The sequence below is a fragment of the Flavobacterium zhairuonense genome, assembly GCF_004352915.1.
Classification (GTDB): domain Bacteria; phylum Bacteroidota; class Bacteroidia; order Flavobacteriales; family Flavobacteriaceae; genus Flavobacterium; species Flavobacterium zhairuonense.
The window spans coordinates 115,343-165,413 of record NZ_SJSY01000065.1; the positions used below are offsets into that span (position 1 = coordinate 115,343).

General features: G+C 35.2%; 38 protein-coding genes (1 of these 38 only partly in view). 26 read left to right on the forward strand and 12 right to left on the reverse strand.

Translation table 11 applies throughout. The annotated features are described in order from the left end of the window. From EYY60_RS03990 to EYY60_RS04025, 8 genes are all read left to right on the forward strand, one after another. Nucleotides 1–1,649, forward strand: partial view of a sensor histidine kinase gene (locus EYY60_RS03990; RefSeq protein ID WP_132988105.1) — the 3' portion only. It extends 163 nt beyond the left edge of the window; 1,649 of the gene's 1,812 nt are visible here — the last part of the coding sequence; the start codon falls outside the window, past its left edge; the stop codon is at nt 1,647–1,649. 223 nt (nt 1,650–1,872) lie between these two features. After that, nucleotides 1,873–2,532, forward strand: a complete 660-nt coding sequence (locus EYY60_RS03995) for a response regulator transcription factor (protein ID WP_132988106.1) — start codon at nt 1,873–1,875, stop codon at nt 2,530–2,532. A gap of 99 nt (nt 2,533–2,631) precedes the next feature. Continuing rightward, complete coding sequence (locus tag EYY60_RS04000; RefSeq protein WP_132988107.1) at nt 2,632–4,131, forward strand: MFS transporter; 1,500 nt, start codon at nt 2,632–2,634, stop codon at nt 4,129–4,131. 265 nt (nt 4,132–4,396) lie between these two features. Beyond that, entirely contained in the window at nt 4,397–5,656 is a 1,260-nt protein-coding gene (locus EYY60_RS04005; RefSeq protein WP_132988108.1) for an alginate export family protein, read from the forward strand. Nucleotides 5,657–5,794: 138 nt separating this feature from the next. After that, nucleotides 5,795–6,160: a hypothetical protein gene (locus EYY60_RS04010; protein ID WP_132988109.1), complete on the forward strand. Its 366-nt coding sequence runs from the start codon at nt 5,795–5,797 to the stop codon at nt 6,158–6,160. A 153-nt stretch (nt 6,161–6,313) separates the two neighbouring features. Further along, nucleotides 6,314–7,027, forward strand: coding sequence for an exonuclease/endonuclease/phosphatase family protein (locus EYY60_RS04015; protein WP_132988110.1), 714 nt, complete (start codon nt 6,314–6,316; stop codon nt 7,025–7,027). 51 nt (nt 7,028–7,078) lie between these two features. Next, complete coding sequence (locus EYY60_RS04020; protein ID WP_132988111.1) at nt 7,079–7,783, forward strand: hypothetical protein; 705 nt, start codon at nt 7,079–7,081, stop codon at nt 7,781–7,783. A 35-nt stretch (nt 7,784–7,818) separates the two neighbouring features. Continuing rightward, nucleotides 7,819–8,442, forward strand: a complete 624-nt coding sequence (locus EYY60_RS04025) for a class I SAM-dependent methyltransferase (RefSeq protein ID WP_132988112.1) — start codon at nt 7,819–7,821, stop codon at nt 8,440–8,442. Between the two features lie 99 nt (nt 8,443–8,541). Here the strand turns inward: EYY60_RS04025 and EYY60_RS04030 are convergent, their stop codons facing one another. Continuing rightward, entirely contained in the window at nt 8,542–9,246 is a 705-nt protein-coding gene (locus EYY60_RS04030; protein WP_132988113.1) for a Crp/Fnr family transcriptional regulator, read from the reverse strand. A gap of 177 nt (nt 9,247–9,423) precedes the next feature. On the opposite strand from EYY60_RS04030, the gene EYY60_RS04035 reads away from it, so the two are divergent. Together EYY60_RS04035 and EYY60_RS04040 are read left to right on the forward strand one after the other, a co-directional pair. Next, nucleotides 9,424–12,939, forward strand: a complete 3,516-nt coding sequence (locus tag EYY60_RS04035; RefSeq protein WP_132988114.1) for a nitrate reductase — start codon at nt 9,424–9,426, stop codon at nt 12,937–12,939. Between the two features lie 289 nt (nt 12,940–13,228). Beyond that, on the forward strand, nt 13,229–14,659 hold the full coding sequence (locus EYY60_RS04040) for a rubredoxin (protein WP_132988115.1): 1,431 nt from the start codon (nt 13,229–13,231) through the stop codon (nt 14,657–14,659). A gap of 380 nt (nt 14,660–15,039) precedes the next feature. Here the strand turns inward: EYY60_RS04040 and EYY60_RS22440 are convergent, their stop codons facing one another. Beyond that, nucleotides 15,040–15,465 carry a hypothetical protein gene (locus EYY60_RS22440; protein WP_235832286.1) on the reverse strand — a complete coding sequence of 142 codons (426 nt, stop codon included), beginning with the start codon at nt 15,463–15,465 and terminating at the stop codon, nt 15,040–15,042. A gap of 13 nt (nt 15,466–15,478) precedes the next feature. Here EYY60_RS22440 and EYY60_RS22445 point away from each other — a divergent pair, with 13 nt between their 5' ends. Continuing rightward, a complete protein-coding gene (locus EYY60_RS22445; protein ID WP_235832287.1) occupies nt 15,479–15,700 on the forward strand; it encodes a hypothetical protein in 222 nt (73 codons plus the stop codon). A 256-nt stretch (nt 15,701–15,956) separates the two neighbouring features. Here the strand turns inward: EYY60_RS22445 and moaA are convergent, their stop codons facing one another. The 9 genes from moaA to EYY60_RS04090 form a co-directional block, all read right to left on the reverse strand. Further along, nucleotides 15,957–16,964 carry a GTP 3',8-cyclase MoaA gene (gene moaA / locus EYY60_RS04050; RefSeq protein ID WP_132988117.1) on the reverse strand — a complete coding sequence of 336 codons (1,008 nt, stop codon included), beginning with the start codon at nt 16,962–16,964 and terminating at the stop codon, nt 15,957–15,959. Next, entirely contained in the window at nt 16,951–17,865 is a 915-nt protein-coding gene (gene moaCB / locus EYY60_RS04055; RefSeq protein ID WP_132988118.1) for a bifunctional molybdenum cofactor biosynthesis protein MoaC/MoaB, read from the reverse strand. Before moaCB ends, moaA begins: the two co-directional genes overlap by 14 nt. A 9-nt stretch (nt 17,866–17,874) precedes the next feature. After that, nucleotides 17,875–18,306, reverse strand: coding sequence for a molybdenum cofactor biosynthesis protein MoaE (locus EYY60_RS04060; RefSeq protein WP_132988119.1), 432 nt, complete (start codon nt 18,304–18,306; stop codon nt 17,875–17,877). A gap of 185 nt (nt 18,307–18,491) precedes the next feature. Continuing rightward, on the reverse strand, nt 18,492–19,562 hold the full coding sequence (moeB, locus tag EYY60_RS04065; protein ID WP_132988120.1) for a HesA/MoeB/ThiF family protein: 1,071 nt from the start codon (nt 19,560–19,562) through the stop codon (nt 18,492–18,494). A 3-nt stretch (nt 19,563–19,565) separates the two neighbouring features. Next, complete coding sequence (locus tag EYY60_RS04070) at nt 19,566–19,805, reverse strand: MoaD/ThiS family protein (RefSeq protein WP_132988121.1); 240 nt, start codon at nt 19,803–19,805, stop codon at nt 19,566–19,568. Nucleotides 19,806–19,807: 2 nt separating this feature from the next. Beyond that, a complete protein-coding gene (gene cobA / locus EYY60_RS04075; protein ID WP_132988122.1) occupies nt 19,808–20,596 on the reverse strand; it encodes a uroporphyrinogen-III C-methyltransferase in 789 nt (262 codons plus the stop codon). 5 nt (nt 20,597–20,601) lie between these two features. Next, nucleotides 20,602–21,171: a molybdenum cofactor guanylyltransferase gene (locus EYY60_RS04080; RefSeq protein WP_132988123.1), complete on the reverse strand. Its 570-nt coding sequence runs from the start codon at nt 21,169–21,171 to the stop codon at nt 20,602–20,604. Nucleotides 21,172–21,381: 210 nt separating this feature from the next. Further along, nucleotides 21,382–22,128 carry a sulfite exporter TauE/SafE family protein gene (locus EYY60_RS04085; protein ID WP_132988124.1) on the reverse strand — a complete coding sequence of 249 codons (747 nt, stop codon included), beginning with the start codon at nt 22,126–22,128 and terminating at the stop codon, nt 21,382–21,384. 143 nt (nt 22,129–22,271) lie between these two features. Then, on the reverse strand, nt 22,272–23,444 hold the full coding sequence (locus tag EYY60_RS04090; RefSeq protein WP_132988125.1) for a molybdopterin molybdotransferase MoeA: 1,173 nt from the start codon (nt 23,442–23,444) through the stop codon (nt 22,272–22,274). 1,106 nt (nt 23,445–24,550) lie between these two features. On the opposite strand from EYY60_RS04090, the gene EYY60_RS04095 reads away from it, so the two are divergent. The 15 genes from EYY60_RS04095 (at nt 24,551) to EYY60_RS04160 (ending at nt 48,304) form a co-directional block, all read left to right on the forward strand. Then, nucleotides 24,551–27,682: a SusC/RagA family TonB-linked outer membrane protein gene (locus EYY60_RS04095; RefSeq protein WP_132988126.1), complete on the forward strand. Its 3,132-nt coding sequence runs from the start codon at nt 24,551–24,553 to the stop codon at nt 27,680–27,682. A 16-nt stretch (nt 27,683–27,698) separates the two neighbouring features. Then, nucleotides 27,699–29,171 (forward strand): RagB/SusD family nutrient uptake outer membrane protein, encoded by a 1,473-nt coding sequence (locus tag EYY60_RS04100; RefSeq protein ID WP_132988127.1) that lies wholly within the window; start codon nt 27,699–27,701, stop codon nt 29,169–29,171. Nucleotides 29,172–29,201: 30 nt separating this feature from the next. After that, nucleotides 29,202–31,118 (forward strand): arylsulfatase, encoded by a 1,917-nt coding sequence (locus tag EYY60_RS04105; RefSeq protein ID WP_132988128.1) that lies wholly within the window; start codon nt 29,202–29,204, stop codon nt 31,116–31,118. 282 nt (nt 31,119–31,400) lie between these two features. Next, nucleotides 31,401–32,453: a sterol desaturase family protein gene (locus EYY60_RS04110; protein ID WP_132988129.1), complete on the forward strand. Its 1,053-nt coding sequence runs from the start codon at nt 31,401–31,403 to the stop codon at nt 32,451–32,453. A gap of 10 nt (nt 32,454–32,463) precedes the next feature. Next, nucleotides 32,464–33,186, forward strand: a complete 723-nt coding sequence (locus EYY60_RS04115) for a thioredoxin domain-containing protein (RefSeq protein WP_132988130.1) — start codon at nt 32,464–32,466, stop codon at nt 33,184–33,186. A gap of 178 nt (nt 33,187–33,364) precedes the next feature. Then, entirely contained in the window at nt 33,365–34,981 is a 1,617-nt protein-coding gene (locus tag EYY60_RS04120) for a sulfatase-like hydrolase/transferase (RefSeq protein ID WP_132988131.1), read from the forward strand. Nucleotides 34,982–35,220: 239 nt separating this feature from the next. Further along, nucleotides 35,221–36,480 (forward strand): YeiH family protein, encoded by a 1,260-nt coding sequence (locus tag EYY60_RS04125; protein ID WP_132988132.1) that lies wholly within the window; start codon nt 35,221–35,223, stop codon nt 36,478–36,480. A gap of 730 nt (nt 36,481–37,210) precedes the next feature. Then, nucleotides 37,211–38,866: an arylsulfatase gene (locus tag EYY60_RS04130; RefSeq protein ID WP_132988133.1), complete on the forward strand. Its 1,656-nt coding sequence runs from the start codon at nt 37,211–37,213 to the stop codon at nt 38,864–38,866. A 30-nt stretch (nt 38,867–38,896) separates the two neighbouring features. Further along, nucleotides 38,897–39,481, forward strand: coding sequence for a serine O-acetyltransferase (locus EYY60_RS04135; protein WP_317128848.1), 585 nt, complete (start codon nt 38,897–38,899; stop codon nt 39,479–39,481). After that, the gene (locus tag EYY60_RS22545; RefSeq protein WP_317128849.1) at nt 39,478–39,717 is read left to right on the forward strand and encodes a hypothetical protein; all 240 of its coding nucleotides are present in this window, start codon (nt 39,478–39,480) and stop codon (nt 39,715–39,717) included. The genes EYY60_RS04135 and EYY60_RS22545 overlap by 4 nt, the downstream gene beginning before the upstream one ends. Nucleotides 39,718–39,732: 15 nt before the next feature. Then, entirely contained in the window at nt 39,733–40,644 is a 912-nt protein-coding gene (gene cysK / locus EYY60_RS04140) for a cysteine synthase A (protein ID WP_132988134.1), read from the forward strand. 61 nt (nt 40,645–40,705) lie between these two features. Then, nucleotides 40,706–41,626 (forward strand): family 2A encapsulin nanocompartment shell protein, encoded by a 921-nt coding sequence (locus EYY60_RS04145; RefSeq protein ID WP_132988135.1) that lies wholly within the window; start codon nt 40,706–40,708, stop codon nt 41,624–41,626. Next, a complete protein-coding gene (locus EYY60_RS04150; RefSeq protein WP_132988136.1) occupies nt 41,610–43,532 on the forward strand; it encodes a family 2A encapsulin nanocompartment cargo protein cysteine desulfurase in 1,923 nt (640 codons plus the stop codon). Before EYY60_RS04145 ends, EYY60_RS04150 begins: the two co-directional genes overlap by 17 nt. Before the next feature lie 382 nt (nt 43,533–43,914). Then, nucleotides 43,915–46,899, forward strand: coding sequence for a SusC/RagA family TonB-linked outer membrane protein (locus tag EYY60_RS04155; protein ID WP_132988137.1), 2,985 nt, complete (start codon nt 43,915–43,917; stop codon nt 46,897–46,899). A gap of 10 nt (nt 46,900–46,909) precedes the next feature. Beyond that, on the forward strand, nt 46,910–48,304 hold the full coding sequence (locus tag EYY60_RS04160) for a RagB/SusD family nutrient uptake outer membrane protein (protein ID WP_132988138.1): 1,395 nt from the start codon (nt 46,910–46,912) through the stop codon (nt 48,302–48,304). Between the two features lie 150 nt (nt 48,305–48,454). Here EYY60_RS04160 and rocD read toward each other — a convergent pair whose 3' ends face one another. After that, nucleotides 48,455–49,705: an ornithine--oxo-acid transaminase gene (gene rocD, locus EYY60_RS04165; RefSeq protein WP_132988139.1), complete on the reverse strand. Its 1,251-nt coding sequence runs from the start codon at nt 49,703–49,705 to the stop codon at nt 48,455–48,457. Between the last annotated feature and the right edge of the window lie 366 nt (nt 49,706–50,071).

A 50,071-nucleotide genomic window follows, 5' to 3' on the forward strand; every position in this document is an offset into this window, starting at 1 on the left:
TTTCTGGTAAGCAAAGAATGCTGAGTCAGAAAATCGTCAAAGAAGTTCTGATTCTGCATTACGTTTCTGATACTGCTTCTGCGAAACAAATTTCGCATTTAGAAGAAGTTTTGGCACTTTGGAAAAAGAACCAAAACGCGCTCGAAAACGGAAACGACAGCCTTGCTTTCCCAAAAGAAAAATCAGAAACAATCAATAAATTATACTTGGAAATCAATCCGATTTTCAGCAAAATTGTAAAAGCCACCGATTCGTTTTTACAAAATTTAAAACAAAAAAAACAATCCAACGAAAATAAAAAATACGTTCAGATAATCTTAGAAAATGAAGGTTCATTTCTTTCCAAAATGAATCAAATCGTAACCCAATACGATCTTGAAGCACACGAAAAAGTAACCGAACAACGTAAGATAGAATACTGGATTTTCGGATTCACTTTACTTGTTCTTCTTCTGGAATTCTTCTTCATTTTCAAACCTACCAACAAGAAAATCGAACGATTAATTGCCAAGCTTTTGTCATCAGAAAAAAAAGCTTTAAAACTGGCATACGACACTGAAATTCTAAGCGAAATCAAGGAAAACTCTGTAAAAGAGCTCAAATCGCTCAATTACGCAATGGAAAACACCTTGCTCTATTGCCGAATTTCACCAGACGGTTCCATCATTCATATTGGCGAAAAATTTGCCAAATTGCTGAATTACACCAAATTCTCATCCAACAAAAAATTCTCTGAAGTTTTAACCGTTGATGAAAAAGAACAACTCAATTTCGACCGACTTATTTTCGAAAAACAGCGCAGTGGTTGGCAGGGGGAAATCAATATTTTAAACAAAGAAAACGAAACCATTTGGCTTGATTTATCTATGGTTCCCGTAATGATCAAAAAAGACGAACTCGAACTTTTAATCGTTTGTTTCAACATTACCGAGCGCAAAAAAGCACAGCGCGAAGTCGAGCGTCTAAACCTTGAAAACACGACCGAAAAAATCAATCAGCAAAAGATTATTTCAAGCAAAATCGTCGAAAATCAGGAAAACGAACAAAACCGAATCGCTAAAGAAATTCACGACGGAATCGGGCAAATGCTTACAGGTTTAAAATTCAGTCTGGAAAGCATCAACTTAGACGACAGAGAAAAATCGGAACAAAAAATTGAGTACCTAAAGAAACTTTCGCTAGACATTATAAAAGGTGTTCGAACAGCAACTTTCAACCTAATGCCACCAGAATTAAGCGATCACGGAATCGTTTCATCATTAGCAAAACTAACTCAGGAACTTTCAAAACTAACCGGAAAAGAAATCCTTTTCTACAATAAAACCGATTTTGACCAACGTTTAGATTCTTTAATCGAAATTAATATTTATCGACTAACTCAAGAAGCGATAAACAATGCCATTAAATATGCCGAATCGTCGCATATTATAGTACAGCTTTCGCACAGCGAAACTTTACTAAGCATTATTGTAGATGACAACGGAAAAGGTTTCGATATCAAATCAGTCGACAAAAAACGCAACAGCGAATCCGGAATGGGCTTACTATTCATGAACGAACGCATCCAGTACATCAACGGGCGCGTTTTCATCAAATCAATCCCAGGCGAAGGAACGAGAATCACGTTCAATATTCCTATTCTTAAATGAGATAATGAGTCAATTTGAGAATGAGTCAATTTGATAATTAGACAATTAGAAAATGTTTTGAAATGCTTTAAATAATTATCTAATTATCAAATTGGCACATTCCCTAATTTTCTAATTGCCACATTTTCTAATTATCTAATTAAAAAATTCAAAAATTACGTATATTAGCGTCTTCGTTATAGATGAATATACGTAAAAACCTAGAATCTAAATTAAGTAAATTATGAGTAATATCATTCGTGTAGTGCTGGCAGATGACCATGTTTTTGTTCGAGACGGAATCAAATCTTTATTGGAAAACGAAGCAAACATTGAGGTTGTAGGTGAAGCAATTGATGGTGCCGATGCGCTTGAAGTAGTTGCCGAAACCAAACCCGATTTACTTATAGCCGATATTCGTATGCCAAACATGACCGGTATCGAATTAGTAGAAAAACTTAGAAGCGAAAACAATCCCATAAAAATCATCATGCTTTCGATGCACGAATCGGAAGAATACGTATTGAAATCAATAAAAGCCGGCGCAGATGGCTATTTACTAAAAGGTTCATCAAAAGAAGAATTCTTAAAAGCATTGCACAGCGTTTCGGCTGGCGGAAAATATTTCAGCGGAGACATTTCTTCTATCTTAATTGGCCAATTGACAAATCCGTCCAATTCATTAGAACCTAAACAAACTTTAGGTGAAGAAATGATGATTACCAAAAGAGAAAAAGAAATCCTTACGCTGTTATTATCTGGAAAAGGAAACAAAGAAATCGCCGAAGCACTTGACATCAGTAAACGAACGGCAGAAGTACACCGTTTCAACCTAATGAAGAAATTGAAAGTAAAAAACTTGATGGAACTTTCGAACAAAGCAACTGAGTATTCTTTAATTTAAAAAAAATACGTATAAATACGTAATTATTTTTCTAAAACTGCGTTTTCGCATCTTTTAACTAAGTTATAGTACTTACTTTTGATAAAAAATATAAGTACTATGAAAACGACAAACTCATTATCGCAATCACACAAGATTTTATTTCTGAATACGCTGGCATTTACAATCTGTTTTGCCTGCTGGACCTTAAACGGAGTTTTAGTAACCTTTTTGGTCGATAACGGAATTTTCCATTGGGATGTTATTCAAGTTGGATGGCTTTTGGGAATTCCGATTCTAACTGGATCAATCATGCGTCTCCCAATCGGAATTTTGACGGATAAATTTGGAGGCAAATATGTTTTTTCACTCTTATTATTATTAAGTTCGATTCCGCTTTTCCTCCTTCCCTATGCTGACAGTTTTGCCATGTTTGCTTTATTGAGCTTCTTATTCGGAATGGTCGGAACCAGCTTTGCAGTAGGAATTGGCTACACTTCAATCTGGTATCCAAAAGAATGGCAAGGACGCGCCTTAGGAATTTTCGGAATGGGAAATGCCGGTGCCGCCATTACAACGTTTTTAGCTCCTTCATTATTAAATCATTTTTCAGTAAATGATCCACAAAATGGCTGGAAAGTTCTTCCTGTTATTTATGCTGTTTCTTTAGTTGTAATTGGCATTGCCTTTTTACTTTTCACTCAAAACAAAAAACCAGAAAGCAGTACCAAAACGGTTTCACAAATGCTTGTGCCATTAAAATCTCAAAGAGTTTGGAGATTTGGAGCTTATTATTTCTTGGTTTTTGGTTGTTTTGTGGCCTATTCACAATGGCTTTTACCAAATTTCATGAACGTGTATCAAACCAGTTTAGTAATGGGCGGTTTATTTGCAACTATGTTTAGTTTGCCTTCTGGTGTTATTAGAGCCTTTGGAGGTTATTTATCTGATAAATTCGGAGCAAGAAAAGTAATGTATTGGGTTTTGGGTTCTTCGGTAATTTTAAGCGCATTATTATCAATTCCAAAAATGGAAATCACCACTTCCGGTCCTGGAATACTAGCCGCTAAAAAAGGCGTTGTAAACCAAATCAGCGATAAAACCGTAAAAGTTGGAGATAAAGAATATCCAATTGCGCAAAAAACAGCAAATACAGCTCAAAATACGATTTTCCCAACGACTTCAAGCTGGCAAGATGTAGTAGTATCACACAATCAAAGCGTTGCGAAAAAAGAGCTTATCGCCAAAGGAGTAACGGTTATTAAATTTGATGCCAATATGTGGGTTTTCTTGGTTCTCGTAATTCTAATTGGGATTTCTTGGGGAATTGGAAAAGCGGCGGTTTACAAACATATTCCAGAATATTTCCCTAATGAAGTTGGTGTTGTAGGCGGAATGGTTGGAATGATTGGCGGTTTAGGCGGTTTCTTTGGCCCAATTATCTTCGGATATTTATTGACCGCAACCGGAATCTGGTCAAGCTCATGGATTTTTATTTTGCTATTCTCAACTGGTTGTTTAGTTTGGATGCATTATACCATTACCAAAAAGGTTAAAGAGAAAAAAGTAGCATTAGAAAAACCAGCTAAAGAACAACAACTTGCTCCTGCGATGAATTAAGAAAAAAAGCACTTCAACACATAGAAACATAGAATTTTACAATCTAAAAAAAAGAGTGAAAGAAACAAGTTTCCACAAATAGCTAGACTATGTTCATTTAAATTAGCGAAACGCCTTTCTTTAAATCCTCAAACAACTATGTTTCTATGTGTTAAAAATAATTTCCTCCTACAAGGTCAGAGAAAAATCAAAAAAATAACCAACAATACTAGCAAAGGCTTATTTTTCTTATAAATTTACGCCCGAAGAAAAAAATACCAAACCCATGAAACAAATCAAAACCATAATTCTACTGCTTCTAGGATCTACAGCATTACTTCAGGCGCAGGAACTAGACGTAAATTTACAAATAAGGCCACGCTTTGAATATCGCAATGGTTACAAAACCTTATTACCTTACGGACAGGAAGGCACATCGCAAATTTCACAACGTTCCCGTTTAGGTTTCAATTATAAACAAGAAGACTTAATCGTTAAATTGACATTGCAAAATACCAGAACATGGGGAGATGTAGTACCAAATGCAGTTGCTGATAAAAATGGAGTTGCCGTTTTCGAAGCTTGGGCACAATATAATTTCACTGAAAAATGGAGTTCACGATTAGGACGTCAAGTACTTTCTTATGACAATCAGCGTATTTTGGGAGAACAAGACTGGGGACAGCAAGCGCAGAGTCACGACGCGCTTACGGTGACTTTTCATACCGAAACACAGAAATTGGACTTTGGAGGCGCTTACAATTCTACAGCCGAAAACACGTTTCAAACTCCTTATACTGTTGCTAATTACAAAGCAATGCAATATGCGTGGTATCATAATCAATTCAGTGATGCTTTTGGCTTGAGTTTTCTTGCATTAAATACAGGTTACGAATATGCCAATGCTGACGCTAAACTTCTAGTAGATTACAAACAGACTTTTGGTCCTTATTTGACTTATAAAAACAGTAAAATCGATACAAATTTCTGGCTTTACGGACAAACCGGAAAAAGCACCGACAGACAAGTGAGCGCTTTTGATGTTGCGGCAAATTTCAATTACAATATCACAGCTGCCTTTAAAGCTGGTTTAGGATATGAATTTCTTTCTGGAAAAGCGACAAATGACGGCAGTTCAGTAATCAAGTCCTTCAATCCTATTTTTGGAACCAACCACGGTTTTAATGGTTTTATGGACTATTTTTATGTTGGAAATCATTTAAATAGTGTGGGTTTACAAGATGCTTTTATCAAACTGGGTTACAATGTAAACAAATGGCAGTTTGGCTTGAGCCCCCATGCGTTTTTAGCTGCTGCTGATGTGGTGACTCCGTTAAATGAAAAAATGGATTCTTATCTAGGAACTGAGATTGATGCTTCTTTTGGTTATACTTTCAAAAAAGACATTATAGTTACAGGAGGTTACTCTCAAATGTTTGGTTCAAAAACGATGGAATTTATCAAAAACGGAGACGCTGATCATACCAACAATTGGGCTTGGTTGATGATTTCTGTAAATCCGAGAATTTTTAACTGGAAAAAATAATTTTTCTTTAAAATTAGCTTCTAAAAATTACCCTTTTACAAAATCGTAAAAGGGTATTTTTTTTTTGACTTACAAAATCGTTTTATATACATTAATTATTTATATTTGAAACGATTAAGAACCCCAAATTCTATCCAAATGAAACCATTTCTAAAATTGTCTTTGCTGACATTTATTGTCACGCAAACAGGTATCGCCGAAAAATACGATGATACCTTAATTTCGAAAAACTCCGAAATTAATTTTGCAAAAACGCAAAAAAGAGGAATCAAAAAAAACAACATAGTTTATTATGTTGAAAATGATTTGCAAACAATCTCTGCTTACAAAAGAAAAAAGTTGAAGTGGCAAACTAATGTTATTTCGGCTTGCGGAAAACCAAAAAATGGAAATCCTGAAATTAGGTATGTTGGTTACAACTCCAACAAACTACTTATTGTGATGGGAAAACATCATTTTGCAGAAATTGACATTAATTCCGGCACAACAAAACTTGTTGGTTAAGAGTAAAACTATGATTAAAATACAGCTATAATTTGCCTTTTTTCAAAATTGAGAAAAGGCATTTTTGTTTTTGAAGAAACTGATTTCAAACTTCTAAATAAGTATATTTGATAAGCATTTCGGTTATTTAATTTCTTAAGAGCTATTTTAAACATGAAACTCATCGCTTGGAATTGCAATATGGCATTCAGAAAAAAAGCTCAGTATATTCAAGCTTTCAATCCTGATATTGCTGTAATTTCTGAATGTGAAAACCCAGAAAAACTCAAATTTCCAGACGGTACAAAATTACCTTCAGATATAATTTGGTACGGCACAAATCCGAATAAAGGAATTGGTGTTTTTTCTTATGGTGATTATAGATTTCAACTTTTGGAATGCCATAATCCAGATTTCAAAAATATCCTTCCTATTGCCGTTACTGGCGGAAAAATTGATTTTACTTTATTTGCCATTTGGGCAAATAATCCTGCTGACAAAGACGGAGCTTATGTAACTCAAATTTGGAAAGCGATTAATTATTATGAAGATTTGATCAAAGAAACCAAAACCATTTTAATTGGAGATTTCAACAGCAATGCGATTTGGGACAAACCACGAAGAGAAGGAAATCATACCACTGTGGTAAATAAATTAGCCGAAAAGAAAATTTTCAGCACGTATCATAAATATTTCAATCAAATTCAAGGCAAAGAAGAACATCCGACTTGGTATTTGTATCGTCATGAAAACAAACCCTATCATCTTGATTATTGTTTTGCTTCAAATGATTTTATTGAGGCTTTAGAACAGGTCGAAATTGGACGTTATCAAGATTGGACAATGTATAGTGATCATAAACCTTTAATCATTAAATTTACTTTATAATTTTAGGTCTGTAATTTAAAATACGACTAAAAATGGAATCAATAATACAATATGAAGAAAATCGTATCCTTAGTATTTATTATCTCTATTATACTATTGACAAGCTGTAAAAAAGAAATTTCAGATCTAGAATTTGAAAAAAACGTAATGACCGAAATTTTCCCGAGCTTAATTGATTCAACTTACATTGATTATAGATTTTTCAGTGTTGTTAAACCACCTCTTTACGGAAAAATAATATTTGACGATAATGGTAATAAAATTGGCATTGATACTACAAATGCAAAAGCAAATTATGAACGAGAATTATTAGAACAAAAATCTAAAATGGCTCAAATCGAAAAAGATACTTCAAAACTAATTCTTGCATTTAATCCCATTTTAAAATATGATCAAGAAGATTTAACAGAATACTTTAAAACACATTTTAAAAAAGCAAAAACTTTAATTCCCAAAGCAACAAAAGACAGTGTATATTTATTCGAGTACAAAAACATAAAGCTTTCAAATAAATTTAAAATAAAAGACATTTCGCTATTCCCAAAAGGAAGAGAAATCTGGAAAACAAAATACCCATTTATTTTTAATGGAGTCATCTATTTCACGAGAATTCAATTTGATCTAGATAAAAGATTTGGAATTTTAAATGGTGGCTTTACTTGTGACAGACATTGTGGACAAGGCTTCAGAATCTTTATAAAAAAAGTGAACGAAAAATGGATTATTGATAAAGTAGAAAGCACTTGGGTTTCTTGAATATTCAATTTAAAACTTAAACCAACTTAAAAATAATGAACAACACCTGGACTCAAAGATGGGATGACCGTTACAAAACCGAAGAATTTGCATACGGAGAAGAACCCAACAATTACTTAAAAGAACAAATTGAAAAACTACAAACAGGCACAATTCTTTTCCCCGCTGAAGGTGAAGGAAGAAATGCCGTTTTTGCAGCAAAACTAGGATGGGAAGTTTCAGCTTTTGATATTAGTGAAGAAGGCAGAAACAAAGCGCTTCTATTAGCCAAAAACAATAATGTTTCAATTGATTATCAAGTTGGCGAACTGGAAATACTAGATTTTGAACCAGCACAATTTGATGCAATAGCTTTAATTTATGCACATTTCCCGGCTGAAATTAAATCGGAAATTCATCAACAGCTGAATATTTTATTAAAAAAAGATGGCATTATTATTTTTGAAGCTTTCAGCAAAAAACATTTAGAATATGTAACCAAAAACGAAAAAGTCGGCGGACCAAAAGACATCGAGTCTCTTTTTTCAATAGAAGAAATCAAAGCTGATTTTCCAAATTATGAAATCACTGAATTAGAAGAAAAAGAAATCGAACTCAACGAAGGTTTATTCCATAACGGAACAGGTTCTGTAATTCGATTTGTGGGAAGAAAAAAATAAATACCCGACGTAGAGACGTATGCGGTAAAGACGCACTGCAGTGCGTCTCTACAATGAGAAATCTTTGCAACTTTGTACCTTTGTAACTTTGCACCTCTTTTAAAAATATTTATGCTCCATAATCTCAGATCTTAACTCTGAAATTCCTAAAATCCCAACACGTTTTCCTTCCGTTTTAATCAACGCTTCTTTTTTAAGACTAGACAAAATACGTATTGCTTGTTCTTCTGTAGTTCCAGCAAAATCTGCAATTTCCTTTCGCGAAAGCTCAATATCAATTAGACCATTAGTTTGTCCGAATTTGCGATGAATATAAAGCAGCAAATCAATTACGCGTTCACGAACATTCATGTGAGCGATTTTGCGAATATTGTTTTCACTTTTATTTAATTCCTCGGCATAAAACAACATTAAAGCATAGGTGAACTCAGGAACTTCTTTTAAAATTTCGAGCATCGTTTCGTTGCTGAAATTACACAAAACAGTATCTTCAAGCGCATAAGCACCAATTAAGTATTTTTTGCTTGTTCCAAATCCGCGGAAACCAATAATATCGCCGTTGGTAGTAAGACGTACGATTTGTTCGCGGCCGTTAATACCGGTTTTAACTGTTTTAGCTTTTCCTTTACGGATGAAATAAAGCCCTTGAAAAGTCGCTCCTTCTTTAATAAATGAATCTGATTTTTTGCAGTTTACTTGCTGTTTCTGAGAAACATAGTTTTTCATCTGCTCTAAATGCAGGTGTTTCTTGATAAAACAATTTTCATTGGCACAAGAATAACAGAGAGTTTGCTCTTCTTTCATGAGTCCTGATTTTTTATCTGATTAAAAACTAATTTCTTGTGGTTCTTTTAATTGCATCAAAAATAAAAAAATAAATTTAAAAATTACGTATAAATACGTAAAAATACTTATTTTTGTATACGTAATTCATTTGCAACCTAAATAGATTTCAGAATTAGCATCTAAAAAAGAACTGTAATGCAAACTACCAAAATCAAAACTACCTGTTCCTACTGCGGCGTTGGCTGTGGCATAATCGTGACCAACGATGCTAAAAATGGTGTAATGGTCGAAGGCGACAAAGATCATCCTGTAAACAAAGGAATGTTATGTTCTAAAGGAATGAACCTGCACTACGTAGTTAATGACACCTCTGACCGAATTTTATATCCAGAAATGCGCGGCAGCAAATCATATCCGCTGGAACGCGTAAGTTGGGACACTGCTCTTGACCGAGCGGCTGCCGTCTTTTCTTCCATCATCAAAAAACATGGACCAGACAGCGTTGGTTTTTATATTTCAGGACAATGTTTAACTGAAGAATATTATTTAGTCAATAAATTAGTAAAAGGTTTTTTGAAAACCAATAATATAGACACCAATTCCAGGCTCTGCATGAGTTCTGCAGTTGTGGGTTATAAAAAGACATTTGGAGAAGATTCGGTTCCAATTGCTTACGATGATATCGAATTGGCAGATACTTTTTTAATTACAGGCGCAAATCCTGCTTGGTGCCACCCTATTCTATTCAGAAGACTTGAAAAACACAAAGAGAAAAATCCGAAAACTAAAATAATCTGCATCGATCCGAGAAGAACAGATACAGCAGCTTTCGCTGATTTACACTTACAGATTATTCCGGGATCAGATATTATTTTATATCACGCAATTGCGAGACGAATTATCGAGAAAGGTTATGTAGATCACGATTTTGTAAAAAACCACGCTGAGAATTTCAAACAATATAAAGACTTAGTTTTAGGAACTTCACTTGAAAAAGCTTCTAAACTTTGTGGCATTTCTGTAAACGATATTAAGCTTGCTGCTGATATTATAGGAAAAGCAAAAGGATTTATTTCACTTTGGGCGATGGGATTAAATCAAAGTGCGGTTGGTGTTGATAAAAATACGGCTTTGCTTAATTTATCTTTATTAACAGGACAAGTTGGAAAACCGGGTTCTGGTCCATTTTCATTAACAGGTCAGCCAAACGCAATGGGCGGACGCGAAGTTGGCGGAATGGCGACACTTCTAGCTGCACATAAAGACATTGCAAACCCCACACATCGCAAAGAAGTTGCCGATTTTTGGGGTGTTGACGAAATTTCAGATAAACCAGGCTTAACAGCGACAGAAATGTTTGAAGCTTTAGAATCTGGAAAAATGAAAGCCGTTTGGATAATCTGTACGAATCCGTTAGTCAGTTTGCCTGATTCAAGAAGAGCCGAAAAAGCGCTTAAAAATGCCAAATTCGTAGTTGTTCAGGATATTTCGCATAATGCGGATACCGCCAAATTTGCCGATTTACTTTTACCTGCAGCCGGTTGGTTAGAAAAAGAAGGAACGATGACCAATTCGGAGCGTCGCATTTCATACTTGCCAAAAGGAATCAATGCGCCTGGAGAAGCACTTCCGGACATCGAAATTTTAATTCGCTTTGCTAAAAAAATGAATTTCAACGGATTCAATTTTAATAATGCCGAAGAAATCTATAAAGAACATTGTGCACTTACCAAAAACACTAATATAGATATTTCGTTCTTAAATTATAACCGTTTAAAAACCGAAGGCACTTTTCAATGGCCAGTTCCTGATTACAATCATCCGGGAACTCCGAGATTGTTTACAGATAAAAAATTCTATACGCCTTCGCAAAAAGCCATTTTTAATCTGCCAGTTTCGATTGAAAATACCTCAGTACAGCCAAATTCCGAATTTCCTTTTATTTTAACAACAGGAAGAATTCGCGATCAATGGCACACAATGACAAAAACTGGGAAAGTATCGCGATTATTAACGCATATTCCAAGTCCAGTTTTAGAAATAAATCCGATTGACGCTTATAAAAACGATATTAAAAATGGAGACATTGTTACAGTAAGCAGTAAAAATGGTGAAGTTCGAGTAAAAGCAAAAGTAACGGACGCAATCAAAGAAAAAGTACTTTTCTTGCCAATGCACTGGGGGAAACAACTCGAAAATGATTTAAACCGAACGAATAATTTAACAAATACCGTTGTTGATCCCATTTCAAAAGAACCTGATTTCAAGTTCACCACCGTTTCCATTAAAAAATACGTAAAACCATTTCAAAAAATTGCCATTGTGGGCGCGGGAGCAGCTTCTTTCCGATTCATTCAAAACTATAGAGAATTCAATACTACCGACGAAATTATTGTGTTTTCTAATGAGATAAATCCGTTTTACAATCGTGTTTTGTTGCCTGAATACATGACTGGAGAATTCAGCTGGGAACAACTTTTGAAAGTCAGAGACGGCGAAGCTTTCAGCAAACTGAAAATAACAATGAAAGCTGGCGTTGCAATCGAAAAATTAGATACCAAACAAAAAACAATCCTAGACAGTCAAGGCGAAATACATACTTTCGATTCGCTGATTATGGCTACTGGAAGCCGTCCTTTTGTACCCGAAAATGCACAGCTTCATCTTCCAGGCCGATTTACAGTTAGAAAAAAAGAAGATGCCGATCGTTTGAAAAAACATCTTGACAGCACGAATCTTGCACCAGAAGAACAGCACGTCGTAATTATTGGCGGTGGTTTATTAGGATTAGAATTGGCTGCAGCTCTAAAGCATAAAAAGGTAAAAACAACCATAATTCAACGTGCGTCTCGTTTGATGGAACGTCAACTGGATCTTATTTCGAGTAAGCTTTTGGCCGAAGAAGTACAGCTTCGCGATATTCAGATTTATTTTGATAATGAAGTCAGCACCGTTTTTGAAACCGATAATCCGAATGAAATCGAAATTGCTTTAAAAAGTGGCAAAATCATAACGGCAAATGCCATTGTATATACAATTGGAACTATTCCGAATATCGAAATTGCACGTGAAAGCGGATTAGCCTGCGGACGTGGCGTAAAAGTCAATCAGTATTTGCAGACTTCAAATCCCGATATTTTTGCCATTGGTGAAATAGCCGAATTCAACAATAAACTTTTCGGAATTACTTCTGCCGCTGAAGAACAAGCTGATATTTTGGCCAATTTCCTTGCCGGCGACATCAGCAGTTACTACAAAGGTTCGATTTTAATGAATATTCTAAAATTAGAAGACATCAATCTTTGCAGCATTGGCGATATCGAAATTCCTGAAAATGATGATTCATACGAAGAAATTGTTTTTGCCGATTTGAAAAAACGTTATTACAAAAAATGCATCGTAAAAGACGATCTTTTGGTTGGTGCCATTTTAATGGGCGATAAAAACGAATTTGCAGAATTTAAAACAATGATCGAAAGCAAAATCGAATTATCAGACAAACGAAATACGCTTTTAAGAGGAAGCTCAAATGCAAAACCCGTTCTCGGAAAATTGGTCTGCTCGTGCAGTCAAGTCGGAGCCGGAAACATTGAGGAAACTATTAAAAGCGGTGTAAATGATTTCACGGAATTATGCAAAAACACAGGCGCAGGTTTAGGATGCGGAAGTTGTAAAACGGAGGTTAAGGAGATTCTAGCAAAATGCAAATAGGTTTTGTTGTCTTACTTTGAATATAAATTTTAACGCAAAGAGCGCAGAGGTTTTACGCAAAGTTTCGCAAAGTATATTTAAAGGAGACAAAGTTCGCAAAGCTTTGAGAATAGATTTTAGTCAAGCTTTGCAAACTTAAAAAAAACAATTTCACACACAGAACATAAATCTTAAAAACCTTTGCAAAAAACTTTGTGTCCTTTGCGTTAAAATCAACACAATCCAAAACCTGAAACTTGAAACAAAGGAAACCTGAAACAAAAGAAACAAAAGAAACAAAAGAAACAAAATGGAACTAACAAGATTAATAGTAAAAGGAGGCGTTATTTCGCCGGGAGAATTACAAGAAGTCGTAAATATCGCCTTAGAAGAAGGCTTAGACTCTATTTCATTTGGTTCTAGGCAAGATATTATTTTTCCGAAAGGATTTAAATCTTTGGATAAAACCACTTTAGGGAAACATCATTTTGTTTATCCCGATCAAAAAAGCGGGAATAATATTGTGTCGTCTTATGTTTCGACTGATATTTTCAGAAATACGAACTGGCTTACCGGAAACCGTTTTTTATATATTTTGGAAGAATTTAAAGAACAGCCAAAACTTAAAGTCAATATAACTGATCCGAAACAGCAATTGGTTCCTTTGTTCACAGGGCATTTGAATTTTATCGCCTCAGAGCATGAAGATTATTGGTATTTGTACATTCGCCTTCCAAAATGGGAAAAAATGGAAGTTTATCCTGTATTGATTTACAGCTGGGATTTGGCAAAAATTTATTACGAAATCGAAAAAATAGCCAACGAAGGTTCTGTTGATATTGAAACGCTTTTTACTTTAGTGAGCGAAGCTTTAGAAACTAATAATCGAACAATCGACAAACCATTGAATATTCCGTTTTATCCATTTCCTTATTACGAAGGAATGAATAGAATGGGAATTGATCAATATTGGCTTGGGCTGTATTGGCGAAATAATTTATACGATTTAGATTTCCTGAAAGAAATGTGTGATTTGTGTTTTGAATGCAAAATCGGGAAAATCTGCATCACACCTTGGAAATCCTTCATCATAAAAGGAATTCCGAAAAATCGAAAACTAGAATGGGAAAAATTCTTAGGAAAACGAGGCATCAATGTTCGTCATTCATTATTAGAATTAAACTGGCACTTGCCTGTGGCAATGGAATGGGCTTTGAACCTAAAAACGTTCCTAGTTCGAACATTAGATCAATTTGACATCAGTACTTACGGATTGAATTTCGGGATTTCAGAATACAACCGCGATGGGCATTATTTCACTTCGATTGTCATCGAAAAAAACGAACTTCCCGCAGCTTTAGAATCCATTAAAATTAGAGATACTTACAATGTCTTGTTTGCAAAGAATTTCGATCCAAATACACGCGAATATATTGTGCATTCGCAGGATATCGATAAATTGGAACTTCCGACGATATTAATTGAGTTAAGCCGCAAGTATTTTGATGAACTCGGAAATACAGCCTCAGAAACAACTGAGAACCCACAGAAAAAAGAAAAACCACAATTAGACATTTACCAATGCCAAGAATGTTTAACGCTTTATAATCCAGAATACGGCGATGAATTACAAGGAATTCCGAAAGGCATTTTATTCACTGATCTATCTGAAACCTATTGCTGTTCTCTTTGCGAAGCGCCAAAAAGCAATTTCAGGATTTTGGAACTTGTAAAAAATTAGTTCGTCCAAAATATTTATTAGGAGCTATTCCCGCTGTCCGCTGTATTCCCGATTAACAAAAACTATCGCTTAAAAAAGCATCGTTTTTCTAAATCGGGAGATGCCACTTCCATCGGGGCTAGGGCAGTCGTTTTCAAAAGAAGTAATTGGCAAAAAGACTTTATTTATAAGGCATTTTCTTCCATTTTTTCATGTAGAATTGTTAAGAGATTTCAGTTTAAATTTTCAGCAAAAAGACTAAATGTTTAGTTGTCAGTAATTTAATTTCAAAAAAAAGCAAAAAGCTTAACATTAGCGAGCTTGTTTTATAATTATCTTTACTTAACTGTAAATTAACAATTTAGTTACATTGTTATTAAAATACTCATCCAAAAGCACATTTATATGGAAAACAAACCCGAAGAAATTACACCTGAGAAAATCGATTCTCCAGCAACAGAAACGACAAAACCAGTTGCCGAAAAGCCTGCAAATACACCAGCTTCAAAAGCACCTGTTCGTAAGCCTGCAACGTCAAAAGCAACTACAACCGCAAAGCCTGCTGCTTCAACAACAGCAAAACCGGCTACAACTGCTAAACCTGCAACAACAAGAACAACTGCCACAAAAGCACCTGCAAAACCCGCGGCAAAAACAACGGCTCCTGCAGCAACAGTAAAACCAGCCGTGCGAAGAACTCCAGCAAAAAAAGTATTAACTCCTGTAGTAAAACCTGCAGCTATTGAGCCAGTATCAGCAGCAAAAGAAGAAACTTCAACAGAAGTTCCTGCTACTGAAGAAAAAGCCAAAAGTAAATCTAACGACAAAAAAGCGAAAAAAGTGAAAGATAAAGAAAAAGATAAGGCTAAAAAGAAAGCAGCGAAGCTAAAAGAGAAAGCCAAAAAAGATAAAAAGAAAGAGAAAGCTAAAAAAGCAAAACAAAAAGCTGCAGCTAAGAAAAAAGAAAAAGCTAAAAAAGCGAAAGAAAAAGCGAAAGCTAAAAAAATTGCTAAAAAGAAAGCTAAAGCGCAAAAAAAGGCAAAAGCTAAAAAGAAAAAATAATAATTTGGAAAGGTTTGACTTTAAAAAGGTTGAACCTTTTTTTATTCTGAGTTTACTCGCTTCGCTTGTCATTTCGACTGAAAGGAGAAATCACACGAGTAACTCTACAAAGATTGGCGATCTTACTTGCGGAATTTCTAGTGTGATTTCTCCTTTCAGTCGAAATGACAAGATTATAGGAAAAGGCTTCGACTTCGCTCAGCCGGACAATTCACAATTCACAATTCATAATTCATAATTCATAATTAAAAATTGACTACCCTCCAATCGCAATCATACTGCGATTATCAAAATGAAGTGCAGGATCATCCATTTCATTGATTGTGGTCATCCCAGCACGTACTTTCTTTTTATTTTGAATCGATTCTGAAATCAACTCAGTGATAGAATCACCATTTCTTAAAGCGGTCAGCAAATCAGTTTCAGAATTAGAGAAAAGGCAGTTTTTTATTTTTCCATCAGCCGTCAAGCGGATTCGGTTGCAACTATCACAAAACGGATTTGTGATGGAACTGATGATTCCGAAATCGCCTTGAAAACCGTTTATTTTATAATTTCTAGAAGTGAAGTTTTTTTCGTCTTCCAGTTTCTGAATTTCATCCGAAGAAAATTGAGTTTCAACTAAAGATAAAATCTCTTTTTGCGAAACCATTTTACTTCTATCCCACTCGTTTCCTGCGAAAGGCATAAACTCAATAAAACGAACCGAAATGGGCAGAAACTGAGTCAGTTTTACAAAATCGATAATTTCGTTATCATTAAAACCTTTAATCAAAACAACATTTACTTTAACCTGAAAATCATTATTCAAAAGCAAATGCAAATTGTCAACTACTTTCTCAAACTGATTTCTGAGCGTTATAGAAGCAAATTTGGATGAAACCAAAGTATCTAAACTCAAATTAATCTTTTTGACATTAAATTCCTTTAAAGTCTCAATGTGACGATCAATTAAAATCCCGTTTGTGGTTAAGGAAAGTGAAATATTTAAAGCTGATAATTTAGAAACAATTTCAGGAAAATCCTTTCTTAATAAAGGTTCTCCGCCTGTTAACCTGATTTTGTCAACACCATTTTGTGCGAAAGTCTGAGCAATAGCAAAAATCTCATCGGCCGTCATTAAACTGGCTTTTGGAGAAAGCGCGATTCCGTCCGCAGGCATGCAATACGTACAACGCAGATTGCATTTTTCCAACAGCGAAATACGCAAATAATTATGTTTGCGCCCAAAACCGTCCGTCAAAATAGTGTTAGAGGCTGTCATGGTTTTTTCCTTTTAAAATATGAAAGACGTGCATTACATGCGGAAATACAGCATCCATCGATTCTTTTACTCCGTTTGTTGAGCCCGGCAAAGCCAAAACTAAACTTTTACCTAAAGTTCCTGCTACACTTCTTGAAAGCATTGCATACGGCATTCTCTGTTGTCCGTAATTACGAATCGCTTCTTCAATTCCTGGAATTCTGCTTTCTAAAATCGGCTCTAAAGCTTCTGGCGTTACATCTCTTGGCGACAAACCTGTTCCGCCCGTAAAAATTACCAGCTGATTTTCTTTGGCAAAAGCTTTAGTTTTTTCTTGAATAATCTCCAATTCGTCAGGAATGATTTCATAATGAGAAGTTTCAACTCCATAGGAATCTAGTTTTTCGACAATTGTTTTTCCAGAACGATCTTCTTTGTCGCCCGCAAAAATCGAATCGGAACAAACGAAAACTGCGGCTTTTATCGCATTCGGAAATCTATTTTTGAAAGAAGATTTTCCGCCTTCTTTATTGATTAATTTGATTGTTGAAATTTCGATTTCTTTATCAATCGGTTTCAACATATCGTACATCGTTAATGCTACAATTGACGCTCCATGCATTGCTTCAACCTCAACTCCAGTTTTGTAAACGGTTTTTACTTTGAAAATAATATGAATGTCTAAACCTTCTATATTGTATTCAACCGAAGTAAATTCAATTGGAAGCGGATGACAATCTGGAATAGATAAATGGGTATTTTTTACCGCAAATAATCCTGCCGTTTTTGCCATTTCGAACACGTTCCCTTTTGGCACTAAATTATTTACAATTGCATCAATTGTTTCCTGTTTGCTAACTTTTACAATTGCAGTTGCTGTTGCGGCTCTTAAAGTGCTTATTTTATGCGTAATATCTACCATTTTAATTTCTTAGGTATTTTGTTTCCAAGTGAATGTATCGTTTTCAAACATTTCTTTGCCAAAAATCGGAACGTCAGTTTTGATCCAGTTTACGATTGCTTCTGTTGCTTCGTAAACTTGTTTGCGTCGTGTTGCTGAAACAAAAACAAACAGACAAATTTCACCTGCTTTTACCACACCTAAACTGTGGTAAATATGCATGCAAGTCAAATCGAATTTAGCAAAAGCCTTTTCACGAATTGCATATAAAGCTTCATTTGCCATGTCTTTATACGCCGAATAATCGATTGCTACGACTGTATTATCGTGAATAACATCGGCACGGACTTGTCCTAGAAAAATATTGTGTGCGCCAATTGTATGTTTCGTTTGATGTTTGGCAATCGATTCAGCGATAAATTCAGGCGGGATCGGGCCTTCTACAAATACATTTTTACTCATTTTTTATATCCTTTTGATAGCCACAAATTATTTTCATTTTAAAAAAATTAATCTCATCATTGTCATTCTGAGGAACGAAGAATCTTCGTAAGTAGCTCCGCAACCTTTGTCGAGTTTCTTGTGGAGATTCTTCGTTCCTCAGAATGACAAACTAGATGGATTATTAAATAACTTTAAATCTATGGCTATATTTTTATTTCTTCTTTCAATAATTGTTTCATTGCTAAAGCACCGCCTAAAATGCTTTTTACATATTTAAACTGATATTTCTGAAGCAATTCAACTGCAATTTTACTTCTGATTCCGGATTGGCAAAAAATGTAAATGGTTTGATTTTTATCCAATTTTTCCATTTCACTTTCTAAATTCATCAACGGAATCTTAATTTGATGTTGCAAACTGATTTTTGGCGATTCATCAAAATTTCTAACGTCCAAAAACAAAACCTCATCATTGTTTATTTCATCTAAAACCGATTCAAAACGTACTTCTTGAACTTCACATTTATTGTATTTTGTTTCGAATGCTTCTCTGTTTATCGTTTGAAAATCACTTTTATCAAAATCATACTTTTGCTGTTCGTTAGTCAGCGTATTATAAACCAATATTTTTCCGCTTAAAACGTCTCCAATTCCGAGAATCATTTTCAAAACTTCATTGGCCTGAAGCATTCCAATAATTCCAACTGAAACTCCAATTACGCCTGCATCTTCGCAATTTAAAGCGTTCACATTTTCATCTGGATACAAACATCTGTACGTTGGTCCGTTTTGATAATTGAAAACCGAAACTTGTCCCTGAAATCTAAAAATAGATCCGTAAACCATTGGCTTACTGGTTACCAGACAAGCATCATTTATTAAATATTTAATCGAAATATTATCTGTTGCATCTACAATAATGTCATATTTCTCAAATAATGAAAGCACATTTTTTCCAGATAATTTTTCAGAAATCGCTTTCACTTTTACCAAAGGATTCAAGTCTGAAATCATTGCTTTGGCTTCTTTTGCTTTTGATTTTCCGATAGCTTCAGTTTTATAAATTACTTGTCGCTGAAGATTTGAAATCTCAATAACATCGTGATCTACAATTCCGATTTCGCCAACTCCAGCCGAAGCCAGATAAGGCAAAATTGCAGCGCCCAGACCTCCTGCACCAATTACCAAAACTTTTGCTTCTGCTAATTTCTGCTGACCATTCTCTCCTATTTCTGGAAGGATTATTTGTCTGTTATATCGGTTATCTGCATTCATAATTTATCCTCCGGCAAATGGCGGTAATAAAGCTACGATATCACTTGTTTGTAAAGCGTAATCTGCTGTTTTTGAAACTATTTTTTGATTGACTGCAACTCTGAAAGTCAGTGTTTCGAATTCATATTTTTCGTCTAAATCCTGCAATAATTTTTGCAAAGACAATTCTTCAGAAAAAGATAATTTTTCGAATTCACATTTTGTTTTTTCGGCTACAGCACCAAAATATTTAACCTCAATCATTGTTATAAATTTAAATTCTGAAAAATGAATTCATCTTCAAAATGTTCCTGAAAATAAGAAATCCAGCTTGATGTATTTCGCACCACTTCACCAATTACGATAATGGCTGGCGATGATATGTTTTTTTCAGCTACCAATTTAGTAATTGTGCTAATAGTTCCAATCACTTTTTGCTCAGAATTTTTAGTTCCGTTTTGGATAATTGCAATTGGCAAATCATCATTTCTGTTTGTCTCATAAATCGAAATGATTTCATCCAATTTATGCATTCCCATCAAAATCACTACCGTTGCCGCCGATTTTGAAGCCAAATGAACATCTTTTGATAATTCGTGAGCAGAAGTTGTTCCAGTAATTACCCAAAAACTCTCCGCTACTTTTCGTTGCGTCAAACTAATTCCAACCGAAGCAGGAACTCCTAACGCTGATGAAATTCCCGGAACAATGGCCGTTTCAATTCCGAAATCTTCTGCAAATTCGATTTCTTCACTTCCTCTTCCAAAAACAAACGGATCACCGCCTTTTAAACGCACAACATGTCCATGTTTTTTTGCCATAGAGACTATCAAATCGTTGATTTGGTCTTGTGTATAAGCGTGACAACCTAATCTTTTTCCAACAAAAACAATTTCTGCATTTGTGGCATATTCTAATAATTCTTCATTTACTAATGCATCGTACAAAACTACATCGGCACTTTGTAAAGCCTTAATTGCTTTTAGCGTAATCAATTCAACGTCACCAGGACCTGCGCCTACAATCGTTAATTTTGGTGTTTTAAAATTTTGCATAATCTTCAAGTTAAATTGATATTCAGATCGTTTAATTCGTCTGCCGAATTAATATTGGTTAAAGGAAAGTTTTCACTTTCTTCAATATTGATGATTTGGTGCGGAATATTGGCAAACAAATTCATCATTTTTAAATCGTCGTTATCAATTGCGCCTTTGATAACAGGCAATATTTTTTTTGAATAAATTCCGATTAACGGATGCAATCTGCTTTCAGAAGCAAAAACCGTAATTTCCGCTTCGGCATTATGTTTTGAAATTAATTCCTTCAATAATTCGGTTGAAATTAACGGAATATCACAACTCAAAATCAAATTAAATTCAGTTTCAGAATGTGATAATGCTGTGTATATTCCGCCAAGCGGGCCTTTATCTGCAATCAAATCTGGAATTTTCTCATATTCCAAGTAATCATATTCTTTTGATGCTGTAATCAGCTTTATATTATTTGTAATAGGCAAAATCGCCTGAATGATATGCTCAATAAACGGTTTTTCCTGAAACAGTACTAAGCCTTTCTCAGACTGCATTCTGGTACTTTTTCCTCCACAAAGAATAAATACTGTTGTTTTCATTGTTTTTTTGTTTCAGGTTTAATGTTTCAAGTTTGCCAAACTTTGTCCTTTTATTCTAACACATAGAATCATAGTTTTTCTTTGTGTTTAAGGGCGTTTCACTTGCATCAATTCACATAGCTATGTGTGATAATGAAATTATCCTTTTAAAATCTTTTTTTAATTTATAAAGTTAAAATCTATGTTTCTATGTGTTTAAAATTTTCTTCTTTATGGAAAAATCAATTTCACGCTTGCCATTAGAATTACAGTTCCTAAAACCATTTTTAAGGTTCTGTTTGAGAATTTTCCGCTTCCATAAAATCCGCCTAACATTCCACCAATAACAGCAATCGGAACCAAATAAAAACTTTCCATCGGAATTGTTTTTCCTCCTAAAAAGAATCCCAGCATTCCGGCAAATGAATTCACAAAAATGAACAAACTCGAAATCGCCGCCGATTCTTTAACCGAAGCCCATCCTAAAAATAATAGAATCGGGCTTAAAATAATACCGCCACCAATTCCCAGCATTCCAGATAATAAGCCAATGGCAAATCCAATCGCTAAAGCAAATGGAAGGTTTATTTTTACTTCTTCTTTTTCTTTAAAATTAAAAACTCCGAACAATCTCAACGCCGCAAAAACCAATACAATTCCTAAAACAATTTTATAAATCGCATTATCCAATGTTATGAAACCTCCAATAAACGCTGCCGGAATCGATGCTATCGCAAACGGATAAAAGAGTTTTGGCTTGAAATAATTATTTCGATAATAAAATAAGAACGAAATGCTCGAAACAAATAAATTCAGAAGCAATGCTGAAGGTTTCATCACCGAAACCGGAAAAGCAAAAATGCTCATTAAAGCCAAATATCCCGATGCTCCGCCGTGCCCAACACTAGAATATAAAAATGCAATTATAATTAAGGCAAAACTGAATAATAATATGTTTTCGGAACTTAGGAGACTCATGCTTTTTGTTTAATCGTTTATTTGGTTAACTGTTTAATCGTTTTTTTCTTGGCTATGTGTTTTTATTTACACAGCGGTTTTCAGCATCTTTCTTAAAAATCTATTCTCTTTACTCTTTATTCTATTTTCTTAAAATCTAAAATTTAGTCAATTGGCAATAACGTTACTAACTGACCTTTTTTGTAATTTTCAATATCTTGCGGAACGATTAATAAACTGTTTGCTACAGCAAATGTATTCAACATTGCAGAGCTTTGTCCGTTTAAAACTGTTACGTTTGTTTCGTCATATTTTGCTTTCAAAAACAATGTTTTTCCAGTATCGTTTTTAATTTCCGAATTTAATTTCCGAATGATTTTTGTTTTATGAATTTCCAAAAATCCCATTTTATTTTTCACTGCTGGAGCAACGTAAACATAAAAATTAGTCAATGATGAAGCCGGATTTCCTGGAAGGGCAAAAACTAAAGTTTCATTTTTTGAGCCAAAGAACATTGGTTTTCCAGGTTTCTGATTGATTTTATAGAAAAGCTCCTTTACATCATTTTGCAATAAAGCTTCTTTTACAAAATCGTAATCTCCCACGGAAATTCCACCCGAAATCAAAACAATATCATATTTTTTTAAAATCTCTTTTAAAGATTTTTTAGTCGCTTTTAAATTATCTTTTACACGATAAACTTTCGATTTCTTAATTCCGATAGTTTGAAGCGCGGCTTCAAGCATAACCGAATTACTTTCAAAAATTTTTCCTTTCTTTAACTTTTTCCCTGGTTGAACCAATTCATTTCCTGTCACCAAAATAGCCACTTTTGGCTTTTTGTACACTTCAATCTCTGTAATTCCCAAACAAGCCAAAAATCCAATTGCTGCAGGCGTAATTAAAGTATTGGCTTCAAAAACCACTTCATCTTTGCGAATTTGCTCCCCAATTGGACGAACATTTGAAAACTTTTCCGGCATTGTAGCAATCAAAATAGAATCTTTATTTGCCATTACATGTTCCTGCATTACAACTGTATCTGCATGATCTGGAACATGAGCGCCCGTAAAAATTCTAATCGCTTCGGTTACTTTTAATTTTATATCCGAATGATCTCCAGCTTGAGAAATCCCAACAACATCATATTGATGTCGAATACTGTGTTTGAACGCATATCCATCCATCGCTGATTGGCGAAATGGAGGCATATGGATTGGCGAAATCACTTTTTCTGCCAAAACATATCCTAAAGCTTTGCTGACAGAAATACGTTTTGTCGACATTTTAGTACTATTTGCTTCAATAATAGCTATGGCTTCTTCAACTTTAATCATTAGTGTATATATTTAAAAGCAAAAAATACTTAATACAAATATAAGTATTTTTACTTAGTTAAAATCATTAATTATCGTTATTCATTAAAAAATATAAATTTAGCGCAATTAATGCAAATAGATTCATAAAAAACCAAAATAGCTTTTTGAAATTAAGAATTTCATTTTATTTCTTTCCGAAATTTTCTTTTTGAAGACCATATAATATTATCCAAATCAGTAAAAGCATTATTGCCGAAGCCATAAAAGCCAAATTAAAATTTCTACGCTACTTAAAAATAGAAAAAATGAATTAAAACACTGAAAAGCAATCATTAAACAGCATCTTTTACTGCTGATTAAAATCAAACTAAACAGATTTAAGACGTTTTTGGAGGTTTTCAATGCTTGTTTCTCCACATTACAAAGCACAAAAACAATAAAATTAAATGTAAAATACTACAATTTAATATTTGCAATAAAAAAAATTAACATTTTCCCGATAGTCAAAACAAATTTCAACTAATTAAAAACCAACACATTACACAAACATCAGTATTGCTTTTTTATTAAATTCAAAAGAGTTTCAAAAAATAATCCTCTAAATTTTTGGTTTTTATTATATTAAAATTAACTTTGTCTATAGGATTAGTAGAGTTTAAAATTATATTTGAAACTAAAAAAACTATATTTTGAAAACAACCGAAAGCATATCGTATTACATTCTTCCTAAAAAATATACTTATAACACATTTTGTTATATGTGCTTCTGTTGTTAATTCCTAACAATTATGTATTCGTTTTTAAACTTTTTTTAAATCTAAAAACGAAATCTAACTTCACCTCAAGATTACTTTTATTGAAAATACAATGATCTAATTGTGGCTTAACCAGCGACAAAAGGTTTTTGATTATAACTATATTTTAAAAAGAAAATGACTAACAACTAAAAAAAATCAAGATGAAAAATATGCAAAGCTGTTGCTGTAAATAAAAAAAGCCATTTCTGCGGCAACAGAAATGGCGAGGCTTAAAGAAACATTTATCACTAAATCAAGGAAACTATTAGAGGGTTGAAAATTCAACGCTCAGGGCGCCTTGTTAATTACTTAAACCATTACAAAGAAATGAAAAATAATTTAAAGATATACTCTATATTATTTCTCCTGCTCCTGACGGCGGGAATTAATGCTCAAAACACGACTCCCTTAATCCAATCAAAACTTGACGGAACTGTTGTAGATGATATTACAAATCAGCCTATTATAGGCGCATCTGTCGTTATTAAAGGTACAACTCACGGAGTTCAGACGGATGCCGAAGGAAAATTTTATTTTCAAACGGGACAAAAATTCCCTTATACTTTAATTGTATCCTACATAGGTTATAAAAAAACAGAAGTTGTAGTAGATAAAAATCCTGTAATCATCAACCTTAAAGAAGAACGTCAAGAGCTCGATGAATTAGTAGTTGTTGGATATGGATCGCAAAAGCGAAAAGATATTACTGGTTCAGTTGCTTCGGTTCCAAAGGCAAATTTATCACAGGTTACTTCATCGGCAGATAATTTGCTTCGAGGGGCAGTTCCTGGTGTGGTAGTTACACAAAGTTCAGGGCGTCCGGGAGCTTCGTCGAGTGTGCGCATCCGTGGAGGAAACTCGATTACAGCTGGTAATGAACCTCTTTATGTACTGGATGGCGTTTTAATTTACAATGACAATAACAATGGTACAGCAGGTGTCGCATACGCAGGAGCTTCGGTAAATGTGCTTTCGACAATAAATCCTGCTGATATTGAATCTATTGAAGTTTTAAAAGATGCTTCAGCAACAGCAATTTATGGATCTCGAGGTGCTAATGGGGTTGTTATCATTACCACTAAAAAAGGAACAAAAGGACAAGACAATATTTCGTACCAAGGCTATTTTGGATTCCAGAATGTTTCAAAAAAATTAAATCTGATGGATGCCAGCCAATGGGCAAGTCTTCGCAATGATGTTCAAGCAAGTATTGGTCAAGCACCTTCTTTTACGCAAGCTCAAATTGAAGCTTTTAAAACGTCTGGAAGTTATGATTGGCAAGATGCTGTTTTTAGAACCGCAGCTCCGATCCAAAATCATCAATTGACTTTTTCTGGCGGAGATGATCGTTCTCGATATACGATTTCGGCAGGATATTTTGATCAGGATGGAATTGTAATTGCAACTGATTTCAAGCGTATTTCACTTCGTGCAAATTATGAAAGAAATTATTCTCAGAAATTCAAATTTGGCGTAAATGCGAATTATACAAACTCTATCGCAAACGGAATTGGAACAAATGGTGGTTCAAGTGCTGGAAGACAGCCAAATCCGTTAGTTGTAGCTTTGTACCAGCCACCAGTTGTTCCTATCAAAAACGATGACGGAAGTTATAATTTAACTAATAATCCGTATGCTACAGCAACCAACGGAATTATTCCGAACCCGATTAATGATTTGGAAAATACAACCAATGAAACCAAAATCAATAGAATCTTAACGAGCTTGTTTGGCGAATTTAAATTCAACAAAGAACTTACGGCAAAAGTGGCTGTAAGTGGTGACGTAATCGATACGAAACAAAATTATTATGCTCCATCAACAACGACAACGGGAGCAGGTACTAAAGGTTTAGCTTCTGTTGGAGATCGACGTGTAAGCTCTGTATTGAATGAAAACACATTAAACTACAATACTAATTTTGGCGACAACCATAAATTCTCTGCTTTAGCGGGATACACTCTTCAATATACTGAAGGTGAAGTGGTAAATGCAGGAGCTCAGTATTTTGTAAATGATGCGAACACTTATAATGCTTTGCAAGATGGTGTTCCAGTAAAACCTTATAGTGAAGCTTTTGAAAGTGTTTTAAAATCCTGGCTGGCAAGAGTAAATTATTCTTATAAAGGAAAATACAATTTTACGCTTTCAGGCCGTGCCGATGGTTCTTCAAGATTTGGTTCTGAATCACTTTGGGGTTATTTCCCATCTGCAGGATTTTCTTGGAATATTACTGATGAAGAATTTGCAAACAATATCAAAGGTGTAACCGAAGCAAAACTAAGACTTACTGCAGGAACAACAGGAAACCAAGAAATTGGAAACTACCTTTCTCTAGCCTCAATGGGTTCTGTAAATTATGCTTTTGGAGGAACTTTAGCAACTGGACTTGCCCCTACCCGATTAGCAAATCCGGATTTAAGATGGGAAAAAACAAATCAATATAATGTTGGTTTAGACTTATCATTATTGGACAGAAAAATCAATTTTGTTTTTGATGTTTATTACAAAAAAACAAAAGATTTGTTAATCAACGTTCCTGTCCCATTGACTTCAGGATATGCAACAGTACTTCAAAATATTGGTGGAGTTGAAAATAAAGGTCTTGAAATTGGTTTGACAACTGAAAACATAAAAACAGAAAATTTCTCATGGAATTCAAACATTGTTTTTTCTACAAATAAAAATAAAGTAACAGCAATAGGAAACGGTGTAGATCAATTTTTCCCTGTTGTGCCAAACGGTTCTTTATTGCAACAACAACCCGTAATTGTAAAAGTTGGTTTGCCTCTTGGAACTTTTTGGGGATACAGAACAAATGGAATTTTCCAGACGCAGGAAGAGGTGAATACACAGCCTAAAATCAACAGTTTGGCCAACACAAAAGTGGGAGACAGAAAATATGTTGACACAAATGGAGACGGCGTTATTACAGCTTTAGATAAAGGAAATCTTGGGTCTTCTCAGCCAAAATTCGTGGGAAGTTTCAGCAATACAATTTCATACAATGACTTTGATCTGAATTTTTCTTTCCAAGGAGCATATGGCGGAAAAGTATTCAATGCTTTGAATCAACAATTGGAAATTTCAACACTTGGAACCAACGCTGCCGAAACTTTAGTTGACAGATGGACGCCAACAAATCCAAGCAATGAAATTCCAAGAGCATCAAGTTCACCGTTAGGAATTGTTTCTGAGCGTTATGTTGAAGATGCTTCTTTCTTGAGATTGAAATTAATCACTCTTGGCTACACATTGCCAAAAAGCGTTTCTAAAAAACTGGGAACAAAAAGCGTGAAATTCTACATCTCAGCTGAAAACTTAATTACATGGACAAAATACACTGGTTATGATCCAGAGGTAAGTTCATACGAACAAAACAACTTATATCCGGGAATTGATTTTGGTTCTTATCCAAACTCTAAAACATTCATCTCGGGCTTGAACGTAACTTTCTAAGTAAAAAAAATATAAAATGAAAAAGATTATTATAACATTCCTATTAAGTGCCGGTTTATTTGCATCGTGCACAGATTTAGAGGTAACACCAACCTCTTTTGTAACCGAAGATAACTACTTTAAAACCCAAGACGATGCCATAGCGAGCGTAACAGCAGTTTATGCTTCTTTAAGTCTAGATCCGGGGGAGCAAAGTTTATTCGGGAGAAATTTATATTTCTTAACTGATATGGCTACCGATTATGCTGCAGCAGGAGTTTCGGCAACAAATCCTCAGGTTAGAGCTTTGAGCAGTTTGACACACGATGCGACTTCAGATCGTGTTCAGGTGGCTTGGAGGCAAATTTATGCTGGAATCAACAGAGCAAATGTTTCTATCGACAATATTCCGAAAGTTGCTGGGACAGAAGCAGTCAAAAACAGATTGATTCTTGAAGCTAAATTTATTAGAGCATTATTGTATTTTCAGGCTGTTCGTCTTTGGGGAGGTGTCCCAATCGTTTTGCACGAGCCAACAACTATTGAGTTAGAAAGCCTAAAATCAAAAAGAAGAACCGTAGAGGAAGTTTATGCGCAAATTATTTCGGATTTGAAAGATGCCGAAAATCTTCCAAAAACGTATCCAGCAACAGATGCCGGACGTGCAACTTCTGGTGCTGCAAAAGCTATTCTGGCAAAAGTTTATCTGACAAGAAAAGACTGGCCAAACGCCATTTCAAAATCAAGAGAAGTTATTGATGGAGGATACGGCTATGCTTTGTTTGAAAATTTCCAAGATATTTTCACCAAAACTAAAAAGAATGGAAAAGAGCATATTTTCTCTGTTCAGTTTGAACCAAACCAAGCTGGAAACGGATCAAGCGGAAGTACTTTTCAAGCGACTTCATTCACTGGATTTACAGCAACAGAACCTGCAGATATTATTTCGGACGTTGCTTTGTTTTATGACATTTATGCGGCCGGAGATACACGCAGAGATGTGAGTTATGCTAAACAATTGCTGAATCCTGCAACCGGAACGCTTTATACTTTTCCGAAGCCAATTTTCAAAAAATACTTAGATCTAACAAACTTGGCTACTCCTGCTAACGTAGCCATCAACTTTCCTGTAATTCGTTATGCCGATATTTTATTGTCTTTGGCGGAAGCCATAAATGAACAAGGCGGACCAACTGCAGAAGCTTACGAATTAATCAATCAAGTAAGAAGAAGAGCTTTTGCCAAACCAATTTCAACACCAGATCCAACAGTAGATTTAGTTGGCTTGACGCAAACGACTTTTAGAGCAGCAATTCAGGAAGAACGCAAAAAAGAATTTGTTCAAGAAGGACAGCGCTGGTATGATTTAGTAAGATGGGGAACTTTGGTGACAGAAGTGAAAAAAGTAACGGCTAAAAATACGGTTTCAGAAAAAAATAACCTGTATCCGATTCCTCAGAGCGAAAGAAATATTGATCCAGTTGGTTTACCACAAAACCCTGGCTATTAATTAAAAACCTTAACTAATAAACTATAAAAAATGAAAAATTTAAATTTTAATACTGCTTTCAAAAGCCCTAAAAAAGGGCTTTTGATTACTGCTATCCTAATTGCACAATTAGGATTGGCGCAAGAAAATCAAGAATTTAAAGGTACAATTGGAAAAACTTTGGCAGATTCAAAAGAATATTGGCCAGAGCCCGTAACTGCGCCAAAAGGAACCCAAAATATTGTTTGGATTTTACTAGACGATGTTGGATTTGGAGCTTCTAGTGCTTTTGGAGGTTTAATCAATACGCCTACTTTTGAAAACTTGGCAAATAATGGTTTGCGCTATACTAACTTTCATACTACGGCAATTTGTGCTCCAACGCGCGCCGCTTTACTGACAGGAAGAAACTCAGGAAGAGTTCACGTAAGCGGCTTTTCGCATACTATTTTATCGGCAGGATTTCCTGGCTGGGATGGAAGAATTCCTTCGGATAAAGGAACAATCGCAGAGATTCTTCGTGAAAACGGTTATAACACTTTTGCAGTTGGAAAATACGGTATTACACCGGATGAAGAAGCTTCAGATGCAGGACCTTTCGATAGATGGCCAACTGGAAAAGGTTTCGATCATTTCTACGGATTCCTAGGTTCTCAAACTGATCAATACAATCCTGATTTAGTGGAAGACCAAGTTCATATCAAGCCAGATGGCCGTCATTTGAATGAATTAATTACAGATAAAGCAATCAGTTATATCCAAAAACAACAAAAAGCAGCACCGGGAAAACCGTTCTTTTTATACTATGCACCGGGCGCAGCACACGCACCTCATCAGGTTGCCACAAAATGGAGCGATCCTTACAGAGGAAAATTTGATAAAGGCTGGGATGCTTACCGCGAAGAAGTTATTGCCAACCAAAAGAAACTGGGCGTAATTCCTGCAAATGCAGTTTTGCCAGAACGCAACCCGTTGATCACAGACTGGAAAAAATTATCTCCAGACCAGAAAAAAGTCTATGCAAGATTTATGGAAGTTTACGCTGGATTCCTTACTTATACTGATTATGAAGTGGGAAGAGTGGTTAATTATCTAAAAGAAAGTGGACAATTGGACAATACTTTAATTTTCGTAGCAATTGGAGATAACGGGGCAAGTAAAGAAGGAACTACCGAAGGGACAATCAACCAAAGCTTGTTTTCTCAAGGAGTATCTGACGAGGAAAATTTGAAGAAAAACTTAGCGAATATTGATGAAATTGGGACTCCAAAAGGTCTAAATACAAACTATCCTTTAGGATGGGCTCAGGCAACAAATGTTCCGTTTAAAAACTGGAAACAAGATGCTCAATCTGAAGGAGGAACTCATAATCCGTTGATTGTATTTTATCCAAACGGAATTAAAGACAAAGGCGGTATCAGAAATCAATACAGCCACGTAAACGATTTGCTTCCAACGACATTGGATATTGTGGGAATCAAAGCTCCAGAATACATCAAAGGAATTAAACAAGATATTATTCAAGGATCATCATTCAAAGCTTCTTTGGATAATCCAAAAGCCGAATCTTTGCATAAAGTTCAATATTATTATATCTTCGGAAACAGAGCGATCTACAAAGACGGATGGAAAGCCGGTGCTGCACATTTGCCAGATTCATTTGCTGTCAAGAAATCTTTCGGAAAAAATGAAAAACCTGCCGAAAGCAATTTTGATGCTGATGTTTGGGAACTTTACAACTTAAACGAGGATTTTAACGAGCGTAATAATCTTGCAGCAAAGTATCCTGAAAAATTAGCGGAACTTAAAAAATTGTTTGATGAACAAGCCAAAGAAAATAATGTTTACCCATTAATCGACTGGCAAGATGTTTACAACAGAAGAATCCACAATACAGGAGCTGACAAAAATAAAACAGTTTCTGACTTAATAAAACAGGCTACAAAACCTGGAGGAAGTTCAAATTAAGCATCATCAAACTTGCAAAATAAATTTATCAGAGCTTTTAAGCAATTAATGGCTCTGATAACTATTAAAAAATCTTAAATATAAATTCTACTAAATCCATAGAATTAGAATTATTTATTTTATTTTTACAACTACAACACTCTAAATCAAAAAGATATGAAACGAGTAGATTACGAAATCATCGGAAAAAAAATTATCGTAGGCGCGATTGTTTTTTTAGTACCGCTAGTCATTTTGGCGGGAGGTCTAGCAATAATTAATCAATTTTTAAAATAAGAAATCATGGCAATAGTTCAAAGAGAAAAACTAACAAGAGATTTGCTAATAAGTCTTTTTATATATTCGTTGCCAGTAGTGGCAATTTTCCTTTATTTCAAATTAAGCAATAATTTGGTAAGCGAATCGCATATCACCTTGCCTGCTTTTTTAGAATTTTCAAAACCTGCTTTTGAGCATATCAGAACTTGGGGATTAACGGTTTTTATGCTAGTTTTAGGCGTTATAGAATTTGCGGCAGGTTTGTACGATGACGAATGGACTGGTGAAGAACGCAAAATAGATATCGTTTGTTTTCTTGCTCCAAAATTGCTTTTGCCACCAGTAATTGCATTTTTCAGCTTGAAAGCGTTGCCATTTTTGATTCCAGATTTGGCTAATTCACTTTCTTGGGTTCCATTCTGGGGAGGATTTTTCCTGATCGCCATTGCCGATGATTTGACGCAATATTGGTATCACAGATTACATCATCAAGTTCCGTTTTTATGGCGTTTTCACAGAACACATCACTCGGCTCCGTATATGGGAATGGCAATGGCCTCTAGACAAAACTTTATTTATACCGTTTTCTTTTCTCAAATTTATTTGACAGCAACTTTAACGTATTTAGGTTTAGGATTGCCGGCTTTGTTTGTGTTAGTGATTAAAAGTTTCATCACTTTGGGAGCGCATTCAAGTATTGCTTGGGACAAACCGTTCTACAAATACAAAGTTTTACATCCAATTGCGTGGGGTTTAGAACGTTTGATTTCGACTCCTGCAACACATCACGCGCATCATGCTGACACTAGCGGAGACGGCGTTGGACATTTTAAAGGAAACTTCGGAAACATGTTTTTTATTTGGGATGTGATCTTCGGAACGGGATTAATCACACGTAAATTCCCAGAATCTTACGGAACAAAATCGTACAAACAAGAAGAATGGTATGCACAGTTTTTGTGGCCAATATTCAAATCTAAAAAAGAAGGAAGTTCTCTTGCTGAGGGTGTTTTATCACTTCCATCAAAAACTAAAGTTGTCGAAGAAGCTCCTGCTCCAGTATTAGAGCAAGTTTAATCATAAAAAGATGAAAAACTCAACTTTCAAAAATAGTTTGACAGCAATTGTATTTTTACTTGCAATTGCTGTCTTTTCGCAAAATAAAAGCAAAAATACGCTGACTTTAGATTCTTTTTATTCTAAAATCCAAAGCCAAAAAAGTCCGCAGATTATTGATGCGCGAGGTCCCGATGAATTTGCTTTGAATCATATTATTGGTGCTGTAAATTTCAATTTGGAATCTAAAGATTATGCAAAGCAAGTTGCAAAATTAGACAAAACAAAACCCGTTTTTATTTATTCCATTGGAGCTGGAAGAAGTGTTCAATTGCAAAATGAATTGCTTAAAAACGGTTTCGCTGAAGCCTATAGTTTAGAAGGCGGTATTGCCAATTGGATTGGTGGTGGGAAACCTTATTTTGCCAATTCTAAAAGTAAACTGACTTTGGCTGAATACAATAAAATTATTTCTGATAACAAAACGGTTTTAGTTGATATTGGCTCTGTTTATTGTGGCGCCTGCAAAAAAGTAAAACCGATTCTGGAATCCATAAAAGCACAATATGGAAGCAACTTGAAAATAGTTGAAATTGATCTGGAAGACAACACACAAGTCATTGCCGATTTAAAGACAATCAGAGTTTTCCCAACTTTAATATTATATCAAAATGGAAAAATCATTCTCAAAAAAGAAGGTTTTGAAAATTTGAAAAATGAGGTTGATGTGGCTTTGGCTTCGAAAATAAATTAATTTTCACAAGAAGATTTAACCGCATTTTTGTCATTTCGAGGAACGAGAAATCACACTAACAATTCGACAAAGATTGGCGACTATCTGTGCAGAGTTTCGCGTGTGATTTCTCGTTCCTCGAAATGACAAATCTTACCGAACAACCAGAAATACAAACCAAAAATTAACTCACCAAAATATGGCAACCTATAAAAAAATAACCAAAATTGGATTACCCATTTTAATAGTGCTACTAATTCTTGCAGCATTTTTATTCTGGCCCATAAATACCGATGGTACTTTAATAAAACCCAATGAAAAATTAGCTGAAGGAAAAGCTGCCTTTTTAGCGCAGAAAGACACTTCAACTTCTGAAAAAAAGCCCAACATCATTATTCTTCTTGCTGATGATTTAGGTAAATATGATATCTCTCTTTATGGAGGAAAATCAACTCCAACACCTCAAATTGATTCTTTGGCCGCTTCCGGAGTTACTTTTACAGATGGTTACGTTTCAGCTTCTATTTGTTCGCCATCGCGCGCCGGATTGCTTACGGGACGTTATCAAGAACGTTTTGGCCACGAATACCAGCCAGGCGATCGCTATCCAAAAAACAATCTGGAATATTACGCTTTCAAATATTTGATCAATACCAATAATTGGCGATTAAATGATAAAATCAATTACCCAAATGAAGCTTCTATAGCCACGCAAGGTTTACCACAATCTGAAATCACTTTTGCGGATTTGGCCAAGAAACAAGGCTACAGCACTGCAATTATCGGGAAATGGCATTTGGGGCATAACAAAGGATTTTTCCCTTTGGACCGCGGTTTCGATTATCATTACGGATTTTATCAGGCTTTTTCGCTTTATACGCCAGAAGATGATAATCCGGATATCATCAATCATCATCATAAAGATTTTACCGATAAAATGATTTGGGGAAATGGCCGTGTTGGAATTGGGCAAATTCGCCGAGATACAACCATTATTCATGATAAAGCCTATTTGACTGAAACTTTTGCCGATGAAGCCGAAGCTTTTATTGACAAAAATAAAAACAAACCGTTTTTGCTTTACGTTCCGTTCAACGCTCCGCACACGCCTTTTCAGGTTCGTAAAAAATATTACGATCGTTTCCCGAATGTAAAAGACGAGAATAAACGCGTTTACTATGCGATGATCAGCGCGCTTGATGATGCTATTGGAAGAATTAGAGCAAAAGTCAAAAAAGAAGGTTTAGAAGAAAATACGTTGATCATTTTTGCCAGCGACAACGGTGGTGCAGATTATACTTTTGCAACGACAAATGCACCTTTAAAAGGTGGTAAATTTTCACATTTTGAAGGCGGAATCAATGTTCCGTTTGCACTTTCGTGGAAAGGAAAAATCAAGCCGCATACCATTTATAAAACACCTGTAAGTTCTCTAGATATTTTCAGTACAATAGCTTCTGTGACTCATTCTGGTTTGCCAAAAGACCGTATTTATGATGGTGTCGATTTAATTGATGTGGTAAACAACAATAAAGAAGCGCATAAAGATTTATACTGGCGTTCTGGTGATGCAAAAGCGATTCGAAGCGGAAATTGGAAATTAATTGTAAGCGGCAAAACACACGAAACATGGCTTTATGATTTATCAAAAGACAAATCTGAAACTACCGATCTAGCTTCAAAAAATCCAGAAAAAGTAAAAGAACTTCAAACCGCTTTACAAAATTGGGAAAAAGGTTTGATTAAGCCACTTTGGCCTAATTTGACTTATTATGAATTCGATTTTGGAAAACAAAAATACTTTGTGGATTTGTAATTATAACTTTTTAGAAACCCGACAGGTTTTATCCCGAGGTTTCGGGACTGTCGGGTTTAGCGCTCATATCCAAAAATTAATTGCCTCCAGCTTCAGCTGGAGGTTTAAAGTCTGAAGTGCAAAAGGCTTTAGCCAAACTTTTTATTCGGCTAAAGCCTTTTCTATTCGCAAATCAGTTACCTCCAGCTGAAGCTGGAGGCAATTGAAATAAAATTTTAGAAGAATCAAATCAAAAACAAATGTCAACTCAACCCAAACAATTTAATATTCACGAAGATTGGACAGTGGTAATTCTGGGCTTCATAATCATCGGGATTTCACTTTTTATATTTCTTCCAGAAGTTCCTGTTTTCACTTGGTCAAATACTTCCGATTTATTTCAAAATGTATTTGATAGCGCCAATCTAAAAATCCTTTTCACACAATTTTTATATCTGATTGCTATCGGAACTTTTGGCACTTTTTTAATTGGAAAATCAATAAAATACTTTCTATTTACTTTTCCAATTGTTTATCTTTTAACATTGATTGCATTAATTCTGGCAGGAAATTCGGCAATAAAATCCATTAATTTAGAAGCTGTAATTTTCAGTTTGATAATTGGTTTAGCAATTGGGAATTTCTTCAAACTTCCTGACTGGTTTCGCTCGGCACTATCTACAGAATTATTCGTCAAAATCGGATTGGTTTTACTAGGAACCAGTGTAATTTTCTCTGATATCTTAAAGGCAGGTTCATTAGGCTTAATACAGGCTTTGGTTGTTGTTTTGTCTGTCTGGTATTTCGCCTTTTGGCTTTGCCGAAAATTAAAAGTTGATGATGAATTGACAATGATGATTTCCAGCGCCGTTTCAATTTGTGGTGTTTCGGCCGCGATTGCAACTTCTGGCGCTATCAAAGGCGATTCTAAAAAACTGTCTTACGTCATTTCAATCGTTTTGGTAACTGCCATTCCAATGATGATTTTCATGCCCATAATTGCCAAATATTTCAACTTTCCCGAAGAAGTCACTGGCGCATGGTTAGGCGGCAGTATTGATACTTCGGGAGCAGTTGTGGCTTCTGGGAGTTTGGTTGGCGAAACCGCTTTAAAAATCAGTACAATCGTAAAATTTTCGCAGAATGTTTTATTAGGATTAGCGGCTTTTGCTATATCGGTTTATTGGACTTACACACATAACAAATCAGCGGAAGTTCTAGAATCAAAACCTACTTTAAGTGTTATTTGGGAACGTTTTCCAAAGTTTGTTATTGGTTTCATTCTGGCTTCTCTCCTATTTTCTTTTTTTATTACTTCCGAAGTTCGTGATTCAGTAAAAGACAGTTTGAAGAATTTGCAGGGAATTTGGTTTGCTTTGGCTTTTACAAGCATTGGTTTAGAAACTAATTTTAAAGATTTGCTTGCTAATAACAGCCGAAAACCTTTGTATGCTTTTTTATTGGCACAATTATTCAATGTCATTGTTACGTTGATTATTGCTTATTTTTTGTTTGGATGATGATTTAACCGCGAAGTTCGCAAGGTTTTACGCAAGGTTCGCCAAGTTTTTTAAAAGCATTAATTATACGTCTTGTTTGTCATTTCGACGGAGGAGAAATCACACTAGGAATTCGACAAAGAAATTCGACAATCTTTGCGGAGTTTCTTGTGCGATTTCTCCTCCGTCGAAATGACAATCTTTATGGTTACTTTGTCAAAGTTTTAAACTTTGACAAAGTTCTTCCTAATTCTTTTTTATGCCACCAATTTCGCCAATTTTCACAAATTTAATTCGTGTGAATTCGCGTAATTCGTGGCAAATCATTTCTTTCTCACTTCTTTTTTCAAAAAAAAATCAAGATTAATTTGGTTTTTACAATATTAAATATAACTTTGTCTATAGAATTAGTAGAGTTTAATATTTAAAACTTACATTTTGAAAACAATAGTAAACAGAACGTCTTTCATTCTTCCTAAAAATTACGCCTATAACACTTTTTGTTATATGTGTAGCTGTTGTTAATCCTCACATTTGTTTGTCATGATTTTGCCTAAATCAAAAATCAGAACAAACCCCACTTTTACTCCAATTTCATTTACAATATGTTTTGCAATTCGCCTCAAACGAAGTTGCACAACAATGTTATATAATTAAGAATAAAGGAATTTCTGCGGCAACAGAAAATCGTCAATTAAAGAACATTTATCACTTTCAAAACAAAAAAACAACAAACAAAAAGCATTTTAAAATGAATACTAAAATTACCTCAATATTATTTTCTGCCTTGATAATCGGATCTGCAAGTTTTACAAAAACAAATGCTCAGAATACTTCAAAACCAAATATCATTCTGATTATGGTAGATGATATGGGCTATTCTGATTTAGGAAATTATGGTTCAGAAATCAAAACACCAAACTTGGATAAATTGGCGAGTGAAGGTTTACGTTTACGTGAATTCTATAATAACTCGATTTGTGCGCCAACCCGTGCTTCGCTCCTAACGGGACAATATCAGCATAAAGCCGGAGTTGGATTTTTTGATGTGAATTTAGGATTGCCTGCTTATCAAGGCTATTTGAATAAAGAATCTTTGACTTTGGGAGAGGTTTTCCGTTCTGGAGGTTATAGCACGATTTTATCAGGAAAATGGCACGTTGGCTCTGAGGATCAGGCGCAATGGCCAAATCAGAGAGGTTTTGATAAATTTTATGGCATCTTAAAAGGCGCTTCGAATTATTTTGATACAAAGCCTTTGCCTTTCGGGAAAACACCTTATCCAGTAAAATTAATTCGAAATAATGAAGAACTGCATCCAAAAGATGATTCGTATTATTTTACAGATGAAATTGGGAATAATGCTGTCACTTTCTTAGACGAACAAAACAAAGAAAACAAACCTTTTTTCTTGTATTTAGCTTTTACAGCGCCACATTGGCCGTTGCAGGCAAAACCTGTTGACATTGCAAAATACAGAGGAAAATTTGATGAAGGCTGGGATGTTTTGAGAGAAAAAAGAATCGAGAAATTAAAAGCCAATGGTATTTTACCTGCCAATCAGACTATTTCGCCAAGAGATCCAGAAGTTCCAGAATGGAGTAAATTATCTTACGACGAAAAACAATTCTGGAAAGCCAAAATGGAAGTTTATGCCGCAATGGTTGACAACATGGATCAGAATGTGGGGAAAGTTTTGGATAAACTAAAAGCCCTTAAAAAAGATAAAAACACGTTGATCATTTTCATTTCAGACAATGGCGCTCAAGGCGGATTCAATACTTACAATCCACTTGGAAGAGGTTTGGTTCGAAATGATGGTCCAGTTGGAACTTCGGGATCGTTTGATTATCAAGAACAAAACTGGGCTTATTTATCGAATACCCCGCTTCAGCAATATAAAAATAATATGCACGAAGGTGGTTTCAGTTCACCATTTATTGCTTGGTTTCCTTCAAAAATCAAAGCGGGAAGAATCGATAAAGGAACCGGACATATTATTGACCTTGCTCCTACTTTCTACGAATTAGCCGGAATTCAATATCCAAAAGAATATAATGGTATTACTGCAAATCCGCTTCCAGGGAAAAGCTTGCTTCCTGTTTTATTTGATAATGTTTCAGAAGTTAACCGAGGCGAACCGTTATTCTGGGAAAGAGCCGGAAACAGAGCGGTTCGTGACGGAAAATGGAAATTGGTTTCGATTTATCCATCATACGAATGGGAACTTTATAATCTCGAAACTGATCGTGGCGAAACAACAAATGTGGCACAACAAAATCCAGGAATAGTAAATAAACTTTCGGCATCTTATTTTGAATGGGCAGATCGAACTGGCGTTGTAGAATACAGCAAGTTCAAACTAAAACCAGAAGTAATGCCGGGTGGTGCATCTCTAAAGAAATAAAAATCTTTTTCTAACTATAAAATATTCCTTATGAGTACATTTTATCAAGAAATAGCAAAACAGCATCATGACTTAGTCATTCTGCCTGAGAAAAAATTAATCCATCAGTTTATAGATGATTTGTTTGTCATCTTATTTTCGAATACCTCAAAATCATTAGAATCTGAGGCAACAATCAAATACAAATTCAATCAGTTGGAAAAACAGTTTGATGACTTGGTTTTGGATTTTTCGCCAAAAAGCGACCAAAAACTACAAACTAAAATCTTTTTTGAAGCGATACCGCATTTGCACAAAAAAGCGCTTAACGATGCGCTAACTATATTTACAAAAGATCCTGCTGCCAAATCTCTAGAGGAAGTATTGTACTCGTATCCAGGTTTTTTCGCAATAGCCGTTTACCGATTTTCTCACCAGCTTTGGAAGCAGGATTTAAAATTATTAGCCCGAACAATTTCAGAGTACGCTCATATCAAAACAAGTATTGAAATTCATCCCGGAGCACAAATTGGAAGCGATTTTGCAATCGATCACGGAACAGGAATCGTGATTGGCGAAACAACAGTAATTGGCGATAATGTACAATTTATCAAGGTGTTACGCTTGGCGCTTTGAGTGTCAAAAAAGATGAAGCCTTCGTAAAAAGACATCCAACAATTGAGGACAATGTTATTATATATGCCAATAGTACCATTCTTGGTGGTCAAACCACGGTTGGAAAAGATTCTATTATCGGAGGAAATGTCTGGCTCACTTACACCGTTCCTTCAAATTCAGTTGTTTATCATAAAAACGAAATCAAAATTCGAGACAATAATCCTTTTCCAGCACCCATTTTTTATTCTATTTAAAATATCAAAACTCACATGAAATATCAAAACATTTTAGAAACAATTGGAAACACTCCTCACATTCGGTTAAACAAACTTTTTAAATCACATGAAGTGTGGATCAAATTAGAAAAATCAAATCCGGGATCCAGTATTAAAGATCGAATAGCACTTGCAATGATTGAAGATGCTGAGCAAAAAGGACTTATCAATGAAGACACCGTTATTATTGAGCCAACTTCAGGAAATACTGGAATTGGACTTTCATTAGTTGCAGCCGTAAAAGGTTATAAAGTAATTGTGGTAATGCCCGAATCAATGAGCGTTGAACGACGAAGAATTTTAAGTGCTTATGGTGCTGAATATGTATTGACTCCAAGAGAAAAAGGAACTTCTGGAGCAGTTGAAAGAGCTAAAGAATTAGCGGCAACAATAAAGAATTCATTTCTTCCTTCGCAATTCACCAATAAGGCAAATGTTGAAATTCATGAAAGAACAACTGCTCAGGAAATTTTAGCCGATTTTCCAGATGGCATTGATTATCTAATTACCGGAGTTGGAACTGGCGGTCATATTACTGGGGTTTCTAAAATTTTGAAACAGCATTTTCCAAATCTGCAAACTTTTGCCGTTGAGCCTGCTTTGTCGCCAGTTTTAAGTGGAGGACTTCCTTCTCCTCACCCTTTTCAAGGAATTGGAGCGGGATTTATTCCTGAAGTTTTCAACCGAGAATATGTTGATCAGATTTTAACGGTTGACAAAAACGAATCGTACAATTTCACTAAAAAGATTGCCAAAGAAGAAGGAATATTTGCTGGAATATCTACTGGAGCGGTACTTTCGGCAATTTCTAAAAAGTTGAAAGATATTCCAGAAAATGCTGTAATCCTGACATTTAATTACGACACAGGTGAAAGATATTTATCTGTAGATGAGCTATTTGAATAAAATTATGAATAACTTTAAGCAAACAAAAAATATATTATAAACCTATAAAACAACCAAAAAAATGGCAGAATCAAAACAACAACAGACCGCATTAGGCGATGTTGCAGCAAGACAACTCGCGATTGCAACTCGTACCGTACCCCAAATTGGAACCACTTCTCCACGCTGGCTGACGCATCTTTTGCATTGGACACCAGTAGAATCGGGAGTTTTTCGTTTAAACAAAGTAAAAAATGCCAACCACATTGAAGTCGATTGTTCTGCACGTGACGAAAGGGTTTTACCAAATACTTTTGTTGATTATATCGAAAATCCTAGAGAATATAATCTTGCAGCCGTTCAAACGATTGTAGAAGTCCATACGCGTGTTTCTGACTTGTACAGCAAACCATACAATCAAATTACAGAGCAGCTACGACTGGCAATAGAAACCATTAAAGAGCGTCAAGAAAGCGAATTAATCAATAATAAAGATTACGGATTATTGAGCAATGTCGCTCCTTCACAAATTATAAAAACCAGAACCGGCGCACCAACTCCAGATGATTTAGACGAATTGCTGACTAAAGTTTGGAAAGAACCTGGCTTCTTTTTATTGCATCCGCTTGCAATTGCCGCTTTTGGACGCGAATGTACTCGAAGAGGTGTTCCGCCACCGACAATTTCTTTATTTGGATCCCAGTTTTTAACTTGGAGAGGTATTCCGCTGATTCCATCAGATAAATTGCCAATCGTAAAAGGAAAATCAAAAATTATTCTGCTTCGTACAGGCGAAAGTCGTCAAGGTGTAATCGGACTTATTCAGCCAGGATTACAAGGCGAACAATCTCCAGGATTATCAGTTCGTTTTATGGGAATTAATGAAAAAGCGATTGCTTCTTACCTAGTTTCACTTTATTGTTCTTTAGCCATTTTGGTTGATGATGCCATCGCAGTTTTAGAAGATGTCGAAATAGGAAAGTATCATGAGTACAAATACTAACATAAACGGTTTGCCAAACATTGACGAACTGCAAAATTTAGCCAACGAGCTGTTCAGTGCTTTGCCAAATGAATTTCCGAAAGAAATTTCATTAAGCCCAGATAAAGCAGAACATCCGCGAGCGACAAAAATTGCAGAAACACTTTTGCATGCGGGCGGTGCCAATATTGTTGCTCCGTTTCAAGCGCAAAATCCGTTAAATGTTAATCTGGTTCCGCCTTCATTTAGCGGTTTTGGAGGCTCGCCTGCTAGTGCTTCTCAAAGTTCTAGCGCCGCTGCTTTATATCCAAACGCAGGTGCAGGTTATGATCCTAAATATGGAATTCCTTCATCTGGAATTCCAGAAGATAACGGATTAAATATTAATAATCCGCAGACAGGTTTTAACGATGTCAATTTAAAAAACAACGATACACCACAACTAAATGAAGAATCACTGTTTTCATCACTGTTTTTAAATGATCAGTATTTGCCTTTTCAAAGTGAGAATTCTTCTTTTGAAAATGAGTTAAAAGCGGCATTAGAAAGCGTTGATACTTTTTTTAGAAAGCATTCCGATTTTCCGTCAAGCGGAAATGAAAATTCGTATTATTTTTTAGAGCAGAATCCGTTCGTTTATTCGAAAAATACAAATGCTATTGTTGGAAATTCTTTTGGAACAAATCCATTAAGTGGCAGTACAAATTCGCATTTTAATGCCGAATTAATCAAAAAAGATTTTCCAATTTTAAGCGAAACTGTAAACGGAAAACCTTTGGTGTGGTTTGATAATGCAGCAACAACTCAAAAACCAAAATCGGTTATTGATCGTATTGCCTATTTCTACGAGCATGAAAATTCAAACATTCATCGTGCGGCGCATGAATTAGCGGCAAGAGCATCTGACGCTTATGAAGCGGCGAGAGAAAAAGTGAAAACATTTTTAAATGCTTCCTCTGTAAACGAAATTGTTTTTGTCCGAGGCGCAACAGAAGCAATAAATTTAGTGGCTTCAACTTGGGGAGATCAAAATTTAAATTCTGGAGATGAAATTATCGTGAGTAATTTGGAGCATCATGCGAATATTGTTCCATGGAAAAGATTAGCCGATAAAAAAGGATTAAAACTTCGCGTAATTCCGGTTGACGATGACGGCCAGATTTTGCTTGATGAATATGCAAAACTGCTGAATTCTAAAACGCGATTAGTAGCTTTTACACAAGTTTCAAATGCACTTGGAACTGTTACTCCGGCAAAAAAAATAACTGAAATGGCACACGCAGCCGGAGCAAAAGTCTTAATTGACGGCGCACAATCTGTTTCGCACATGAAAGTAGATGTTCAGGATTTAAATCCGGATTGGTTGGTTTTCTCTGGACATAAATTATTTGGGCCAACGGGAATTGGCGCGTTATACGGTAAAGAAGATTTGTTGAACGAAATGCAACCGTATCAATCTGGTGGAAATATGATTCAGGATGTGACTTTTGAGGAAATAAAATACCATAAAGCACCGAATCGTTTTGAAGCCGGAACAGGAAATATTGCAGATGCAATTGGCCTTGGAGCCGCCATAGATTACGTAACAAAACTCGGAATTGAAGCAATTGGCCAATACGAACATTATTTGCTTGAATATGCAACAAGACAACTGAAAGAAATTCCGGGTGTACGATTAATTGGTACCGCAAAAGACAAAGCGAGCGTATTGTCTTTTAATCTTCAAGGGTATACAAACGATCAAGTTGGTCAGGCTTTAAACAAAGAAGGTGTCGCAGTTAGAACCGGACATCATTGCGCACAACCTATTTTGAGAAGAATGGGGGTTGAAACTACAGTTCGACCTTCGTTGGCATTTTATAATACAACACAAGATGTCGATACTTTTATAAGAACCTTGTGGGAACTTAAAAAAGTCAAATTCTAAAATACTGAGACTATAGTCTCAAAAAAATAATTACTTTTTTTGATATTTTGAGTAATTATACCCAAAGCGGCTGTTTTCCTGAACAGCCGCTTTTTTACTTCAAATCTGATCGAAATAACCATATATTTCACAAAATGTTACAAATAACATGTTTTTTACTTGTTTTTATGTTAATTCACTTCATTTATCACACTAAACAAAAAGTTTTAATTAAAAATTAATCAATTTATTACACCCTTTTTTACAAAATAAGGTTATTTAAATTAAAAATGTTACAGATAATACAAAAATAATCAACAATGTTATATTTAATGTTAAAAAGAGACTTTTGCTTAACATTAATTTAAGATATTTGAAAGAACTAATTTAAACACAATAAAAAATGAAAATTAATTTAAAGCATTTTTTGTGGCTGATGCTCGTTTTAAGCGTGCAAATAGCTGTGGCTCAAGGAGGGGCAATTTCTGGAACCGTTACGGACAGTAAAGGAGTTCCAATTCCAGGAGTAAATATTGTAGTAAAAGGAACAAAAGTCAGTACTCAAACTGATTTTGATGGAAATTTTAAAATTCAAGCCAATACTGGCGATATTTTACTTGCTAGTTATGTTAGTTTTGCAACTGTTGAAGTAAAAGCTTCAAATTCCATGACAATCAGGATGGTTGAAACTCAAAATGAGCTCGAAGCTGTTCTTGTTGTAGGTTACGGTACACAATCAAAAAAGAATTTAACCGATAATATTGCGCGTGTAACTGCAAAAGATATTCAGCAAGTACCTGTTGCCAATGTACAAAATGCGTTAGTAGGTAAACTAGCCGGAGTACAGATTACACAAACTAATGGTAAAGTTGAAGGAGGAATGAACATTAGAGTTCGTGGAGCTGCGAGTATTAGTGCCAGCACACAGCCTCTATATGTTTTAGATGGCATTCCACTTATCACAGATGACGAGTCTAGCAATGGAGCGCCAACAAATCCATTGTTGACATTAAGCCCAAATGAAATAGAATCAATTGATGTATTAAAAGATGCTTCTTCTGCAGCAATTTATGGTGCTCGTGGAGCTAATGGAGTTGTCATCATTACAACTAAAAAAGGGAAAGAAGGCAAAGGAAATTTCTCTTTAAACTTCTCTCAGGGTATCAGCGAAGCTACTCACACTAAAAAATTCCTGAATGCAAAGCAATATGTTGAATTATTGCAAGAAGCTGGACGAAATGTTGATGATTTAGAATCTGTAGAAGATGAATTAGACTATTTGTCTCAAGGAACAGATTGGAGAAACGGAGAAATTGACACGAATTGGCAAGATATCGCTTTGCGCACAGGTTATACTACTGATGCCGATTTTTCTGTATCTGGAGGTGATGACAAAACAAAATATTTCTTTGCCGGAGCTTACAACAATACTACAGGAATTGTGGACAGCAATGATTTAGAAAGAATAACAGCGAGATCAAACGTTTCTCATAAAATTACAGACCATTTTACGGCCGGAATGAATATTGGTTTCTCAAGATCTGTTATCAATAGAGTTCAGGATGACAATTCATTCTCTACTCCAATGCAATCTCTTGCTCAAGCTCCAATTTCGCAAGCAAGATTAGAAGATGGAACTCCAAATCCAAATACAGAGTATGTCAATTATTTATTAGCAAAGGACAATACTTCTTGGAAAACCATTATGAGAAGAGTTACAGGAAAAATATTCGGAGAATTAAAACTGGTAAAAGGATTGAAATTCAATTCAGATTTTGCTTATGACTTATTGACTCAAACCGAAGATTATTGGCAAGGTAAAAATGCTCCTTTTATGGCAACTGATGGATCTGTATTTGCGACTTCTGTAAATACTGAAAGCTATATTTTCAGTAATTACTTTACGTATGATCTTACTTTTGCTGAAAACCATACTATCAATGCTGTTGCCGGTATGGAATTCAACAAATACAACAGAAGATACCAAGATGTAAACAGTATTTATTTCCCTAACGACGATTTTCACACTGTTGATGGCGGTGCTGAAGTCAACGAAGGACATGGCAGTGAAACGGATTATGCCTTTGTTTCTCAATTTGGGCGTTTCAATTATAGTTTCAAAAATAAATATCTTTTCAAAGCAAGTATTCGTCGTGATGGATCATCTCGTTTTGGAAAAAACGAGCGTTTTGCGGTTTTCCCAGCGTTTTCAGCTGGATGGGTTATGTCGCAAGAGGAATTCTTAAAAGACAATGCTGTTCTGAGTTATTTAAAACTAAAAGCAAGCTGGGGTCAGGTTGGAAATGCAGAAGTGGGTAACTTTGCTTCACGTCAATTGTACAGACCAAGTTCTTATAACTTAAAATCTGGACTGACTTTTAGCCAAGCTGGAAATGATAATCTTACTTGGGAGAAATCTTCTCAAACCGATGTTGGCGTTGAAGTCGGATTCATAAATAAGATCAATTTAGAAGTCGATTACTATGACAAACGTACTGATGGTCTTCTTTTTGCAAAACCTTTGGCTTTAAGTTCAGGTGCTACATCGATCAATACAAACATTGGAGAAATAAAAAGTAGTGGATTTGAAATTACTTTGAATACAAAAAATGTTGAAACCGAAAAATTCAAATGGACAACTAGTTTCAACCTTACAACAAACCAATCAAAAGTAAAATCACTTCCAAACAACAATACTGACGTTATTACAGATTATAACATCAATCGCGTTGGAGAAAACATTTCATCATTTTATTTAGTTGAATATGCTGGCGTTGATCCTGCAAACGGAGATGCTCTTTTTGTAAAAAACACTGTAAATGCTGATGGAAGTCTGGACAAAAGTACTACTAACGATTACAGCGAAGCTAAAAGAATCGTAGCCGGAAATCCTTTTCCAACTTTAATGTCTGGATTGACCAATACGATGAATTATAAAAATTTCGATTTTAACTTTACATTTCAAGGTGAATGGGGCGCAAGTATTTATAACTCTGCGGGAATATATATGTCGACAGCAGCAGATTATTTTGACAACCAAACCGCAGATCAGTTAAATCGTTGGCAGAATCCAGGTGATATCACAAACGTGCCTCAGGCAAGATTTGGAGGTTCAAACGGAACGCAGGAATCTACTCGCTATTTAGACAAAGCAGATTTCATCCGTTTACGTAACGTTACGCTAGGTTACTCATTACCTAAAGAAACTGTACAGAAAGCAGGAATGAGTAGTTTAAGAATTTATTTTACAGCTGTAAACTTGCTTACTTTTACAAATTATGAAGGAACAGATCCAGAAGCAAGAAGAGACGATTCAGGAATTGGAGAGGATTTTTACTCTGCGCCACCTGCTAGAACTATGGCAATTGGGGTAAATATTAATTTTTAAAAAGAACAAAATGAAAGCAAATAAATTAATCTTACTTATAATTTTCGCACTCTTTTTTGCAAGTTGTGAAGATGAACTAAACTTAGATCCTAAGCAGGCTGAAGACGCATCGGTTACTTTAAGTACCGAAGAAGGTATTACAAATATATTAACAGGAACTTATGCGATTGCCGCAAACGGAAATTCCTATGGCGGTCGCGTTTTACTATATGCCGACTTATTAGGTGTAACAGGCTCCTTAAGTACTACCGACCTAAGATGGAGAGGAACTTATGGCGAGCTAAGACAAATGTACCTTAAGACAATGATTTCTAACAATGTAATTATTGAAGGAACATATTCTAGACTTTACTCGATGATCAATGCTACAAATACAGTTATCGAAAATATCGACAAAGTAAAAGACCCAGATAAACAAGCTGTTATGATTGGAGAAGCAAATTTTTTAAGATCATTAGCTTATTTTGACTTAGTTCGATTTTTTGCAAAACCTTATGTAGCCGGACAAGCAAATTCTCAATTGGGAGTTGTAATCAGACCAAATGCCATTTACGATTTCAGCGCAGACCTTTCAAAAGAAAGAAGCACTGTCGATGAAGTTTATAAAGTAATCATTGATGGATTGAATTTGGCTTATACTAATCTTCCTGAAGAGAACGGTTTTTATGCTGACAAATATGCTGCTAAAGCTTTATTAGCAAGAGTTTATCTGCAACAACAAAATTATGCGGCTGCAAGAGATGCTGCAAATGATGTTATTGAAAACAGCGGACATGGCTTGTCTCTTAAATATGCAGACGCATTTAATCACGATACCGATAAGACTGAAGATGTTTTTGCCATTCAAATCACAAAACAAACTGGTTTGAATGATTTGGTAACTTTTTATGCTTCTGAAGGAAACGGAGGTCGTGGAGGAGATTTCTCTATCAGAGACGCTTATTTAGAGAAATTCAGTGATCCTGATGATAGAGCGGTTTTTAATTATATCAACGATGATAATGGAAGACTTTTGACTTCTAAATATACAGATCAATTTGGGGATGTGCCACTTATTCGCTTAGCTGAAATGTATTTGATTAGAGCCGAAAGTAATTTACGCGCAGGAACAGCTGTTGGAAATACGCCACTTGACGATATCAACATTATTCGTACGAGAGCAAACGCCGATGAATTGACAACCGTTACTGTTGATGATATTTTGTTAGAGCGCCAATTAGAATTAGGAATGGAAGGATTTTTAATTCACGACATCCGCAGAACAAAACAATCTATTGATATTAGTTCAGATGGAGATGGTTCAGAGTTGATTCCGTATGATGCAGATAGACTGGTATTCCCTATTCCACTAAAAGAAATGGATGCCAACAAAAAAATCACTCAAAACCCAGGTTACGGAAGTTAGTTTTTTTTTAAGAGGCTAAGATACTAAGTCGCTAAGTTTCTGAGTTTTTTGAACATAGAAAAAGGTTCAAAGATTTATAGTTATTCTATAAAACTCTGAACCTTTCTTAATAAAAATCTTAGAGTCTTAGCGACTTAGTATCTTAGAACCTTATCTAAACTCATTCAAAGATTTTTCAATAATTTCAAGACATTCCTGAATTTGAGCTTCATTCATTACCAATGGTGGAGCAAATCTAATTTTATTTCCGTGAGTTGGTTTTGCCAACAATCCATTATCTCTAAATTTCAAGCAGATTTCCCAAGCCAAATCAGACTCTTCAGTACTGTTAATTACAATTGCATTCAAAAGTCCTTTTCCTCGAACGAGTTTGATCAAATCATTTCTTTCAGCAATTTCATTCAAACCTTTTCTTAAAATTGCACCAAGACGTTCTGCATTTTCAGCTAGTTTTTCTTCTTTTACAACTTCCAGCGCAGCAATCGCCACCGCAGCCGCGACAGGATTTCCACCAAAAGTTGATCCGTGCTGACCTGGTTTAATAACATTCATGATTTCGTTATTTGCCAAAACAGCCGAAACCGGATAAACACCTCCAGAAATTGCTTTTCCTAAAATCAAAATATCAGGCTGTACATCTTCATGATGAACTGCTAATAATTTTCCTGTACGTGCAATTCCTGTCTGAACTTCATCAGCAATAAATAAAACATTATGTTTTTCGCACAATGCTTTTGCTTTCGCCAAATAACCTTCTGACGGAACATAAACTCCAGCTTCTCCTTGAATTGGTTCAACCAAAAATCCAGCTATATTTTTTGAAGAATCTAAAGCTTTTTCAAGAGCTTCAAGATTATCATATTCAATTTTTATAAACCCATCTGTAAATGGCCCGAAGTTTTTACGCGCCGTTTCATCATTTGAAAATGAAATAATTGTAGTGGTTCTTCCGTGAAAATTATTCTCACAAACAATAACTTGCGCTTGATTTTCAGGAATTCCTTTTACTTCGTAAGCCCATTTTCTGCATATTTTTAGTGCTGTTTCAACTGCTTCAGCACCCGTATTCATTGGAAGAACTTTATCAAAACCAAAATAATTGGTTACATATTCTTCGTAATTACCTAATTTATCATTGTAAAAAGCACGCGAAGTCAAAGTCAGTTTTTGCGCCTGATCGACCATTGCTTTTACAATTTTTGGATGACAGTGACCTTGATTCACAGCAGAATAAGCCGATAGGAAATCAAAATATTTTTTTCCGTCAACATCCCATACATATACACCTTCTCCTTTTTCTAAAACCACAGGAAGCGGATGATAATTATGAGCTCCGTATTTATTCTCTTTTTCGATCAAAACTTCAGATTTTGACGAAAGTATGTTTTCTGTATGTGTCATAATAAGTTATTTTTCAAGCACAAAAGTATCAAAAATTCTTAAACAGGATATAAAAAAGTAAAAATTAAACTTTCATTTAATAAAAATAAGTCAAATTAAATTTTTAAAACAAATAAAAGTCAAATTAACACATCTCATATTCTCGTTTTATTCCCAATTATTGAAAAAAAATATTACTTTTATGAATCATTTGATTCGATAATTGTAAAGTCCCTACGGGACAAAAGGTTTGGAGCCATACGTTTTTCTACCGATATTCCATCTCTAACGAGATGGGATTGTAAAAGATTGATTTAAAATCCCGATAGGGGTTCGATATCGGTAAAAACTACCGATATTCCATCTCTAACGAGATAGGATTGTAAA

Bases quoted from the DNA above. Each gene is read 5' to 3' on its own strand.
- EYY60_RS03995 (WP_132988106.1), top strand. From the start codon at position 1,873: ATGAGTAATATCATTCGTGTAGTGCTGGCAGATGACCATGTTTTTGTT.
- EYY60_RS04000 (WP_132988107.1), top strand. From the start codon at position 2,632: ATGAAAACGACAAACTCATTATCGCAATCACACAAGATTTTATTTCTG.
- EYY60_RS04005 (WP_132988108.1), top strand. From the start codon at position 4,397: ATGAAACAAATCAAAACCATAATTCTACTGCTTCTAGGATCTACAGCA.
- EYY60_RS04010 (WP_132988109.1), top strand. From the start codon at position 5,795: ATGAAACCATTTCTAAAATTGTCTTTGCTGACATTTATTGTCACGCAA.
- EYY60_RS04015 (WP_132988110.1), top strand. From the start codon at position 6,314: ATGAAACTCATCGCTTGGAATTGCAATATGGCATTCAGAAAAAAAGCT.
- EYY60_RS04020 (WP_132988111.1), top strand. From the start codon at position 7,079: ATGAAGAAAATCGTATCCTTAGTATTTATTATCTCTATTATACTATTG.
- EYY60_RS04025 (WP_132988112.1), top strand. From the start codon at position 7,819: ATGAACAACACCTGGACTCAAAGATGGGATGACCGTTACAAAACCGAA.
- EYY60_RS04030 (WP_132988113.1), bottom strand. From the start codon at position 9,246: ATGAAAGAAGAGCAAACTCTCTGTTATTCTTGTGCCAATGAAAATTGT.
- EYY60_RS04035 (WP_132988114.1), top strand. From the start codon at position 9,424: ATGCAAACTACCAAAATCAAAACTACCTGTTCCTACTGCGGCGTTGGC.
- EYY60_RS04040 (WP_132988115.1), top strand. From the start codon at position 13,229: ATGGAACTAACAAGATTAATAGTAAAAGGAGGCGTTATTTCGCCGGGA.
- moaA (WP_132988117.1), bottom strand. From the start codon at position 16,964: ATGACAGCCTCTAACACTATTTTGACGGACGGTTTTGGGCGCAAACAT.
- moaCB (WP_132988118.1), bottom strand. From the start codon at position 17,865: ATGGTAGATATTACGCATAAAATAAGCACTTTAAGAGCCGCAACAGCA.
- EYY60_RS04060 (WP_132988119.1), bottom strand. From the start codon at position 18,306: ATGAGTAAAAATGTATTTGTAGAAGGCCCGATCCCGCCTGAATTTATC.
- moeB (WP_132988120.1), bottom strand. From the start codon at position 19,562: ATGAATGCAGATAACCGATATAACAGACAAATAATCCTTCCAGAAATA.
- EYY60_RS04070 (WP_132988121.1), bottom strand. From the start codon at position 19,805: ATGATTGAGGTTAAATATTTTGGTGCTGTAGCCGAAAAAACAAAATGT.
- cobA (WP_132988122.1), bottom strand. From the start codon at position 20,596: ATGCAAAATTTTAAAACACCAAAATTAACGATTGTAGGCGCAGGTCCT.
- EYY60_RS04080 (WP_132988123.1), bottom strand. From the start codon at position 21,171: ATGAAAACAACAGTATTTATTCTTTGTGGAGGAAAAAGTACCAGAATG.
- EYY60_RS04085 (WP_132988124.1), bottom strand. From the start codon at position 22,128: ATGAGTCTCCTAAGTTCCGAAAACATATTATTATTCAGTTTTGCCTTA.
- EYY60_RS04090 (WP_132988125.1), bottom strand. From the start codon at position 23,444: ATGATTAAAGTTGAAGAAGCCATAGCTATTATTGAAGCAAATAGTACT.
- EYY60_RS04095 (WP_132988126.1), top strand. From the start codon at position 24,551: ATGAAAAATAATTTAAAGATATACTCTATATTATTTCTCCTGCTCCTG.
- EYY60_RS04100 (WP_132988127.1), top strand. From the start codon at position 27,699: ATGAAAAAGATTATTATAACATTCCTATTAAGTGCCGGTTTATTTGCA.
- EYY60_RS04105 (WP_132988128.1), top strand. From the start codon at position 29,202: ATGAAAAATTTAAATTTTAATACTGCTTTCAAAAGCCCTAAAAAAGGG.
- EYY60_RS04110 (WP_132988129.1), top strand. From the start codon at position 31,401: ATGGCAATAGTTCAAAGAGAAAAACTAACAAGAGATTTGCTAATAAGT.
- EYY60_RS04115 (WP_132988130.1), top strand. From the start codon at position 32,464: ATGAAAAACTCAACTTTCAAAAATAGTTTGACAGCAATTGTATTTTTA.
- EYY60_RS04120 (WP_132988131.1), top strand. From the start codon at position 33,365: ATGGCAACCTATAAAAAAATAACCAAAATTGGATTACCCATTTTAATA.
- EYY60_RS04125 (WP_132988132.1), top strand. From the start codon at position 35,221: ATGTCAACTCAACCCAAACAATTTAATATTCACGAAGATTGGACAGTG.
- EYY60_RS04130 (WP_132988133.1), top strand. From the start codon at position 37,211: ATGAATACTAAAATTACCTCAATATTATTTTCTGCCTTGATAATCGGA.
- EYY60_RS04135 (WP_317128848.1), top strand. From the start codon at position 38,897: ATGAGTACATTTTATCAAGAAATAGCAAAACAGCATCATGACTTAGTC.
- cysK (WP_132988134.1), top strand. From the start codon at position 39,733: ATGAAATATCAAAACATTTTAGAAACAATTGGAAACACTCCTCACATT.
- EYY60_RS04145 (WP_132988135.1), top strand. From the start codon at position 40,706: ATGGCAGAATCAAAACAACAACAGACCGCATTAGGCGATGTTGCAGCA.
- EYY60_RS04150 (WP_132988136.1), top strand. From the start codon at position 41,610: ATGAGTACAAATACTAACATAAACGGTTTGCCAAACATTGACGAACTG.
- EYY60_RS04155 (WP_132988137.1), top strand. From the start codon at position 43,915: ATGAAAATTAATTTAAAGCATTTTTTGTGGCTGATGCTCGTTTTAAGC.
- EYY60_RS04160 (WP_132988138.1), top strand. From the start codon at position 46,910: ATGAAAGCAAATAAATTAATCTTACTTATAATTTTCGCACTCTTTTTT.
- rocD (WP_132988139.1), bottom strand. From the start codon at position 49,705: ATGACACATACAGAAAACATACTTTCGTCAAAATCTGAAGTTTTGATC.